This is a genomic window from Rhodopseudomonas pseudopalustris (assembly GCF_900110435.1).
Classification (GTDB): domain Bacteria; phylum Pseudomonadota; class Alphaproteobacteria; order Rhizobiales; family Xanthobacteraceae; genus Rhodopseudomonas; species Rhodopseudomonas pseudopalustris.
Genome location: NZ_FODT01000011.1, coordinates 1 through 55,256, shown reverse-complemented (window position 1 = coordinate 55,256; position 55,256 = coordinate 1). Strand labels below are relative to the sequence as shown.

Annotated in this window: 57 protein-coding genes and 1 pseudogene (1 of these 58 running past the window's edge); 25 read left to right on the top strand and 33 right to left on the bottom strand. The window is 65.7% G+C overall.

Annotated elements, in window-relative coordinates:
• On the top strand, positions 1-540 hold the 3' portion of the coding sequence (locus tag BMY71_RS19270) for a DUF4337 domain-containing protein (RefSeq protein WP_011500977.1). The gene continues 51 nt to the left of window position 1, outside the view; 540 of the gene's 591 nt are visible here — the last part of the coding sequence; its start codon lies beyond the left edge, outside the window; its stop codon occupies positions 538-540.
• 95 nt (positions 541-635) lie between these two features.
• Here the strand turns inward: BMY71_RS19270 and BMY71_RS19265 are convergent, their stop codons facing one another.
• The 11 genes from BMY71_RS19265 to BMY71_RS19215 form a co-directional block, all read right to left on the bottom strand.
• On the bottom strand, positions 636-1,178 hold the full coding sequence (locus BMY71_RS19265) for a hypothetical protein (RefSeq protein ID WP_092685867.1): 543 nt from the start codon (positions 1,176-1,178) through the stop codon (positions 636-638).
• 35 nt (positions 1,179-1,213) lie between these two features.
• On the bottom strand, positions 1,214-2,617 hold the full coding sequence (gene lpdA, locus BMY71_RS19260; RefSeq protein WP_092685805.1) for a dihydrolipoyl dehydrogenase: 1,404 nt from the start codon (positions 2,615-2,617) through the stop codon (positions 1,214-1,216).
• 14 nt (positions 2,618-2,631) lie between these two features.
• Positions 2,632-2,922 (bottom strand): DUF2442 domain-containing protein, encoded by a 291-nt coding sequence (locus tag BMY71_RS19255; protein ID WP_011500974.1) that lies wholly within the window; start codon positions 2,920-2,922, stop codon positions 2,632-2,634.
• A complete protein-coding gene (locus BMY71_RS19250) occupies positions 2,915-3,169 on the bottom strand; it encodes a DUF4160 domain-containing protein (protein WP_092685804.1) in 255 nt (84 codons plus the stop codon). The genes BMY71_RS19255 and BMY71_RS19250 overlap by 8 nt, the downstream gene beginning before the upstream one ends.
• Before the next feature lie 26 nt (positions 3,170-3,195).
• Positions 3,196-3,942, bottom strand: a complete 747-nt coding sequence (locus BMY71_RS19245; RefSeq protein WP_092685803.1) for an SDR family oxidoreductase — start codon at positions 3,940-3,942, stop codon at positions 3,196-3,198.
• Between the two features lie 7 nt (positions 3,943-3,949).
• Complete coding sequence (locus BMY71_RS19240; protein WP_011500971.1) at positions 3,950-4,351, bottom strand: MAPEG family protein; 402 nt, start codon at positions 4,349-4,351, stop codon at positions 3,950-3,952.
• Between the two features lie 59 nt (positions 4,352-4,410).
• Entirely contained in the window at positions 4,411-5,712 is a 1,302-nt protein-coding gene (gene odhB / locus BMY71_RS19235) for a 2-oxoglutarate dehydrogenase complex dihydrolipoyllysine-residue succinyltransferase (protein WP_092685802.1), read from the bottom strand.
• Between the two features lie 106 nt (positions 5,713-5,818).
• A complete protein-coding gene (locus BMY71_RS19230) occupies positions 5,819-8,776 on the bottom strand; it encodes a 2-oxoglutarate dehydrogenase E1 component (RefSeq protein ID WP_092685801.1) in 2,958 nt (985 codons plus the stop codon).
• Positions 8,777-8,946: 170 nt separating this feature from the next.
• Complete coding sequence (locus BMY71_RS19225; protein WP_041805102.1) at positions 8,947-9,183, bottom strand: hypothetical protein; 237 nt, start codon at positions 9,181-9,183, stop codon at positions 8,947-8,949.
• A gap of 35 nt (positions 9,184-9,218) precedes the next feature.
• Entirely contained in the window at positions 9,219-10,139 is a 921-nt protein-coding gene (locus tag BMY71_RS19220) for a DMT family transporter (RefSeq protein ID WP_210185068.1), read from the bottom strand.
• A complete protein-coding gene (locus BMY71_RS19215; protein WP_175557726.1) occupies positions 10,136-10,609 on the bottom strand; it encodes a MarR family winged helix-turn-helix transcriptional regulator in 474 nt (157 codons plus the stop codon). Before BMY71_RS19215 ends, BMY71_RS19220 begins: the two co-directional genes overlap by 4 nt.
• Positions 10,610-10,823: 214 nt before the next feature.
• Here BMY71_RS19215 and BMY71_RS19210 point away from each other — a divergent pair, with 214 nt between their 5' ends.
• Positions 10,824-11,927, top strand: coding sequence for a hypothetical protein (locus BMY71_RS19210; protein ID WP_011500966.1), 1,104 nt, complete (start codon positions 10,824-10,826; stop codon positions 11,925-11,927).
• Positions 11,928-11,981: 54 nt separating this feature from the next.
• Here the strand turns inward: BMY71_RS19210 and BMY71_RS19205 are convergent, their stop codons facing one another.
• The 9 genes from BMY71_RS19205 to BMY71_RS19165 form a co-directional block, all read right to left on the bottom strand.
• Positions 11,982-12,590, bottom strand: coding sequence for a GNAT family N-acetyltransferase (locus tag BMY71_RS19205; RefSeq protein ID WP_080506306.1), 609 nt, complete (start codon positions 12,588-12,590; stop codon positions 11,982-11,984).
• Between the two features lie 468 nt (positions 12,591-13,058).
• Positions 13,059-13,943, bottom strand: a complete 885-nt coding sequence (gene sucD, locus BMY71_RS19200) for a succinate--CoA ligase subunit alpha (RefSeq protein WP_011500964.1) — start codon at positions 13,941-13,943, stop codon at positions 13,059-13,061.
• A gap of 12 nt (positions 13,944-13,955) precedes the next feature.
• A complete protein-coding gene (locus BMY71_RS19195) occupies positions 13,956-14,375 on the bottom strand; it encodes a PIN domain-containing protein (protein WP_011500963.1) in 420 nt (139 codons plus the stop codon).
• Positions 14,365-14,598, bottom strand: a complete 234-nt coding sequence (locus tag BMY71_RS19190; RefSeq protein ID WP_139202686.1) for a DUF6364 family protein — start codon at positions 14,596-14,598, stop codon at positions 14,365-14,367. The genes BMY71_RS19195 and BMY71_RS19190 overlap by 11 nt, the downstream gene beginning before the upstream one ends.
• Before the next feature lie 50 nt (positions 14,599-14,648).
• Positions 14,649-15,848 (bottom strand): ADP-forming succinate--CoA ligase subunit beta, encoded by a 1,200-nt coding sequence (sucC, locus tag BMY71_RS19185; protein WP_092685799.1) that lies wholly within the window; start codon positions 15,846-15,848, stop codon positions 14,649-14,651.
• Positions 15,849-15,937: 89 nt separating this feature from the next.
• The gene (gene mdh / locus BMY71_RS19180) at positions 15,938-16,906 is read right to left on the bottom strand and encodes a malate dehydrogenase (protein WP_011500960.1); all 969 of its coding nucleotides are present in this window, start codon (positions 16,904-16,906) and stop codon (positions 15,938-15,940) included.
• A gap of 129 nt (positions 16,907-17,035) precedes the next feature.
• Positions 17,036-18,217: a cell division protein ZapE gene (gene zapE, locus BMY71_RS19175; protein ID WP_092685798.1), complete on the bottom strand. Its 1,182-nt coding sequence runs from the start codon at positions 18,215-18,217 to the stop codon at positions 17,036-17,038.
• Positions 18,218-18,299: 82 nt separating this feature from the next.
• The gene (gene thpR / locus BMY71_RS19170) at positions 18,300-18,836 is read right to left on the bottom strand and encodes an RNA 2',3'-cyclic phosphodiesterase (RefSeq protein ID WP_092685797.1); all 537 of its coding nucleotides are present in this window, start codon (positions 18,834-18,836) and stop codon (positions 18,300-18,302) included.
• Positions 18,837-19,026: 190 nt separating this feature from the next.
• A complete protein-coding gene (locus BMY71_RS19165) occupies positions 19,027-19,641 on the bottom strand; it encodes an arylesterase (RefSeq protein WP_430715345.1) in 615 nt (204 codons plus the stop codon).
• Between the two features lie 85 nt (positions 19,642-19,726).
• Between BMY71_RS19165 and BMY71_RS19160 the strand changes: the two genes are divergently transcribed.
• The 4 genes from BMY71_RS19160 (at position 19,727) to BMY71_RS19145 (ending at position 25,017) form a co-directional block, all read left to right on the top strand.
• Entirely contained in the window at positions 19,727-20,467 is a 741-nt protein-coding gene (locus BMY71_RS19160; protein ID WP_092685795.1) for an ABC transporter ATP-binding protein, read from the top strand.
• Positions 20,468-20,470: 3 nt separating this feature from the next.
• Entirely contained in the window at positions 20,471-23,065 is a 2,595-nt protein-coding gene (locus BMY71_RS19155; protein WP_092685794.1) for an ABC transporter permease, read from the top strand.
• Positions 23,066-23,399: 334 nt separating this feature from the next.
• Positions 23,400-24,191 (top strand): Bax inhibitor-1/YccA family protein, encoded by a 792-nt coding sequence (locus tag BMY71_RS19150; RefSeq protein ID WP_092685793.1) that lies wholly within the window; start codon positions 23,400-23,402, stop codon positions 24,189-24,191.
• A gap of 274 nt (positions 24,192-24,465) precedes the next feature.
• A complete protein-coding gene (locus BMY71_RS19145; RefSeq protein WP_092685792.1) occupies positions 24,466-25,017 on the top strand; it encodes a GNAT family N-acetyltransferase in 552 nt (183 codons plus the stop codon).
• Positions 25,018-25,161: 144 nt separating this feature from the next.
• On the opposite strand, the gene BMY71_RS19140 is transcribed toward BMY71_RS19145, so the two are convergent.
• The 3 genes and pseudogenes from BMY71_RS19140 to acnA form a co-directional block, all read right to left on the bottom strand.
• Positions 25,162-25,530, bottom strand: a complete 369-nt coding sequence (locus BMY71_RS19140; RefSeq protein WP_011500952.1) for a DUF2794 domain-containing protein — start codon at positions 25,528-25,530, stop codon at positions 25,162-25,164.
• 359 nt (positions 25,531-25,889) lie between these two features.
• Positions 25,890-26,637, bottom strand: a pseudogene (locus tag BMY71_RS19135) (DUF1223 domain-containing protein).
• A 252-nt stretch (positions 26,638-26,889) separates the two neighbouring features.
• Positions 26,890-29,607, bottom strand: coding sequence for an aconitate hydratase AcnA (gene acnA, locus BMY71_RS19130; protein ID WP_092685791.1), 2,718 nt, complete (start codon positions 29,605-29,607; stop codon positions 26,890-26,892).
• A gap of 216 nt (positions 29,608-29,823) precedes the next feature.
• On the opposite strand from acnA, the gene ccmA reads away from it, so the two are divergent.
• The 6 genes from ccmA (at position 29,824) to BMY71_RS19100 (ending at position 33,353) form a co-directional block, all read left to right on the top strand.
• Positions 29,824-30,426, top strand: coding sequence for a heme ABC exporter ATP-binding protein CcmA (ccmA, locus tag BMY71_RS19125; protein ID WP_092685790.1), 603 nt, complete (start codon positions 29,824-29,826; stop codon positions 30,424-30,426).
• Positions 30,427-30,475: 49 nt separating this feature from the next.
• On the top strand, positions 30,476-31,144 hold the full coding sequence (gene ccmB / locus BMY71_RS19120; protein WP_092685789.1) for a heme exporter protein CcmB: 669 nt from the start codon (positions 30,476-30,478) through the stop codon (positions 31,142-31,144).
• 191 nt (positions 31,145-31,335) lie between these two features.
• Positions 31,336-32,070 (top strand): heme ABC transporter permease, encoded by a 735-nt coding sequence (locus BMY71_RS19115; RefSeq protein WP_092685788.1) that lies wholly within the window; start codon positions 31,336-31,338, stop codon positions 32,068-32,070.
• Positions 32,070-32,246 (top strand): heme exporter protein CcmD, encoded by a 177-nt coding sequence (gene ccmD / locus BMY71_RS19110; RefSeq protein WP_041805101.1) that lies wholly within the window; start codon positions 32,070-32,072, stop codon positions 32,244-32,246. Before BMY71_RS19115 ends, ccmD begins: the two co-directional genes overlap by 1 nt.
• Entirely contained in the window at positions 32,243-32,842 is a 600-nt protein-coding gene (locus BMY71_RS19105; RefSeq protein ID WP_092685787.1) for a DsbE family thiol:disulfide interchange protein, read from the top strand. Before ccmD ends, BMY71_RS19105 begins: the two co-directional genes overlap by 4 nt.
• Positions 32,843-32,960: 118 nt before the next feature.
• Complete coding sequence (locus BMY71_RS19100) at positions 32,961-33,353, top strand: ComEA family DNA-binding protein (RefSeq protein ID WP_011500944.1); 393 nt, start codon at positions 32,961-32,963, stop codon at positions 33,351-33,353.
• A 113-nt stretch (positions 33,354-33,466) separates the two neighbouring features.
• Here BMY71_RS19100 and BMY71_RS19095 read toward each other — a convergent pair whose 3' ends face one another.
• Both BMY71_RS19095 and ftsY read right to left on the bottom strand, forming a co-directional pair.
• Positions 33,467-34,099: a septation protein A gene (locus BMY71_RS19095; protein WP_011500943.1), complete on the bottom strand. Its 633-nt coding sequence runs from the start codon at positions 34,097-34,099 to the stop codon at positions 33,467-33,469.
• Positions 34,096-35,043: a signal recognition particle-docking protein FtsY gene (ftsY, locus tag BMY71_RS19090; RefSeq protein WP_011500942.1), complete on the bottom strand. Its 948-nt coding sequence runs from the start codon at positions 35,041-35,043 to the stop codon at positions 34,096-34,098. Before ftsY ends, BMY71_RS19095 begins: the two co-directional genes overlap by 4 nt.
• Positions 35,044-35,071: 28 nt before the next feature.
• Here ftsY and BMY71_RS19085 point away from each other — a divergent pair, with 28 nt between their 5' ends.
• Entirely contained in the window at positions 35,072-35,968 is an 897-nt protein-coding gene (locus BMY71_RS19085) for an RluA family pseudouridine synthase (protein WP_092685786.1), read from the top strand.
• Here BMY71_RS19085 and mtaB read toward each other — a convergent pair.
• Together mtaB and dapF are read right to left on the bottom strand one after the other, a co-directional pair.
• Complete coding sequence (gene mtaB, locus BMY71_RS19080) at positions 35,904-37,235, bottom strand: tRNA (N(6)-L-threonylcarbamoyladenosine(37)-C(2))-methylthiotransferase MtaB (protein WP_092685785.1); 1,332 nt, start codon at positions 37,233-37,235, stop codon at positions 35,904-35,906. The two genes, BMY71_RS19085 and mtaB, sit on opposite strands and share 65 nt — an antisense overlap.
• Positions 37,235-38,116: a diaminopimelate epimerase gene (gene dapF, locus BMY71_RS19075; RefSeq protein ID WP_092685784.1), complete on the bottom strand. Its 882-nt coding sequence runs from the start codon at positions 38,114-38,116 to the stop codon at positions 37,235-37,237. Before dapF ends, mtaB begins: the two co-directional genes overlap by 1 nt.
• A gap of 233 nt (positions 38,117-38,349) precedes the next feature.
• Between dapF and BMY71_RS19070 the strand changes: the two genes are divergently transcribed.
• Both BMY71_RS19070 and BMY71_RS19065 read left to right on the top strand, forming a co-directional pair.
• Positions 38,350-39,156, top strand: coding sequence for a GyrI-like domain-containing protein (locus BMY71_RS19070; RefSeq protein ID WP_011500938.1), 807 nt, complete (start codon positions 38,350-38,352; stop codon positions 39,154-39,156).
• The gene (locus tag BMY71_RS19065) at positions 39,153-39,878 is read left to right on the top strand and encodes an SIMPL domain-containing protein (RefSeq protein WP_092685783.1); all 726 of its coding nucleotides are present in this window, start codon (positions 39,153-39,155) and stop codon (positions 39,876-39,878) included. Before BMY71_RS19070 ends, BMY71_RS19065 begins: the two co-directional genes overlap by 4 nt.
• A 23-nt stretch (positions 39,879-39,901) precedes the next feature.
• Here the strand turns inward: BMY71_RS19065 and BMY71_RS19060 are convergent, their stop codons facing one another.
• Entirely contained in the window at positions 39,902-40,876 is a 975-nt protein-coding gene (locus tag BMY71_RS19060; protein WP_175557724.1) for an MBL fold metallo-hydrolase, read from the bottom strand.
• Positions 40,877-41,233: 357 nt separating this feature from the next.
• On the opposite strand from BMY71_RS19060, the gene ffh reads away from it, so the two are divergent.
• From ffh to leuC, 6 genes are all read left to right on the top strand, one after another.
• The gene (ffh, locus tag BMY71_RS19055) at positions 41,234-42,787 is read left to right on the top strand and encodes a signal recognition particle protein (RefSeq protein ID WP_011500935.1); all 1,554 of its coding nucleotides are present in this window, start codon (positions 41,234-41,236) and stop codon (positions 42,785-42,787) included.
• 161 nt (positions 42,788-42,948) lie between these two features.
• On the top strand, positions 42,949-43,272 hold the full coding sequence (gene rpsP / locus BMY71_RS19050; RefSeq protein ID WP_011500934.1) for a 30S ribosomal protein S16: 324 nt from the start codon (positions 42,949-42,951) through the stop codon (positions 43,270-43,272).
• Positions 43,273-43,284: 12 nt separating this feature from the next.
• Positions 43,285-43,815, top strand: coding sequence for a ribosome maturation factor RimM (gene rimM / locus BMY71_RS19045; protein WP_092685782.1), 531 nt, complete (start codon positions 43,285-43,287; stop codon positions 43,813-43,815).
• A 291-nt stretch (positions 43,816-44,106) separates the two neighbouring features.
• Positions 44,107-44,850, top strand: a complete 744-nt coding sequence (trmD, locus tag BMY71_RS19040; RefSeq protein WP_092685865.1) for a tRNA (guanosine(37)-N1)-methyltransferase TrmD — start codon at positions 44,107-44,109, stop codon at positions 44,848-44,850.
• 113 nt (positions 44,851-44,963) lie between these two features.
• Positions 44,964-45,359: a 50S ribosomal protein L19 gene (gene rplS / locus BMY71_RS19035; RefSeq protein WP_011439250.1), complete on the top strand. Its 396-nt coding sequence runs from the start codon at positions 44,964-44,966 to the stop codon at positions 45,357-45,359.
• 494 nt (positions 45,360-45,853) lie between these two features.
• Entirely contained in the window at positions 45,854-47,266 is a 1,413-nt protein-coding gene (gene leuC / locus BMY71_RS19030; protein WP_092685781.1) for a 3-isopropylmalate dehydratase large subunit, read from the top strand.
• A gap of 98 nt (positions 47,267-47,364) precedes the next feature.
• Here the strand turns inward: leuC and BMY71_RS19025 are convergent, their stop codons facing one another.
• From BMY71_RS19025 to BMY71_RS19010, 4 genes are all read right to left on the bottom strand, one after another.
• On the bottom strand, positions 47,365-48,042 hold the full coding sequence (locus BMY71_RS19025) for a hypothetical protein (protein ID WP_092685864.1): 678 nt from the start codon (positions 48,040-48,042) through the stop codon (positions 47,365-47,367).
• Between the two features lie 141 nt (positions 48,043-48,183).
• Complete coding sequence (locus BMY71_RS19020) at positions 48,184-48,504, bottom strand: hypothetical protein (protein ID WP_092685863.1); 321 nt, start codon at positions 48,502-48,504, stop codon at positions 48,184-48,186.
• Between the two features lie 134 nt (positions 48,505-48,638).
• Positions 48,639-48,929 carry a hypothetical protein gene (locus BMY71_RS19015; protein WP_092685780.1) on the bottom strand — a complete coding sequence of 97 codons (291 nt, stop codon included), beginning with the start codon at positions 48,927-48,929 and terminating at the stop codon, positions 48,639-48,641.
• Between the two features lie 500 nt (positions 48,930-49,429).
• Positions 49,430-49,768, bottom strand: coding sequence for a hypothetical protein (locus BMY71_RS19010; protein WP_092685779.1), 339 nt, complete (start codon positions 49,766-49,768; stop codon positions 49,430-49,432).
• A 115-nt stretch (positions 49,769-49,883) separates the two neighbouring features.
• Between BMY71_RS19010 and BMY71_RS19005 the strand changes: the two genes are divergently transcribed.
• The 3 genes from BMY71_RS19005 (at position 49,884) to BMY71_RS18995 (ending at position 52,994) form a co-directional block, all read left to right on the top strand.
• The gene (locus BMY71_RS19005) at positions 49,884-50,285 is read left to right on the top strand and encodes a metallopeptidase family protein (protein ID WP_011500925.1); all 402 of its coding nucleotides are present in this window, start codon (positions 49,884-49,886) and stop codon (positions 50,283-50,285) included.
• A gap of 90 nt (positions 50,286-50,375) precedes the next feature.
• Positions 50,376-50,981 carry a 3-isopropylmalate dehydratase small subunit gene (gene leuD / locus BMY71_RS19000; protein WP_011500924.1) on the top strand — a complete coding sequence of 202 codons (606 nt, stop codon included), beginning with the start codon at positions 50,376-50,378 and terminating at the stop codon, positions 50,979-50,981.
• A 318-nt stretch (positions 50,982-51,299) separates the two neighbouring features.
• Positions 51,300-52,994: a methyl-accepting chemotaxis protein gene (locus BMY71_RS18995; protein ID WP_092685778.1), complete on the top strand. Its 1,695-nt coding sequence runs from the start codon at positions 51,300-51,302 to the stop codon at positions 52,992-52,994.
• 171 nt (positions 52,995-53,165) lie between these two features.
• Here the strand turns inward: BMY71_RS18995 and BMY71_RS18990 are convergent, their stop codons facing one another.
• Positions 53,166-54,044, bottom strand: coding sequence for an HpcH/HpaI aldolase/citrate lyase family protein (locus BMY71_RS18990; RefSeq protein ID WP_011500922.1), 879 nt, complete (start codon positions 54,042-54,044; stop codon positions 53,166-53,168).
• A gap of 200 nt (positions 54,045-54,244) precedes the next feature.
• Here BMY71_RS18990 and BMY71_RS18985 point away from each other — a divergent pair, with 200 nt between their 5' ends.
• Positions 54,245-54,889 carry a carbonic anhydrase gene (locus BMY71_RS18985; protein ID WP_011500921.1) on the top strand — a complete coding sequence of 215 codons (645 nt, stop codon included), beginning with the start codon at positions 54,245-54,247 and terminating at the stop codon, positions 54,887-54,889.
• Positions 54,890-55,256: the final 367 nt, after the last annotated feature.

The following is a 55,256-nucleotide window of genomic DNA, read 5'->3' as shown; positions in this document are numbered from 1 at the left end:
GGCTCGAACAAGAACATTGCGCTGCTGATCTCGGTGATCGCGCTGTTCCTCGCCTTCTCCGAAACGCTCGGCAAGGCGTCGCAGACCGAATCGATCGCCAAGAACGTCGAAGCCTCCAATCTGTGGGCGTTCTTCCAGGCCAAGAGCATCCGCCGCACTGTGGTGCAGACGGTATCCGAAGAGGCGCGTCTGAGCATGGGCACGATCGGCGACGCCGCCGCCAAGGCGGCGCTGCAGAAGCAGATCGAGGAATGGCAGAAGACCGCGCAGCGCTATCGCTCCGAGCCGGAGACCGGCGAAGGCTCCGAGCAGCTCGCCGAGCGCGCCAAGCACGCCGAGCACGCCCGCGACCTCGCCCAGGCGCGGTACCACCACTACGAGCTGGCGTCGGCCGCGTTCCAGATCGGCATCGTGCTGGCGTCGGCGACGATCATCACCGGGATGCTGGCGCTGGCCTGGATTTCGGGACTGCTGGCGCTGACCGGACTCGGCTTCACGGCGATCGGCCTGTTCGCGCCGCACGCCGTGCATCTGTTCTGAGCGCGAGGCCGGCGCCTGGAGCTTGCTATAGCGTTTTCAAGCGAAGTGGGTACCGGTTCGCGTAATGAAAACGCGATAGCCGGCCGCTCGGCGCGCTAACGTTCGGCGCGGATTCGTCGGCGCAGCGCTCCGATTCGACGCAGCGCCCGCGCGCTCCAGCCGGAACCGTCGCCTCTCAGCAGGTCGGCCAGGCTGGCTCTGATGCTTGCCATCACCGGCGCCACGATCTCGCGCGCCTTCGCCTTGACGGTCAGCACGAACTGATAGGCGCGCACGAACCACGCCATCTGCATCAGCTTCGGCTTGGTGACGTCGAAGATGAAGGCGATCAGGCCGAGGCCGACGAACTGCGCCAGCGCAAAGGCGATGAGGCCGGCGATGAAATGCTGCGTCGCCATCAGCCACAGCGCGAACAGCTTGAACGGGTAGAGCGGGATCAGCGGCACCACGAATACGATCAACGCCATCGGCGGCGACAGATGTTCGACCCGCTCCGCCGTCCACGCCTTCAGCTCGCGCAGCGGGATCGCCGCGACGATCCGCGCCACCCACGGCTCAAGATGCTCCCACAGCCATGCCTCGATCAGGAAGAGGACGGCGAGGATGAACCACAGCGGTTGCAGCAGGCGGCGCTTCATGATGTCGTCCGGTTCCCGGACGATGCCGGCGCTCTTCACATATGGATGGCGCGTTTTCCCACCGCAAGCGCGGCTTCCTTGACGGCTTCCGAGCGGGTCGGGTGAGCGTGGCAAGTGCGCGCGAGGTCTTCGGCCGAGCCGCCAAACTCCATCAGCACCGCGGCCTCGTGGATCAACTCGCCGGCTTCGCGGCCGACGATGTGCACGCCGAGCACGCGGTCGGTCTTGGCGTCGGCGAGGATTTTCACCAGACCGTCGGTGGTCTGGTTGACCTTGGAGCGGCCGTTCGCGGTGAACGGGAATTTGCCGACCGTGTAGGCGATTCCGGCCTGCTTGAGGTCTTCCTCGGTCTTGCCGACCGACGACACCTCCGGCGTGGTGTAGACTACGCCCGGGATCACGTCGTAATTCACATGCCCGGCCTTGCCGGCAATCAGCTCAGCGACCGCGACGCCCTCGTCCTCGGCCTTGTGCGCCAGCATTGGACCTCTGACGACGTCGCCGATCGCGTAGACGCCCTTGACGCTGGTGGCGAAGTGATTGTCGATCACGACGCGGCCGCGCTCGTCGAGCGCGACGCCGGCCTCTTTCAGCCCGAGGCCTTCGGTGTAGGGCACCCGGCCGATCGCGACCAGCACGACGTCGGCTTCGAGCGTCTCCGGATTGCCGCCGGCCGCCGCCTCGACCTTCACCGCAAGCTTTGCGCCCGAACTATCGACGCCGGTGACCTTGGCGCCGAGCTTGAAGGCAAAACCCTGCTTCTCGAGGATGCGCTGGAACTGCTTGACGATCTCGGAATCCATGCCGGGCAGGATACGGTCGAGGAATTCGACGACGGTGACCTGCGCGCCAAGCCGCCGCCACACCGAGCCGAGCTCGAGCCCGATCACGCCGGCGCCGACCACGATCAGTCTTTCCGGTACCTTGTCGAGCGACAGCGCGCCGGTCGACGACACCACGCGCTTCTCGTCGATCGCGATGCCCTTGAGCTTGGCCACGTCCGAGCCAGTGGCGATCACGATCGACTTGGTCTCGACCGTCTGGGCCTTGCCGTCATTGCCGGTGACCTCGACCTTGCCGGCGCCCAGCACCCTGCCGCGGCCGACCAGCACGTCGATCTTGTTCTTCTTCATCAGGTATTCGACGCCCTTGACGTTGCCGTCGATGCCCTGCTGCTTGAAGTTCATCATCGCCGGCAGATCGAGCGTCGGCGCCGGCACGCCGATTCCCATCTTGGCGAACGAGTGCCCGGCCTCCTCGAACAGCTCCGAGGCGTGCAGCAGCGCCTTCGACGGCATGCAGCCGACATTCAGGCAGGTGCCGCCGAGCGTGGCGTTCTTCTCCACCACTGCGACCTTGAGACCAAGCTGCGCCGCGCGGATCGCGCAGACATAGCCGCCGGGGCCGGTGCCGATGATGACGAGATCGTAGGTGGCCATGAAGTGCTTTCTGTTCAGCTAGCGAGATGGAGAAGGCCGGCCTGACGCTCGGCGCGTTGACGAAGCGAAGACGATCCGAAATCGATCTCGTCGCCCTGATCGTCGAGCCAGAAGATCTTGTGACCATAGGGCTCGCGTTGAACGGTGGCGAACCGCGCCGGCGCTGCGCGCAGGAATTCGAACATCTCGCCTTTGGCGATCAGCGGGCGCAGGTCGACGACGCCCTCGAAGCCGTCGCTCCAGACGATCTTCAGAACTCCGAAGATCACCGGCTCGGCGCTCTGGATTGCGACGATCTCAGTCATCGATCTTCTCCGGCTTGCATAGTTCCTCGACCGCGGTCCAGGCCTCCATCAGGCCCATATAGTGGCTCGACGCCCAGGACAAAACGCGCCCGAGTTTCGCGGGCGGCAGCGAGCCGCGCAAGACCTTGGCGGTCCGGATTTCGATCTGGGCGACGTGTTCGGCGTAGCGGGCGTGAAAATGCGGCGGCGGATGCTCGTCGGGATAGAATTCGATCTTGACCCCGTCGACCATCGCAACGACCGGCATGGCTGTCTCCGACCAAGGTCCCGATCCTACCGTCCGCCCGAAACATCGAGGATCGCGCTGGTGACGTAGGAGGCCTCGTCGGACATCAGCCAGACGATGGCATTGGCGATTTCCTCGGCGCGGCCGACGCGCTGCATCGGCACGTTGGCGCTGAGCCGGTGTGCGCGATCGGGATCGCCGCCCGAGGCATGGATGTCGGTGTCGATCAGGCCGGGCCGGATCGCGGCGACGCGGATGCCTTCGCCCGCGACCTCATGGCCGAGACCGACCGTGAAGGAATCGATCGCGCCCTTGGAGGCGGCGTAGTCGACATAAGTATTCGGCGAGCCGAGCTTGGCGGCGACCGAGGACAGGTTGACGATCACGCCGCCCGGCCCGCCATGGCGGGTCGACAGCCGCTTCACCGCCTCGCGCGCGCACAGGATGCTTCCGGTGACGTTGACCGCCATCATCCGCTGGATTCGCTCGGCCGACATCTCGTCGACCCGCGTCGTCGGCCCGACGATGCCGGCATTGTTGACCAACGCGCCGAGCGTTCCGAATTCATCAGCGGCTGCGAACAGCGCCAGGATATCGGGCTCGCTGCCGACGTCGCATTTCACCGCGATCGCCTTGCCGTTGCGGGCTTCGATCTCCGAAACGACGGTGCGCGCCGCCTCTTCGTTGCTGGCGTAGCCGACCACGACCTTGAAGCCGCGGGCGGCGGCGGCGAGCGCGGTGGCGCGGCCGATGCCGCGGCTGCCGCCGGTGATGACGACGACGCGATCGTTCATGCGGACCTCACGACATCAGCCGGATCAGCATCGCGATCAGCGCCAGCAGCGCGACGAACCACACCAGGCTGCGCGCGAACGGGATCTCGATGATGTAGAGCGGCGCGTAGAGCACGCGGGCGACCAGCCAGATCACCGCGGCGGTGGCGGCATAGCCGCCGGTCTTGCCGGTGACGGCCAGCGCCAGCGCCAGCGCGACGAAGGCCGGATAGGTCTCGAGCAGATTGCGGAAGGCGCGATTGGCGCGGCCGGCGAACCGGCCCTGCGCCACCTTCCCCTCGTCACGCGGCCCGGCCTGATAGGGGCCGCCGAGTTCGAGCATGGCGGGCACCGAGGCGAGGAACATCTGCACGATCAGCAGCACGACGCTCCACCCCAGCACGGTGATCTCGATCGGCATCGGCTGCATCATGTCCCCCCATTCGCTTTGACGAATCGCCGGCGCTCATGCCGGCGCATAAGGCGCTCTTACAGATCCAGCACCAGCCGCGCCGGGTCTTCCAGGCTTTCCTTGACGCGGACCAGGAAGGTGACCGCTTCCTTGCCGTCGATCACGCGGTGATCGTAGCTCAGCGCCAGATACATCATCGGCCGCACTTCGACCTTGCCGCCGATCGCCACCGGCCGCTCCTGGATCTTGTGCATTCCGAGAATGGCCGATTGCGGCGCGTTGAGGATCGGCGTCGACATCAGCGAGCCGTAGATGCCGCCATTGGTGATGGTGAAGGTGCCGCCCTGCATCTCCTCGATCTTGAGCTGGCCGTCGCGGGCGCGCTTGCCGAAATCGGCGATGCTCTTTTCGATGTCGGCGATCGACTTCTCATCGCAGTCGCGCACCACCGGCACCACCAGACCCTTGTCGGTGCCGACCGCGACGCCGACATGGTAGTAGTTCTTGTAGATCAGATCGGTGCCGTCGATCTCGGCATTGGCGGCCGGGATGTCCTTCAGCGCCTGCACGCAGGCCTTGGTGAAGAAGCCCATGAAGCCGAGCTTGGCGCCGTGCTTCTTCTCGAACACGTCCTTGTACTGCGCCCGCAGCGCCATGACGTTGGTCATGTCGACCTCGTTGAAGGTCGTCAGCATCGCGGCGGTGTTCTGAACTTCCTTGAGCCGTCGCGCGATGGTCTGGCGCAGCCGGGTCATCTTGACCCGCTCCTCGCGCGCGGCGTCGTCGGCCGGCGACGGGGCGCGGACCTGCATCGCCGCGGCGGGCTGGTTGACCGGGGTCGGCGCCGAGGCCGCCTTCTCGATCGCCGCCAGCATGTCGCCCTTGGTGACGCGGCCGTCCTTGCCGGAGCCCGGCACCGTCGAGGCGTCGACGCCGCTCTCGCTCGACAGCCGGCGCACCGACGGCGCCTGCGGCGCGTCGGACGGCGGGGTCTTCAGCTCGGGCTTCGGCCGGACCTCTTCGGGGCCGGCATTGATCGGCTTGGTGGTGTCGGTCTTGAGATCCGGACGGCCGGTGGTCGTTTCCGGCGCGACTGCCGCGGCCGCCTTCGGGGTGTCCTTGGCGGCCGGCTTGGCGGCGCCGCCGCCTTCCGAGATCTGGCCCAGCAGCGCGCCGACCGCGACGGTCTCGCCATCCTTGGCGATGATTTCGCCGAGCGTGCCGGCCGACGGCGCCGGCACTTCGATGGTGACCTTGTCGGTCTCGAGTTCGACCAGCGGCTCGTCGACCGCGACGGCATCGCCCTGCTTCTTGAACCAGCGACCGATCGTCGCCTCGGTCACCGATTCGCCGAGCGTCGGAACGCGAATGTCAGTCATCGTTTCTTTCCTCTTGCGGCGTGTCGCCGGCTGGCCGCCGGGCGATCCGCCCCTGATCCAAATGTCTCGAACAACGCGGGCCGCCGGCCTGCGGCGGCCCGCGGGGTCAGCGCAGCGCCTCGTCGAGGAACGCCTTGAGCTGGGCCAGATGCTTCGACATCAGGCCGGACGCGGTGGCCGCGGATGCGGGGCGGCCGACATAGCGCGGACGGCGATGGGTCGCCCCCGCCTGATTCTGCACCCACTCCAGATAAGGTTCGATGAAGTGCCACGCCCCCATGTTGCGCGGCTCTTCCTGGCACCACACCAGCTCGGCTTCCTTGAAACGCGACATCTCCTGCACCAGCGTCTTCAGCGGCACCGGATAGAGCTGCTCGACGCGCAGCAGATAGACGTCGTCGACGCCGCGCTTCTCGCGCTCCTCGTAGAGGTCGTAATAGACCTTGCCGGAGCAGATCACGACGCGGCGGATCTTGTTGTCCGGGGCGAGCTTGATCTTCTCGTCCGGCAGCAATTGCGCGTCGTCGGCCAGCACGCGGTGGAAGCTGGTATCGGGGCCGAGTTCGTCGAGCCGCGACACCGCCCGCTTGTGGCGCAGCAGCGATTTCGGCGTCATCAGGATCAGCGGCTTGCGGATCTCGCGGCGGAGCTGGCGGCGCAGCACGTGGAAGAAATTCGCCGGCGTGGTGGCGTACACCACCTGCATGTTGTCCTCGGCGCACATCTGCAGGAAGCGCTCGAGCCGGGCGGACGAGTGCTCCGGTCCCTGGCCCTCATAGCCGTGCGGCAACATGCAGACGAGACCGGACATCCGCAGCCATTTGCGCTCGCCCGACGAGATGAACTGGTCGAACAGCACCTGCGCGCCGTTGGCGAAATCGCCGAACTGCGCTTCCCAGATCGTCAGCGCGTTCGGCTCGGCCAGCGAGTAGCCGTATTCGAAGCCGAGCACGGCTTCTTCGGACAGCAGCGAGTTGATCACCTCGTAATGGCCCTGCTCGGGCGTGAGGTGGTTGAACGGGGTGTAGCGAGTCTCGTCTTCCTGATCGAACAGCACCGAATGGCGCTGCGAGAAGGTGCCGCGTTCGGAGTCCTGGCCGGACAAGCGGACGCGGTGGCCTTCCTGCAGCAGGGTGCAAAACGCCAGCGCCTCGCCGGTCGCCCAGTCGATTCCGATGCCGGAATCGATCGCCTTGGCGCGGTTCTCGAGATAGCGCGCCACGGTGCGGTGAACCCGGAAGCCTTCCGGCACCTTGGTGATCTTGCGGCCGATATCCTTGAGCTGTGCGAGGTCGACGCCGGTGATGCCGCGGCGCGGGTCCTCTTCCTGATCGGCGGATTTGAAGCCGGCCCATTTGCCGTCGAGCCAGTCGGCCTTGTTGGGGCGATAGCTGGAGCCGGCCTCGAGCTCGGCGTCGAGCCGGGCGCGCCAGTCGGCCTTGGCCTTCTCGACCTCGCCTTCGGTGATGACGCCGTCGGCGATCAGCCGCTTCGAATACAGTTCCAGCGCCGACGGATGGCCCGCGATCTTGCGATACATCATCGGCTGGGTGAAGGCCGGCTCGTCGCCCTCGTTATGACCGTGGCGACGGTAGCAGAACATGTCGATCACGACCGGCTTGTGGAACTTCTGCCGGTACTCGACCGCGATCTTGGCCGCGAACACCACGGCTTCCGGATCGTCGCCGTTGACGTGGAAGATCGGCGCGTCGATCATCTTGGCGACGTCCGACGGATACGGCGACGACCGCGAATAGCGCGGATAGGTGGTGAAGCCGATCTGGTTGTTGACGATGAAGTGGATCGAACCGCCGGTGCGGTAGCCCTTCAGGTCGGACAGGCCGAAGCATTCCGCGACCACGCCCTGCCCGGCGAACGCCGCGTCGCCATGCATCAGCAGCGGCAGCACCGAGAGGCGCTCTTCCGGCAGGTCGCCGTGCTGGTCCTGCTTGGCGCGGACCTTGCCCAGCACCACCGGATCGACGATTTCGAGATGCGACGGGTTGGCGGTCAGCGACAGGTGGACCTTGTTGTGGTCGAACTCGCGGTCCGACGAGGCGCCGAGGTGATATTTGACGTCGCCGGAGCCTTCGACCTCGTCCGGATTGGCCGAGCCGCCCTTGAATTCATGGAACAGCGCGCGGTGCGGCTTGCCCATCACCTGGGTCAGCACGTTGAGGCGGCCGCGATGCGGCATCCCGAGCACGATCTCGCGGACGCCGAGATTGCCGCCGCGCTTGATGATCTGCTCCAGCGCCGGGATCAGCGATTCGCCGCCGTCGAGGCCGAACCGCTTGGTGCCGGTGAATTTGAGGTCGCAGAACCGCTCGAAGCCCTCGGCCTCGACCAGCTTCATCAGGATCGCGCGACGCCCCTCGCGGGTGAAGCTGATTTCCTTGTCCGGACCTTCGATCCGCTCCTGCAGCCAGGCCTTCTGCGCCCCGTTGGAGATATGCAGAAACTCGATGCCCATGGTCTGGCAATAGGTGCGCTCGCAGATCGCGACGATCTCGCGCAGGCTGCCATATTCCAGGCCCAGCACGTGATCGAGGAAGATCTTGCGGTCGAGATCGGCCTCGGTGAAGCCGTAGCTGCGGATGTCGAGCTCTTCGTGATCCTTGGGCGGCGACAGGCCGAGCGGATCGAGCTTGGCGTGGAAGTGGCCACGCATGCGATAGGCGCGGATCAGCATCAGCGCGCGGACGGAATCGCGGGTGGCCTGGTTGACGTCGGCCGGCGACAGTTCGACGCCGCGGGTCTGCGCCTTGGTCTGGATCTTCTGGCCGACGGTCTTCTCGACCTGGGCCCAGTTGCCGTCCAGCGCCGAGGTCAAATCGTCGCGCGGGGTCAGCGGCCAGTTGGCCTGCCCCCAGGACGGGCCTTCGGCGTTCTTCTGGATGTCGCCAGGATTGTCCTTCAGACTTTTGAAGAATGCCTGCCAATCGGCATCGACGGACGACGGGTCGTTTTCGTAGCGGGAGTAGAGATCGTCGATATAGGTGGCATTCGCGCCCTGGAGAAACGAAGAAAGGGCGAAAGCGGCATTCGCGTCCTGGCGAGACATGATTGCTTCCTGATTATGATTATCGCGAGACACACGCGATAAGCCGATCCAGTTACCGGATCAGCAACATAGTGCACCTTTTATCGGATTCCAGGGAAATGTAAGCTCGGAAAGAGACAAGGTTTGAATTATGAATTCAATTTTTCGGCAAGTCCAGGCGCGGCCGCAACTCACCGCAGGTCGGCTTTATCGATCGCGCCGGTCATGATCGCCGTTTCGGTCCTGCCGCCCCCGTCAAGGGCGCCATCGGCCTGCCTGACGGTTCCCGGCCGCTGCGCCTCGGCCGAAGTCTCAGACACCGCGTTCCGGTTCAGGGCGCCGGAGCGCGAGCCGCCGCCGATGAGACCGGCGTGAAGCCGTTGGCCGGCATGACGCCGCCCGTGCGCTCGGCGGCGATGGTGCGGCATCGGCGGCGCCGCTCGGTCGATTTTCGCAACCCGTGCTATTTTTCGGCTTTGCCGATGAGGACGGCCCCGATGATCAGCGCCGCTCCGGCCAGCATCACCGGCGTCGGAATCTCGTCAAGCCAGACAAACGCTCCGAAGATGCCGAACACCGGGACCAGCGTGAGCCAGAGGCCGGCGGCGCCCGGGGTCAGATAACGCAAGCCGATCAGGTAGAGCCAGAACGCGATTGCATACTGAATGATTCCGGACACCGCCGCATAGGCGACGATCGACAGCGAAAGCTCGGCAAGGATCGGACGCTCCAGGCCAAAGGCTTGAACGACGACAAATACGGCAAACACGAAAGCGAGGCCGGCCAGTTGCTGCGCCATCGCAAGCGTCGCGGCGGGAAAATGAGCCGCCACTTTCGCCGACAGCACCACATAACTCGCGGCCGAGACGGTCGCCAAAACGATCAGGCCATCTCCGAGCGCATTCCCTTGTCCGGGCCTGAAGAGGGTCTCGCCGGACACCATCAGCAAGCCGATCACCGCAATAACGATGCAGACCGCAAGCCTCGGCGACGGCCGCTGGCTGAGAAACAGCCACGCTATCAAGACGATCATGATCGGTTCGGTCGCCCCGATGATCGAAGCGCTGCCGGCCGTCGTCAGGGACAGCCCGATCAGGCCGATCGAATAGGTCAGGCCGGGCTCCAGGATGCCGATCGCCGACGCGCGCAACATCCCCCGTGATCGGTAGCGCCACGGCATGTTCGGCAGGGCGAGGCCTGCCAGCGCGGCGACGCTCGCGGTCAGCTGAATGACCAGGAGCTGTGACGGCGGCACTGTATTCAGAAGATCCCGCGACATCACCGTCGAGAATCCCCAGCAGGCTGCCGACCCCACCATGGCGGCGACGGCCAGCCATCCCCGACTGGAAACCATGCTCGATACGCCGCGCGAATGATCGGTCATTCGGACAATTCCTTCCATTTGGCGTCGACCGGGCAGTCGTGCGGAACGCAGCATTCCTCCTCGCACATGCGGCAGAAGCGGTAGCCGAGCCGGCGTTCGGTCAGGAGGCCGCGAAGCATCCGGTCCAGATAGGCTCCGAGGACACGCACTTCCTCTGCCGACAGGACGGCGAGCGCCCGTTCCAGAACCCTTGCTCTCTCCTTCAGAACCGAGCGCCGCAGCTTCGTCCCGGCTGGCGTCAGATGAAGCAGGACGGTCCGCGCGTCGCGGCCTTCCTTCCGCCGGACCACCCCCTCCTTCTCCAACCGGTCCACCAGGCGGACTGCGCCGCTGTGGGAGAGAGCGAGCGCTCGACCGAGCTCCTTGATCGGAATCCCCGGATGCGCGCCGAGCATGATCAGGGCGGCCGCGGTCTCGCCCGAGGTTTCGAGCGTATCGTTCACCGCGGCCCAGATTTCGTCGGCGAGCACGATCGAAACCGCCCCCAGCATGTTGCCGACTTTTCTCATCCCGCCCTCATTTATATGCGCGACGCATATTCCGATAAATCAAACTAACCCATCGCTGGGAGCGTCACGTCGCGATCTGCCGCAGCGACATTATGCTGCATTCCTTACTCGCGCATCGAAAGGGAAACATTTCCATACTACAACCTATGAGTGCCACATACATATGAGGATTGCCATGCTTCTCTCTGCCAAAGGGGTTTTGGAAGTCGCTTCCCTCAACGATCTGCTCGCCCGTGCGGAATTGAACTCGCCCGATACGAGCTACGGTCAAGACATCGACGCCGCCAACACGGTGCTGCTCGATCCTCTGAAAACGCATGAAGAAAGGCACGCCGCCTTTCTGGCCTGGGCGGCCCGCTACCAGCCCTGCCTGTTCGGCCGCTTCGGCTCGCGAGAGATGCAGGGCATCGGTATCGACACATGCTGGATCGACGAGAACGAGATCGCGCTCGGCGACGGCTTCGTCAGTCGCAAGATTCAGAAGGCGCGTCAGGAGTGGAAGGAACGTGCGGCGGCGGGAATCGCTCATGGATTCCTCATCATGTTCAACGGACCGCGGCTTGCCCGCCTGAAGCCGGGCATCGATCTGCTGGAGATCTGCGAGAGAATCGCCGATCTGTATCTGATCGAGCACGCGCCGATCAAACGCGACGTGATTTACACTGAGTCGGTGCCGTTGCGAGGCGCCAGCCTCAGCGTCTTCAAAGCCGGCATCAACATCTTCTATCCCTCGGCTCATCGCACCCGGAATCATGACCGGCGCATACCGGGCGGCCTCATGATCTCGGTCAACAGCCCCGGACATTGGGCAAACTCGTTGGTGATGCGCGGGTTGGCGCCCTCGCTGGACGAGGCTGTCGGCAGAGTGCTGGACATCGCACTCCGCTCGATCGGAAACGGCGGAATAGGTCACGACGGCACGCCCAGCGCCAGCTGGCACAATCGCGAGAACAACCCGGACTGCCTGATGCGACGCCGCCAGCTGTCCAAGCTACCGCACTATGTTCCCGAGGATTACTCCCAGAGATTTTACAGCGCGCTCTATCATACCGATGTCCTCGTCCCGACGGACGTCACGATCGATGGCACGATCGATCCTGATATCGACGCGAGCGAGCACTGGAACCATCTCATCATCGACTATATTTCGGAGCAGGAGCGCACGCCTGATCACATCAACTACGCGCTGTTCCACGGCCATCCGATCCCCGACGAGGCGCTCTATCACAATCCCTGGTCGCCGCGACGAGCGGTCAATTCACCGCTGAGCAGTAGCTGACGCGCTGCGAATAGTCGCTCCAGGCCACGGGCTTCGCGCAGCACCCCGCCTGTATCAGGCTCCGCGCGCCGCTTCGACGAGGCCGCTCGTGCGCGTCCAGCGCATCAGCGGCCGTTTCGGGGAGCGGCGCGCGATTTCAACGAAGCCGAGATCCGCGAACGTCGCCGACGAACCTACGAATCCCTCCGCCGAGGTTGTGGCGGATGTCGTGGGACAGGCCTCGATACACAACGCGCCCCGGGCCAGAGCGTGGTCGACGGCGGCTCGTATCAGCGGACCGGAAAGACCGTGACGGCGAAAGCCGACCCGGACGTACAAGCAGGAGATGAACCATATCTTCTCCGGCGAGAGGTCTTCGATCGGCGCAGCGACACGGGAGCGCGTCAGAACCGGATATGCGCTCCGGCGCGCCACCGCGCACCAGCCGATGGCCTGCCCATCGCGGACCGCCAGAATACCGGGTGACTCATCGGAGGCGGACAGCTCCTGCAGCGCAGCCTTACGAGCGTCCTTTCCCATCGCATTGAATCTGCTGCGGCTCACCCGCCACCACATACACCAGCAGCCGCTGTCTGCGCCGCGTTCGGGTCCGAACAGATCCTCCAGAAGAGGCCAGGTCGCGGTTGAAAGAGGCAGGAAGCTCAGTTCGGGAAAATCCGGCATGTGGCCCCCTGAATGCGGACTGGCTGAGGTGGGTGACGCCACGACAGTGGCGACGGACACGCCATCGAAATCTCGCATGAGAGCTTGGCTTAGAGCGTTTTCGAGCGAAGTGGAGACCGGTTCGCGTGAAGAAAACGCGTCAGAAGAAAAAGTCAGAGCTCCGGTTCTGACTCTATCAGAACCGGAAAAGCTTTAGGTCAGCACCCACTGCCGGATTGATCGCCAGTCGATGGTTTGGCGCGCTATTTTGCCGCGTCGGCCACAAGCCCCCCGCAAGTGCGCGGGTGACCGCGCTTGCTCGGGCTTGTGCGTATCGGACTCGACGCCAACGATCGGCGGCGATCCGGGTCGATTGTTCGATTTCATCGCCAGCGGTGCAGCCGCGTCAGGCGGCGTCCACGATTGCCTGACCAAAGGATCGGCAGGGCTCAGCCTTACCGATCCGCATTCAGTCGGCGAAGACTCGACTCAGCCCTTCAAGACCTCGACCAGCGTCTTGCCGAGTCGCGCCGGGGACGGCGACACGGTGATGCCGGCGGCTTCCATCGCGGAGGTTTTCGACGCCGCATCGCCCTTGCCGCCGGAAATGATCGCGCCCGCATGACCCATGCGGCGGCCGGGAGGGGCGGTGACGCCGGCGATGAAGCCGACCATCGGCTTCTTGCGGCCGCGCTTGGCCTCGTCGATCAGGAACTGCGCGGCTTCTTCTTCGGCCGAACCGCCGATCTCGCCGATCATGATGATCGAGGTGGTCTTGTCGTCGGCCAGGAACATTTCCAGCACGTCGATGAATTCGGTTCCCTTGACCGGATCGCCGCCGATTCCGACCGCGGTGGTCTGGCCGAGGCCCTCGCTGGTGGTCTGGAACACGGCTTCATAAGTCAGCGTGCCGGAGCGCGACACGATGCCGACCGAGCCCTGCTTGAAGATGTTGGCCGGCATGATGCCGATCTTGCATTCGCCGGCGGTCATTACGCCCGGGCAGTTCGGCCCGATCAGCCGCGACTTCGAGCCGACCAGCGAGCGCTTCACCCGCACCATGTCGAGCACCGGAATGCCCTCGGTGATGCAGACGATCAGCGGGATCTCGGCGTCGATCGCCTCGCAGATCGCATCCGCCGCGCCCGGCGGCGGCACATAGATCACCGAGGCGTCGGCGCCGGTCTTGTCACGCGCCTCGCGCACGGTGTCGAACACCGGCAGGCCCAGATGGGTGGTGCCGCCTTTACCCGGCGAGGTGCCGCCGACCATCTTGGTGCCGTACGCCACCGCGGCCTCGGAATGGAAGGTGCCGTTCTTGCCGGTGAAGCCCTGGCAAATGACTTTGGTGTTGGCGTCGATCAGGATGGACATGAAAAGCTCGACTTAATTGGCGCGGAAGGGATTCACGACGCGGACCGAACCGTAGGTCTGATCGTGGCTGAGGTCTTCGGAGTAGAGGACGGTGGCGTTGAGACGATGGGCTGCGGCGAGCACGGCGCCATCCCAGTAGGAGATCTGATAGCGTTGGGCGATTTCGGCGCCGGATCTGACAAGGGCGGCATCCACCGGGATGCACGGCAATTCATTGAACACGTCGAGCCAATCGAGGGCATCGTCGACCGATAACGGCGTCGGGCTCTTTCGGGTAACGGTGACGTAAAATTCCTGCATCACCTGCCCCGAAATGCCGACGTTACCCGTCTTGAGAAGCTGCGTCGCGGTACGCGCCTTGGCGGCCTCGGCGGCGGCCGTAGAGGCTGCGTAGACCAGCACGTTGGCGTCGAGCATTGCTTCAGCGCTCATAGAGATCGTTGCGTGTCCACGTCACCGGACCGACTTCCAGCGTCGATTTGGCGCGCAACTCGTCGATCCGTTTTGCCAAGCGCGCACGTTTATCGTCTGCGCCCGACAGGTTTTCGAGATAATTCCGCACCAGTCCGTTCACGGTCGTCTTTCGTTCGGCTGCAATGACCCGAACGCGGTCCAAAACAGCTTCATCGATCGCCAGTGTGATGTTTTTAGGCATGCGTCGCCTCCACAGTTACACAGGATATGTGGAGGCGAGAGACACGTCAATCAAGCTACCTGCTTGACTGCGTTGACAATTTTCTGCGCTGCGTCGTCGAGATTGTCGGCGGGCAGCACGTTGAGGCCGGAGTGCTTGATGATCTTCTTGCCGGCTTCGACGTTGGTGCCTTCGAGGCGGACCACCAGCGGCACGTCGAGGCCGACTTCCTTCACCGCGGCGACGACGCCCTCGGCGATGATGTCGCACTTCATGATGCCGCCGAAGATGTTGATCAGGATGCCCTTCACGTTCGGATCGGCGGTGATGATCTTGAACGCCGCGGTCACCTTCTCCTTGCTGGCGCCGCCGCCGACGTCGAGGAAGTTGGCGGGCGTCATGCCGTAGAGCTTGATGATGTCCATCGTCGCCATCGCGAGGCCGGCGCCGTTGACCATGCAGCCGATGGTGCCGTCGAGGGTGACGTAATTGAGGTCGTATTTCGACGCCTCGATTTCCTTGGCGTCCTCCTCGGTCTCGTCGCGCAGCGCCTGGATGTCGGCGTGGCGGTAAAGCGCATTGCCATCGAAAGACATTTTGGCGTCGAGGCACTTGAGGTCGCCCTGCTTGGTCAGCACCAGCGGGTTGATCTCGAGCATCTCCATGTCCTTGGCCAAAAAGGCCGTGTACAGCTTGGTCACCAGGCTTTCGGCCTGCTTGGCCTGCTCGCCCTTCAGCTCCAGCGTGTTGGCGACGGCGCGGCCGTGATGCGCCATGATGCCGGTGGCCGGATCGACCGTGAACGACACGATCTTCTCAGGGGTGTCGTGGGCGACGTCCTCGATCGACATGCCGCCTTCGGTCGAGACCACGAAGGAAATCCGGGAGGTGGCGCGGTCGACCAGCAGCGACAGATAGAACTCCTTGTCGATCTCGGAGCCTTCTTCGACATACAGCCGATTGACCTGCTTGCCGGCCGGGCCGGTCTGCACCGTCACCAGCGTGGCATGCAGCATCTGCTGGGCGTAGTCCTTGACCTCGTCGACCGACTTGGCGAGCCGCACGCCGCCCTTGTCGCCGGCGGAGGCTTCCTTGAACTTGCCCTTGCCGCGGCCGCCGGCATGGATCTGGCTTTTCACCACCCAGACCGGACCGCCGAGCTGCTTGGCGGCAGCCTCCGCTTCGGATGCCTTGAAGATCGGATAGCCGTGCGACACCGGTACGCCGAACTCGCGCAACACCGCTTTGGCTTGGTATTCGTGGATATTCATCTCATGCCCCTCGCCAGATCGCGTCCAGCCGGTTGGGCCGTGGCGCGCCGCTCATTGACGAGCGGCGGCGCACACGGCTCGTCTTCAATTCAGCGTCCGAGCAGATCGGGCGCGATCTTCTTGCAGGCGTCGATCAGACCCTGCACCGCGCCGACCGACTTGTCGAAGGCTTCGCGGTCCTTGCCGGCCAGCTCGATCTCGACGATGCGCTCGACGCCCTTCGCGCCGATCACCACCGGCACGCCCACATAGGTGTCCTTAATGCCATATTCGCCGTTGAGATAGGCCGCGACCGGCAGCACCCGCTTCTTGTCGCGCAGATAGCTCTCGGCCATCGCGACCGCCGACGCCGCCGGCGCATAGAACGCCGAGCCGGTCTTCAGCAGGTTGACGATCTCGGCGCCGCCATTGCGGGTGCGGTCGACGATTTCGTCGAGCCGGGCCTGCGAGGTCCAGCCGATCTTGACCAGATCGGGCAGCGGAATGCCGGCCACCGTCGAATATTTCACCAGCGGCACCATGGTGTCGCCATGGCCGCCGAGCACGAAGGCGGTGACGTCTTCGACCGAAACGTTGAACTCGTCGGCGAGGAAGTAACGGAAACGGGCCGAATCCAGCACGCCGGCCATGCCGACCACCTTCTTCGCCGGCATCCCGGAGGCCTTCTGCAGCGCCCAGACCATCGCGTCGAGCGGGTTGGTGATGCAGATGACGAACGCGTCGGGAGCGTATTTCTTGATGCCGGCGCCGACCTGCTCCATCACCTTCAGATTGATGCTGAGGAGGTCGTCGCGGCTCATGCCGGGCTTGCGCGGCACGCCCGCGGTGACGATCACGACGCTGGCGCCCTCGATCGCCTCATAGGAATTGGCGCCGGTGAACTTGGCGTCGAAGCCGTCGACCGGCGAGGATTCCGCGATGTCGAGCGCCTTCCCCTGCGGCACGCCCTCGGCAATATCGAACAGCACCACGTCGCCGAGCTCCTTCAGCCCGATCATGTGTGCCAGCGTTCCGCCGATCTGGCCGGAGCCAATCAAAGCAATCTTGTCGCGCGCCATGGGAAGATAGTCCTTTGAGCCCGAAGGTGGGGAGGGGTGGAAAATCCGCTTCGGTGGTTATCCTTTTCGCCGGAAGCGTTCAAGTCGGGCAGCGCCCAATTGTTGGCCAGAGGGGCCTCTGACCACTCCTCAGGTCTCCACCAGCCCGGTGGTGGAGCCGGAGGCGCTCGAGTCGCTGCGGCCGTGGGGCAGCGCCAGATATGATTCCGAGCCCATCTCGATCAGCCGCGACACCGTCCGGTTGAACTCCATCGCCTCGTAGCCGTCGCTGGCGCGGTACAGACCGGCCGGTTCGGCCTCGGCCGAGGCCATCAGCTTCACCGCGTTGTCGTACAACGTATCGATCAGCGCGATGAAGCGCTTGGCGGCGTTGCGGTCGGCGTAGTCCATCACCGGCACATGGTCGATCATCAGGGTGTGGTATTCGTGCGCGAGCCGCAGATAATCGGAAGCGCCGAGCGGCTTCTCGCAAAGATCGGCGAAATCGAACCGCGCGACGTGGTGGTCGGCCCTCGGGATGTGCAGATGCCGGCCCTTGATCGCGATGTCGCGCGGCGAGCCCACGGCGCCGCCGGTGATCCGGCCCCAGGCGCGGTCGAGCGCGGCGGTCGCTTCGGCATCGTCCGGCGCCAGCCAGACCTTCATCCCGGCGAATTTCTCCAGCCGATAATCGGTGCGGGCGTCAAGCCGCAGCACCGCCATATGCTGCTTGACCTGGCCGATGAACGGCACGAACAGCGACCGGTTGAGGCCGCCTTTGTAGAGATCGTCGGGGGCGACGTTGGAGGTCGCCACCACCACGGTGCCGAGCTCGAACAGCTTGCCGAACAGCCGCGACAGGATCATCGCGTCGGCGATATCGGTGACGTGGAATTCGTCGAAGCACAGCAGCCACGCTTCCTCGAAAATCGACGCCGCCGTCAGCCCGATCACGTCGCCGTCGGGAATTTCGCCGCGCTTGATGTTCTGCCGGAACGCGTTGATGCGCTCGTGCGCCTCCGCCATGAATTCATGGAAATGCGAGCGGCGCTTGTGCGCCACCGGGCTCGCATCGAAGAACAGGTCCATCAGCATGGTCTTGCCGCGGCCGACCTCGCCATGGACATAGAGCCCGCGCGGCGGTGGCTCGGCGTCGCCGCCACCGAACAGCCGCCCGAGAAAGCTCTGCTTTTTCGGTGGCTTGTAATTTGCGAGCGTGTCGTCGAGCGCGGCGAAGGCTTCGACCGCGCGGGCCTGCGCGGGGTCGGCTTCGATCGCGCCGGAGGCGACCAGGGACTGATATTGCTGACGGAACGAGAGCGGCGAGGACATGGACGCCCTTACCGCCCCAGCCTGCGACAAAATGCAAGCCGGGATTAGTCCTGAGGGCTATGCAGTTCGGACGGGGCGGCGCTCAGGGGGTGAGCTCGTAGGGTGCCTCGACCACATACGGCCCGCCGCCGGTGGAGGCGCGCGACGAGAACAGCACGAAGCGCTCGGCCTTGAACACCTTGGTGGGGAAATAACCGCGGATCGACAGATAATCCGCGACGTCCTGGCAGGATACGTCGCGCAGCCGGGCCAGCGTCACATGCGGGGTGAATTTGCGGCCCTCTGGATCGAGCCCGACCCGCTGCAGCAGGCGCTCCAGTTCGGCCTGCAATTCGATCAGCGGCTTCGACGGCACCACGGACGCCACCACCGCGCGCGGCTTGCGGCCGCCGAAGCTCGACAGCCCCTGCAGCGCGACCTCGAACGGTTTGCGGTTGATCCGGAACAGCGTCGAGGCGATCTCGTTGGCGGTGACGCCGTCGATATCGCCGATGAAGCGCAGCGTGAGGTGGTAGTTTTCCGGCTCGACCCAGCGAGCGCCCGGCAGCCCACCGCGCAGATTGGACAGGGTGCTGGTGACCTCGGCGGGGATTTCCAGTCCAGTGAACAAACGCGGCATCGGAACTCCCCCAACTGAGGCCCGATTGCGGCAGCCATCCCTGACGTCCGGGACTTTGCTTTCCGCAAACCGTCCGGCGAATCAACGCACCAATTCTGTAGCGCGTTTATGTAACAGCGCTACAGCGACAACTCCGAGGCCGCTAAAAAGTTGAGGGCAATCCGCCCCTTAGGGGAAATTGCCGGGTTTTTCAGCCCTTCTGCGCAGCGACCGATCGCAGAAATGCCTCGACCGTGGGCAGAATGTTCGCGACCACGACGTCGATGCCGGCGGCGGTCGGATGAATGCCGTCGGGCTGATTGAGGTTCGCGACTGCGGCGACGCCATCGAGGAAAAACCGATACAGCGGCACGCCGTGTTTGCCGGCGAGATCGGGATAAATCGCGTTGAACTGCTTGGCGTAGTCCGGCCCGTAATTCGGCGGCGCCAGCATCCCGCACAACAGCACCGCGATGTTGCGCGCCTTCAGGCGCTTGACGATCTCGTCCAGCGCCTGTTGGGGGACCTTGGGGTCGGTGCCGCGCAGCGCATCATTGGCGCCGAGTTCGACGATCACCGCATCGGCGTCCGGCGGCACCGACCAGTCGAGCCGCTGCAGCCCACCGCTCGCGGTGTCGCCCGACACCCCTGCATTGATCATGTCGGTCGCGATCCCCTTGGCCTGCAGGGCTTTCTGCAGCTTCGCCGGAAACGCGGCCTCGGCGGGTAATCCATAACCAGCCGACAGCGAATCTCCCAGCACCACGACCTTCAGCGGCTTCGCAGCCGCCTGCGCCGCGGCGCGCTGGATCGGCATCGCCGTCATCGCCAACGCCGCAATAACCATCGCCCACGCAATCGTGCGCCCCGCCCTCTCGACCGCACCGAAACAATTGCCATATGCACCAACCATGGACAGTTTCATCGAACCCTCATCACGGCCCGGCGATGAGCCGGACACCATCTCCATTTCGAACGTCAATCTGTCGCTGGGCAGTGGCGCCGCGCGGGTGCACATCCTCAAGGATATCAGCCTCCGCGTCGCACCCGGCGAGGCGATCGGCCTGATCGGCCCATCGGGATCGGGCAAATCCACCCTGCTGATGGTGATGGCCGGGCTGGAGCGGCCCGACAGCGGTGAGGTGGTGGTCAGCGGCACCGCTTTCAATGGCCTCAGCGAGGACGCATTGGCGCGCTTCCGCGGCCGCGAAGTCGGCATCGTGTTCCAGTCGTTCCACCTGATCCCGACCATGACCGCGCTGGAGAACGTCGCGGTTCCGCTCGAACTCGCGGGCGCCCCCGACGCCGACGCCCGCGCCGCGCGCGAACTCGCGTCGGTCGGCCTCGGCGAACGGCTGCATCATTATCCTTCGCAGCTCTCCGGCGGCGAACAGCAGCGCGTCGCATTGGCGCGGGCGCTGGCGCCCGATCCGGCGATCCTGGTCGCGGACGAGCCGACCGGCAATCTCGACGAGGCGACCGGCCGGCAGATCGTCGACCTGCTGTTCACCAAACACGCCGAACGCGGCATGACGCTGGTGCTGGTGACCCACGACACCGCGCTGGCGCAGCGCTGCGACCGCGTCGTCCGGCTGCGCTCCGGGCGGATCGACACCACCCAGCCGGGCAACGCCCAAGCGCGATCGGCCTGAGCCATGACGCTGGCCGCCGATCCCCTCGCCAAGTCCCCATCCACGTCCGCGCCGAGATCGCGCGGCCTGTCGCTGCCGTTGCGCTATGCGCTGCGCGAGATGCGCGGCGGCCTCAACGGCTTCTATGTCTTCATCGCCTGCATCGCGCTCGGCGTGATGGCGATCGCCGGCGTCGGCTCGGTCGCCGCCAGTCTGGGCGACGGCCTCGCCCGCGAAGGCCGCACGCTGCTCGGCGGCGACGTCGCGTTCTCGCTGATTCAGCGCGAGGCCACCGCCGAAGAGCTCGGCTATCTGCGCGAGCGCGGCCCGGTCTCGGTCGCGGCGACGTTGCGCGGCATGGCGCGCACCGCTGCGGGCCAATCGGCGCTGGTCGAGATCAAGGCGGTCGACAACCTCTATCCGATGCTCGGCGAACTGAAGCTCGCGCCGCAACTGCCGACCGCCGAGGTGCTGGCGGAGCGTGACGGCGCATTCGGCGCCGCCGCCGACGCCGCCTTGCTGGCCCGGCTCGATCTCAAGATCGGCGACCGCGTCACGGTCGGCAGCGCCGCGTTTCAAATCCGCAGCGTCGTCGCCTCCGAGCCGGACAAGCTCGCCGGCAATGTCGGCTTCGGCCCGCGTTTCCTGATCAGCGACGCGGCGCTGCGCGCCACCCAATTGCTGCAGCCCGGCAGCCTGGTGCGCTGGATCTATCGCGTCCGGCTGCCGGACAACCGCGCCGACGACAAGGCCGCGCAGGCTTTCGCCGATGCGACCCGCGCGGCGCTGCCGCAGGCCGGCTGGGAAATCCGCAGCCGCGGCAACGCCTCGCCGCAGCTCGAGCGCACCATCACCCGCTTCACCCAATTCCTGACGCTGGTCGGCCTCGCCGCGCTGCTGGTCGGCGGCGTCGGCGTCGCCAATGCGGTGAAGAGCCACATCGACCGCCGCCGCGACGTGATCGCGGCGTTCAAGGCGCTCGGCGCCACCGGCCGCGACGTGTTCGCGATCTATCTCACCCAGGTGCTGGTGCTGGCGACGATCGGCTCGCTGATCGGGCTCGCGCTCGGCGCCGCGCTGCCCTTCGTCATCACCGGATTGTTCGGCAAGCTGCTGCCGCTGCCGGTGGTGGCGGCGCTGCATCCCGAGGAACTGGCGCTGTCGCTGGTCTACGGCCTTTTGACCGCGCTCGCCTTCGGGCTGTGGCCGCTGGCGCAGGTGCGCGACGTGCCGGTGGCGACGCTGTTCCGCGAGGCCGCCACGGCGGACGCGCACCGGCCGAAATTCCGGCACATCGTCTGGATCGGCGTGGTGATCGCGCTGCTGCTCGCGGTGGTGATCGGCCTTGCTTACGACAAGCGCGTCGCGATCGCCTTCGTGGTTGCCGCGGTCGTCGTCTTCGCGCTGTTGCGCGGCGTCGCCGCGGGGCTGATGGCGATCGCCCGCTGGTTGCCGCGTTCGCGCATCACCATGCTGCGGCTGGCGATCGCCAACATCCATCGCCCCGGCGCGCTGACGCCGTCGGTGGTGCTGTCGCTGGGCCTGGGCCTCGCCGTGCTGGTGACGATCTCGCAGATCGACGGCAATCTGCGGCGGCAATTTCTCGCCGCGCTGCCCGAGAGGGCGCCGACCTTCTTCTTCATCGACATCCCGTCGAGCGAGACCGAACAGTTCAGCGGCTTCCTGACCCAGATCGCGCCGAAAGCGACGCTGGAGGACGTGCCGATGCTGCGCGGCCGGATCGTCGCCGCGCGCGGCGTTCGCGCCGAGGATCTCAAGCCGGGGCAAGACGCCGAATGGGTGCTGCAGAGCGACCGCGGCCTGACCTATGCGGCCGAGATGCCGGCCGGCTCCAAGGTCGTCGAAGGCCATTGGTGGCCCAAGGATTATGACGGCAAGCCGCTGGTGTCGTTCGAGAAGAAGCTGGCGGACGGGCTCGGACTGAAGATCGGCGACAGCGTCACCGTCAACGTGCTCGGCCGCGAGATCACGGCGACGATCAGCAATCTGCGCAGCGTCGACTGGCAGAGCCTCGGGATCAATTTCGTACTGGTGTTCTCGCCGAATACGTTCCGTGGCGCGCCGCATACGCATATCGCCACCCTGACCGAGACCGGCAGCACGCCGGAGAGCGACGCCGCTCTGATCAAGCAGGTGGCGGACAAATTCCCGATGGTCACCAGCGTCCGGGTCCGCGAGGCGCTGGAGACCGTCGGCGGGGTCGTCAGCAATCTGGCGCTGGCGGTGCGCGGCGCGAGTTCGGTGACGCTGATCTCGGCGATCCTGGTGCTCGGCGGCGCGCTCGCCGCGGGTCACCGCCATCGCGTCTACGACGCGGTGATCCTGAAGACGCTCGGCGCCACGCGGGGCCGGCTGATCGGCGCCTTCGCGCTCGAATACATGATGATCGGGCTCGCCACGGCGGTATTCGGCGTCATCGCCGGCTCGGCCGCGGCGTGGCTGATCGTCACACGGCTGATGTCCCTGAGCTTCGCCTGGCAGGCGGGCTCAGCCGCCGGCGTGGTCGTCGCGGCCCTGGTGGTCACCGTCGGCCTCGGCCTGGTGGGAACCCTGTTGGCGCTAAACCAGAAACCGGCTTCCGTTCTGCGGAATCTGTAGGTAAGCAGGCGGTGCTGGCGGGACGCGAGGCTGCACGGCGGACCTCCCTACCGCGCCCGAGCGCAACGGGGAACCTGGGGTTTCGACCAAAGTCGGGGTGGACTGATTTAACCCTGATGCTGCGGAGCGACATTCGGCCGCGCATAAACCCTTGCCCCGATTGTGTTAGTTTACCACATACCAGCATGGGTCGGACGGCGCGCGGATTGACCGGACTTTAATGACCGGACTTAATCACGGGACATTAATCTCTACCGCGCATCACCGTTCGGGATAAATTCGCACTGGCCTTCGCAACCCTTCGCGTCGGCCGGACCAACTCAGGATCTCGACCATGTCGGACTTGGACCGCAACTACGCATCTCCTTTCGGCCGGGCCGCCGGCCGCGTCGACAGCGCGGCCGTCGATGCCGGTCTGCGCGCCTACATGCTGCGCATCTACAACTACATGACGATCGGCCTGGCCATAACCGGCCTGGCCGCTCTTGGCGTCTATATGGGCGCCGTGACCCCGAACGACGTCGGCGCCGCCGGTAAGATCGGCAACACCTACCTGACCACCTTCGGCGTCGCGATGTTCGCGAGCCCGCTGAAGTGGGTGTTCATCCTCGCGCCGCTGGCGATGGTGTTCGCCATCTCGTTCGGCATCAACCGGCTGAAGCCGGCGACCGCGCAGCTGCTGTTCTGGGCCTTCGCGGCCCTGATGGGCATCTCGCTGTCGTCGATCTTCCTGGTCTACACCCACACCTCGATCGTCCGGGTGTTCTTCATCACCGCGGCCGCGTTCGGTGCGCTGAGCCTGTACGGCTACACCACCAAGCGTGACATGACGGGCATGGGCTCGTTCCTGATCATGGGCCTGTTCGGCGTCGTGATCGCGAGCGTGGTCAACCTGATCGTCGCCTCGTCGATGCTCCAGTTCATCGTCTCGGTGGTCGGCGTGCTGGTGTTCGCGGGCCTCACCGCCTGGGATACCCAGCGCCTGAAGAACGACTACATCTACGGTTACGCCTCGGAAGGCGGCGAGGTCGCGGAACGCGCGGCCATCACCGGCGCTCTGTCGCTCTACCTGAACTTCATCAACCTGTTCACGCTGCTGCTGCAGCTGCTGGGACAGAAGGAATAACCGCTTCGCACCCGTGAAGCTCTTGAAAGCCCCGGCCTTCGCGCCGGGGCTTTTTTGTTGCGCCGGCGCCGTTCGCCTCCACCCACGACCGTCATCGCCCGGCTTGACCGGGCGACCCAGTATTCCGGAGCGCGGTTGCAGATCATCGGCTCTCTGCGATACTGGACCCTCCGCTTTCGCGGAGGGTGACGGCGGGGGTGGAATCGCGAACCTCGCTTGCGTATGACGCACACACCAAGACTCCCGCTGCCTGCATTATCTCCGGCCAAATTGCATGTCCGACCTCCTGATCCGCCCCGCCACGACCGACGACCTCCCCGCGATCACCGCGATCTACGACGAGGCCGTCCGCACCGGCACCGCAACCTTCGAGCTGACGCCGCCGGACCTTGCCGAGATGACGCGGCGGTTCGAGACGCTGACCGGCGGCGGCTTTCCCTATCTGGTCGGGCTGCTCGATGGCCGCGTCGCCGGCTATGCCTATGCGGGGCCGTACCGGCCGCGGCCGGCCTATCGCTTCACCGTCGAGAATTCGGTCTATCTCGATCCGGCGACCCACCGTCGCGGCCTCGGCACCGCGCTGATGCGCGAGCTGATCGCGCAATGCGAGGCGCGCGGATTCCGTCAGATGATCGCGGTGATCGGCGATTCCGCCAATTCCGGATCGGTCGGCGTGCATCGCAAGACCGGCTTCGACATGATCGGCACCCACCGCAATGTCGGCTTCAAATTCGGGCGCTGGCTCGACACCGTGATGATGCAGCGCGCGCTGGGCGATGGCGGCGAGACGGTGCCGGAGCTCGAAGCGGGGCCGAGCAATGCGTGATGCCGTCACCCTCCGCGAAAGCGGAGGGCCCAGTATTCCAGTGCGCCGGTGATTGATCGCAGACGCTCTGGAATACTGGGTCGCCCGGTCGAGCCGGGCGATGACCTCCGTTTACGGCGCGACGCTTCACGCCGGCTGCCCCGCTCACACCAGCGCCAGCTTGCGGTCGATCACCAGCAGCACGCGGTCGAGTTCGTGGCCGCGGCGCAGGATCTGGCCGGAGGCCGCGACCACGCTGTAGGCGCCCTGCTTGCGCGCCAGCCGCGGGTCCTTGACGATGCGGTAGATCGGGACTTCGGAGGCGCGGCGGAACACCGAGAACACGGCGTGGTCCTTGAGGAAGTCGATCGCGTAATCGCGCCACTCGCCGTCGGCGACCATCCGGCCGTAGAGATTCAGGATGCGATTGAGTTCGAGGCGATTGAACGTCACACGCTGCTGCGGCGGAGCGGCGCCCTGGCGCTCCGCCAAGCGGCTATCGCTGGGATCGGCCTCCTCGGAAATCACGCTCATCGACGCCTCCTGTCATGGCGCCGACATGATCGCGCCGACAGCGCTGCACCGCAAGGGCACCGAAAGCCGCAAACGCCCGTAACACCAACCGGCGAACCAAACCACCGATCGGCTCACGCCTTCGTTAAACCAATCTTATTACCGCCCGAATTTCGCCAATCGAAAGCCCCTTCGACTTGCGAGAACATCATCACTGCGTTGGCCCGGTCCTTTCGGTCTCGGATTCCTCAGCCCCCAGCCCCCCGAGGCGGTCGGGATCGGGCCTGTCGCAGCAGCCAAATCCCCATACTGGACCAACGCGAGTTGGTCCTTTTTGTTTGTCGGAGGACCAGCGCAAGCTGGTCCTTTTGCTTTGGGGATCAGTGCAGCGAGGTGAAGGCCGCGCCGAGCATCGGTCCCGGCCTGTCGCGACTGCCGTCCTGCACATAGACGGCGGCGGCATCGATGCCGTCCCGCGCGATGTTTTCCAGCGGCACCGACCAACTGCCGGCCGCACCGGTCCAGTCGCCGACCTTGAGCAGCGTGCGGACGACGTTGTGATAAGTGACCTCGCGTCCGCGATTCTCGCCGCGGGTGATCGCGATCGGCACCGCCTTCGACACCGAGCAGATCCAGACCTCGCCGCGCCTCTCGCCGTCGCCCGGCGGCGACCGACACCTTGATCTCCTTGTCGTTGACCGCCATCGTCACCGGCACCGTCATCACCCCGGTGGCCTTGTCGGTGCTCTTGATCGCGTCGTCGATGCCGGCCCGATTGCTGCCGACCACATGCGCCGAGCCGTTGACGACGACCTGCGGCGTGTACACGTCGCGATCACCCCGCATCTGCGAATAGGCTCGCTGGCGCGCGCTGAAGCGCGAATCCGCAAGCGTGTCCTTCCAGCCGAGATAGTCCCAGTAATCGATCGGCAGGCTGAGCGCGATCACCGACGGATCCTTCGACAGGTCGCCGATGATCTGATCGGCCGGCGGACACGACGAACAGCCCTGCGAGGTGAACAGCTCGACCACCGCGCGCGGTTCGGCTGCGGCGGGCCGCACCATCGCGATCAATGCGCACAGACCGAGTGCGCCTGACCATCGCGAAATGCCAACTACACCGATCATCGTCACCTTTGCCGGGAGCGGAACAAAGCGGGCGTCAGCCGCCGTCCAGACGCCTTGAAACGAAAAGGCGGCCCTTTGCATAGGCCGCCTTCCGTTCACCTGCCACTCACTTCGCAGTGAGGCATCCTGCTACTTTGGTGAGAGCGTTTTCGAGCGAACCGGACACCGTTTCGCGTGAAGAAAACGCGTCAGACCATCAAGTTAGAGTTCCGGTTCTGATGTCCATCAGAACCGGAAAAGCTCCAGGCCGCGCTAGGCTGCGAGTTTCCTGAGAACGTAGTGCAGGATGCCGCCGTTGCGGTAGTATTCGAGTTCGTCGAGCGTATCGATGCGGCACAGCAGCGGCACCCGCTTGACCTTGCCGTTGCCGGCTTTGATCTCCGCCGTCAGCGTCTGTCGCGGCTTGAGATCGCCCTGCAGCCCGCGGATCGTCACCTTCTCGTCGCCCTTGATGCCGAGCGAGGCCCACGACGTTCCGTCTTCGAAGGTCAGCGGCAGCACGCCCATGCCGACCAGGTTCGAGCGATGGATGCGCTCGAAGCTCTGGCAGATCACCGCGCGGACGCCGAGCAGCCGGGTGCCCTTCGCCGCCCAGTCGCGCGACGAGCCGTTGCCGTATTCGGCGCCGGCGAACACCACCAGCGGCACCTGCTCGGCCTGATACTTCATCGCGGCGTCGTAAATCGACATCTGGTCGCCGTCGGGCCAATGCTTGGTCAGTCCGCCTTCCGGAATATTGCCGTCGGCGCCCTTCAGCATGTGGTTCTTGATGCGGATGTTGGCAAAGGTGCCGCGCATCATGACTTCATGATTGCCGCGGCGGGTGCCGTACTGATTGAAGTCGGCCGGACGCACCTGATGCTCCGACAGATACTTGCCGGCCGGCGACGTCAGCTTGATCGAACCCGCCGGCGAGATGTGGTCGGTGGTGATTTTGTCGCCGAACACCGCCAGGATGCGGGCGTCGACGACGTCGACGATCGGCTCCGGCTGCATCTTCATGCCTTCGAAGTAAGGCGGATTCTGCACATAGGTGGAGCTCATGTTCCACTTGTAGGTCTCGGAGTCGACGGTCTTGATCTTGCGCCAGTTGGTGTCGCCCTTGAATACGTCGGCGTACTTCTTCTTGAAGATCGCAGCGGTGACGTACTTCTTGACGAAGGCGTTGATCTCCTTGGTGGTCGGCCAGATGTCCTTGAGGTACACCGGCTTGCCGTCCTTGCCGGTGCCGATCGGCTCGACCGCGAGATTCTTGGTCACGGTGCCGGCGAGCGCATAGGCGACCACCAGCGGCGGCGAGGCGAGGTAGTTCGCCTGCACGTCCGGCGAGACGCGGCCCTCGAAGTTACGGTTGCCCGACAGCACCGCGGCGGCGACGATGCCGTTGTCGTTGATCGACTTCGAGATGTCCTCCGGCAGCGGGCCGGAATTGCCGATGCAGGTGGTGCAGCCGAAGCCGACCAGATTGAAGCCGACCTTGTCGAGGTCCTTCTGCAGGCCGGAATTGGCGAGATACTCCGCCACCACCTGCGAGCCCGGCGCCAGCGAGGTCTTCACCCACGGCGCGGCCTTCAGGCCTTTCGCCGCGGCGTTGCGGGCGAGCAGGCCGGCGCCGATCAGCACGCTCGGATTCGAGGTGTTGGTGCAGGAGGTGATCGCGGCGATCACCACGTCGCCATGGCCGAGATCGAATTTCCGGCCGTCGACCGCGTAGCGCGCGCCGTCCAGCGCCTTCTTGTATTCGGCGTCCATCGCCGCGGTGAAGCCTTCCGAAACCGTCGGCAGCGCGACGCGGCCTTCGGGGCGCTTCGGCCCGGCCAGCGACGGCACCACGCTGGCGAGATCGAGCGTCAGCGTCACGGTGAACACCGGGTCGGCCGATTTGGCGGTGCGGAACAGGCCCTGCGCCTTGGCGTATTTCTCGACGAGGGCGACCCGCGCCGAGGCGCGGCCCGAGGTCTTCAGATAGTCGAGCGTCTCGGTGTCGACCGGGAAGAAGCCGCAGGTCGCGCCGTATTCCGGCGCCATGTTGGCGATGGTCGATTTGTCGGCGACCGAGAGGTGATCGAGGCCGGGGCCGAAGAACTCGACGAACTTGCCGACCACGCCCTGTTTGCGCAGCATCTGCGTCACGGTCAGCACCAGATCGGTGGCGGTGACGCCTTCCTTGAGCGCGCCCTTGAGCTTGAAGCCGACCACTTCGGGCAGCAGCATCGACAGCGGCTGGCCGAGCATCGCGGCTTCCGCCTCGATGCCGCCGACGCCCCAGCCGAGCACGGCGAGGCCGTTGACCATGGTGGTGTGCGAATCTGTGCCGACCAGCGAATCCGGATAGGCCACCTCGAAGGTGCCCTTCTTCTTGCCGATGGTCATTTTCTCCTTACGGGTCCAGACCGTCTGCGCCAGATATTCGAGATTGACCTGATGGCAGATGCCGGTGCCGGGCGGCACCACCGCGAAGTTCGAGAACGCTTTCTGGCCCCACTTCAGGAACTCGTAGCGTTCCTGGTTCTGCTTGTACTCCTCGGCGACGTTCTTGCCGAACGCCTTGTTGTCACCGAAGAAGTTGACGATCACCGAGTGGTCGATGACGAGATCGACCGGCACCAGCGGGTTGATCTTTTCGGCGTCGCCGCCGAGCGCCTGCATCGCGTTGCGCATCGCGGCCAGATCGACCACCGCGGGCACGCCGGTGAAGTCCTGCATCAGCACGCGCGCCGGGCGGAACGCGATCTCGTGTTCCAGCGCCTTCTTGCGCATCCATTTGGCCACCGCCTGGATGTCCGCTTTCTTGACGGTGCGGTCGTCCTCGTTGCGCAGCAGATTCTCCAGCAGCACCTTCATCGAATAGGGCAGCCGGGAGATGCCCTTCAGGCCGTTCTTCTCGGCGGTCGGCAGGCTGTAATAGACGTAAGACTTGCTGCCGACCTTGAGGATCTTCCGGCATTTGAAGCTGTCGAGCGAGGTCATGTAAGGCGGGTCCCAGATTTATCGGTTCAATGGGGCGGGCGTCATGCGGGCACCCAAAGGGGCGAGCCGACTGGCTTGCAGGCGCCGATGGTGTACTGCATCAAGTTCCGGCTTATAGAACCTTTCCAGATGCGCCGCCAGTTCGACAACGACTAGCGTCAGCGTCGATTGTGAGCAAGGCGATCCCGAATTCCGGGCGCGGAACAGGCACGACGAATGCGGCTTTCGGGACGCGGGCTAAGATGTGTACGAGGCGGCCGCGAGGTGTTCGACGGGCTCGATGTCGAGGCCGCGGGCGGCGAGGCCTTGGCGCTGGTCGGCCATAACGGCGCCGGCAAGACGTCACTGCTGCGGCTGATCGCCGGCCTGTTGGCGCCCGCCGCTGGTACCATCACCTTCGACGGCGGCGAGCCGGACACGCCGGTCGCCGAACAGGCGCATTATCTCGGCCATCGCGACGCGCTGAAGCCATCGCTCAGCGTCACTGAAAATCTGGCGTTCTGGCGCGAGTTCCTCGGCGGCGAACCGACCGATCTGCCGGCCGCCGTCGAAGCCGTCGGTCTCGCCCACGCCGCGGAGCTACCGGCCGCCTATCTGTCCGCGGGCCAGCGCCGGCGGCTGTCGATCGCGCGGCTTCTGGTGGTGCGGCGGCCGATCTGGCTGCTCGACGAGCCGACCTCGGCGCTCGACGTCAGGGGCCAGGAGATGTTCGGTCGGCTGATGAGCGATCACCTCGCCGGCGGCGGACTGATCATCGCCGCCACCCACAGCCCGCTCGGCATCGCCGCGCGCGAGATGCGGATCGGAGCGGCGGCATGAGCGGGCTTGGATTGATCGCGTTGGTGATGCGAGCCACAGGAGCCCGCCCATGACCGCGCTTGGAGCGATCATCCGCCGCGACATCCGGATCGCGCTGCGGGTCGGCGGCGGCGCGCTGGTCGGGGTGCTGTTCTTCCTCACCGTCGTGGTGCTGATGCCGTTCGCGGTCGGTCCCGACCTGAAGCTGCTGCAGCGGCTCGGCCCCGCGATCCTGTGGCTCGGCGCGCTGCTGGCGAGCCTGCTGACGCTGGACCGGCTGTTCACCGCCGACGCCGAGGACGGCTCGCTCGATCTGATCGTGATGAGCCGCACACCGCTGGAACTGACCTGCGCCGCCAAGGCCTTCGCGCATTGGCTCGCCGCCGGCCTGCCGCTGATCGTCGCGACCCCGGTGCTGGGGCTGCTGCTCAACCTCGACGGCATGGCCTCGCTGGCGGTGATGGCGACGCTGCTCGCCGGAACCCCGGCCCTGACCTTCACCGGCATGATCGGCGCCGCGCTGGCGGTGACGCTGCGCCGCGGCGGGCTGCTGCTGGCGGTGCTGGTGCTGCCGCTGTCGATCCCGGTGCTGATCTTCGGCGTCGCGGCGTCGCAGGCCGCCATCGTCGGACCGGTGCCGTTCGGCACGCCGTTCTCGATTCTCTGCGCGCTGTCGCTGGCGAGCCTGGTGATCGGCCCGTTCGCCGCCGCCGCCAGCCTGCGGCACGGGCTGGACTAGATCCCGGAAAGTGGATGCCGTTTTTCGGAAAAGATCATGCTCAATCAAGAAGCTAAAGCAGGATGACCATTCGAAGATGCGTCATCTTGCTTGAGCATGACGCCTTCCCGCCCGATCAACTCCCACGGAGGCCCCGCAGGTTCTGCCGGCCGTCATTGCCTGCGCGCGCTCCTCCCATTATCAGAGACAGCATGACGCTGACCGAACTCGCCAATCCGACCCGGTTCCTGTCGCTCGCGGGCCGCCTGCTGCCGTGGCTGGCGGGTGCGACCGCGCTGCTGCTCACCGTCGGGCTGGTGCTGGCGATGCTGGCGCCGGACGATTACCAGCAGGGCGCGACCGTGAAGATCATGTTCGTGCACGTCCCGAACGCCTGGCTGGCGATGTTCGTGTGGGGCGTGATGAGCCTGGCCTCGCTCGGCACGCTGGTGTGGCGGCATCCGCTTGCCGACGTCGCCGCCAAGACCGCCGCCCCGATCGGCGCCGCCTTCGCCTTCCTGGCGCTGCTGACCGGCTCGCTGTGGGGCCGGCCGATGTGGGGCACCTATTGGGAATGGGACGCCCGGCTGACCTCGATGCTGATCCTGTTCCTGATGTATCTCGGCCTGATCGCGCTGTGGCGCGCGGTCGAGGACCCGTCCCGCGCGGCGCGCGCCGCGGCGGTGCTGACGCTGGTCGGCGCGATCAATCTGCCGATCATCAAATTCTCGGTCGACTGGTGGAATACGCTGCATCAGCCCGCCTCGGTGATGCGGATGAGCGGCCCGGCGCTGGACAAGGCGTTCCTGTCTCCGCTGCTGGTGATGGCGGTCGGCTTCTCGCTGCTGTTTCTCACATTGCACGTCGCCGCGATGCGCAACGAGATCCTGCGCCGGCGGGTGCGCACCCTGCAGATGATGCAGGCCAGCCGAGCCGAGGCGGCGTGATGTTCGGTCGCTACGCCGAGTTCATCGTCTCCTCTTATGCGGCGACCGCGATCGTGGTCGTGCTGCTGATCCTCTGGGTGGTGATCGATTATCGCCGCCAGAAGGCGCGGCTGCGCGACCTGGAAGCGCGCGGCGCGGTTCGCCGCTCCGGCCGCAGCGCAACGGATCTGTCATGAGCACGCCCGCACCCGACGCCCCCTCCCCGAAGCGCCGCTCGCTTGTGGTCGCGCTGCCGCTGCTGGTGTTCGCGGGACTGGCGGCGCTGTTCTGGTTCAGGCTCGGCGATCGCGATATTTCGAGGATTCCGTCGGCGCTGATCGGCCGCGAGGCCCCGCAGACGACGTTGCCGTCGCTGGAAGGCCTTACACGGGACGGCGTCCAGGTCGCCGGCCTCGACCCGGGACTGTTCAAGGGCAAGGTCAGCGTCGTCAATGTCTGGGCGTCGTGGTGCGTACCGTGTCACGACGAGGCGCCGCTTTTGACCGCGCTCGCCGACGACAAGCGCATCCAGATCGTCGGCATCAACTACAAGGACAAGCCCGACAACGCCCGACGCTTCCTCGGCCGCTATGGTAACCCATTCGTCGCCGTCGGCGTCGACCCCAATGGCCGCGCCGCGATCGAATGGGGCGTCTATGGCGTGCCGGAGACCTTCGTGGTCGGGCGCGACGGCAGGATCGCCTACAAGCTGGTCGGCCCGATCACGCCGGACAATCTCGACAAGCTCCTCAAGGCCGAGATCGGCAAGGCGCTCGCCGCGCCGCAGAGTTAGCAGCCGCACGAAATTATTTGCAGCGTTTATCGGCGGTTCATTTGCCGGCCATGGCGCCGCCATGAAGAGACGGCTAGCTTCACGTCGTTACTAACAACGTCCGTGGAGGGACATCGCCATGCGTACTTTCAAGCTGCGTACTTTGAAGCTGCGTCATCTCACGCTTGCGCCGCTCGCCGCCGCGCTCGCCTTCGGCCTGCTCGTCAACGCCCCGGCTATGGCCCAGGCCCCCCAGACCACGCCCCAAACCGACAAGATGGCGCCGCCGCCGGCCGCGACCAAGACGTCGCCGACCGCCGGCGCCAAGTCCGAGAAAGTGGACCTGCTCGACATCAACTCGGCCACCGTGGAGCAGCTCGAAGTGCTGCCGGGGATCGGAAAGGCCTATTCGGCCGCGATCATCAAGGGCCGCCCCTACAAGGGCAAGGACGAGCTGGTGCAGAAGAAGGTCGTGCCCGAGAAGACCTATGAGGGCATCAAGGACAAGATCATCGCCAAGCAGAAAGGCTGAGCGGCGCGCCTCCGTCGCCACGAAGGAACACGTCATGCCCGGGCTTGACCCGGGCATGCATCACTTGAAGAAGGATGGATTGCCGGGTCAAGCCCGGCGATGACGGCTCAAAACTACCGCCCGGAGACGTCGCCTTCATCGGTCGCGCTTTGCTCCAGCGTCGCCGGCGCAACCTGATAGCGCTTGGTCAGCGGCATCTGCAGGATCGCGAACAGCATGGTCAGCGGCACCATGCCGAACACCTTGAACGACACCCAGAACTCGGTCGTCTGCGTCCGCCACACCGCCTCGTTCAACACCGCCATCGCGAAGAAGAACAGCGCCCAGCGCAGCGTCAGCTTGCGCCAGCCTTCCGCCGTCAGGTTGAACACCTGATCGAACATGATCGCGATGAACGAACGCCCGAACAACAGCCCGCCGCCGAGCACCGCGCCGAACAGCGTGTAGACGATGGTCGGCTTCATCTTGATGAAGGTCTCGTCGTGCAGCACCAGCGTCAACGTGCCGAACACCAGCACGACGACAGCCGTCACCAGAGCCATCATCGGCACGTGCTTGGTGACAACGTAGGACGCGATGATCGCCGCGATCACCGCGACCATGAAAGCGCCGGTGGCGGCGAACAGATTCCACTTCGCATTGACGAAGAAGAACACCAGCAGCGGGCCGAGCTCGGTCGCGAGCTTGAACAGCGGATGCGGCTGGTTCTTCGGCACGAGATCGTTGGTGGCGGAGTCCTTGGTCATTGCGTCTCCGTGCCGGCGATCGCTTGCGCGAAATCGCGCGCGGTGAACGGCGAAAGATCCTCGACGCCTTCGCCGACGCCGATGAAATGCACCGGAAGCTTGTGCTTCTCCGCGATCGCCACGAGGATGCCGCCGCGCGCGGTGCCGTCGAGCTTGGTCATCACCAGGCCGGTGACGCCGGCGGTTCTGGTGAACGCCTCGACCTGCGACAGCGCATTCTGTCCCACCGTGGCGTCGAGCACCAGCAGCACCGCATGCGGCGCCGTGTCGTCGACTTTCTTGATGACGCGAACGACCTTTTCGAGCTCGCTCATCAGTTCCTTGCGGTTCTGCAGCCGGCCCGCGGTGTCGATCAGCAGCACGTCGCGGCCCTGCTCCTTGGCCGCGGTCAGCGCGTTGAAGGCGAGGCTCGCGGAGTCCGAGCCCTGCGCGCCGGCGATTACCGGCGTGCCGGTGCGCTCGCCCCACACCTTCAACTGCTCGATCGCCGCGGCGCGGAACGTGTCGCCGGCGGCCATCATCACCTTGCGGCCTTCCGCCGCGAAGCGGGCCGACAGCTTGCCGATCGTGGTGGTCTTGCCCGAACCGTTGACGCCGACGACGAGAACCACGAACGGTTTCTTGGCGTCGTCGATCACCAGCGGCTTCGCCACCGGCGCCAGCACCTTCTCGACTTCGGAGGCGACGATCTCCTTCACATCGCTCGCCGAAATCATCTTGTCGTAGCGGCCCTCGCCGACCGCATCCGAAATCCGCGACGCCACCTCGGTGCCGAGGTCGGCGCGCAGCAGCACGTCCTCGATCTCATCGAGCATCGCCCGGTCGAGTTTGCGCTTGGAAATGAATTCGGAGAGCGCCGTGCCGATTGAACTCGACGTGCGCTTCAGCCCGCTGGACAGCCGCCGCCACCAGCTCGGTTTCTGTGTTTCCGGAGTGTCACTCATCTGGGCGCTGTGTTAGCCGTTTCGGGCCATGAACGAAAGCCACCCAGATCAATTCGACGTGCCGGAACTGTCGCCCGAGGACATTCAGGCGCGGGTGCTGCATCGCGACGGGCTGATGCTGGTGATCGACAAGCCGGCCGGCCTGCCGGTGCATCGCGGCCCGAAGGGCGGGCCGAATCTCGAAACCTCGTTCGAATTCCTGCGGTTCGGCCTGCCGCGCCCGCCGGTGCTGGCGCATCGGCTCGACCGCGACACCTCCGGCTGCCTGGTGCTCGGCCGCCACCGCAAGGCCACCGCAACGCTCGGGCTGCTGTTCAAACACAGCAAGATTTCAAAAACCTACTGGGCGATCGTCGAGGGCGGTCCGGAGCAGGACCATGGCACCATCGACCTGCCGATCGGCCGCCTCAACGCCGAGCGCGGCTGGTGGCAGAAGGTCGATCCCGAGGGCCTGCCGTCGCTGACCAAGTGGACGGTGCTGGGGCGGTCCCATCCTGTTGCGCCCGCGCCTGCTGCGATCAGCAGTGAGCCTGTGGCAAGCGACTCCCCTCCCCCTTGCGGGGAGGGGTCGGGGATGGGGATCGACAACGGGAGCTTCGCTTCGGGGGCCCCCCACCCCAACCCTCCCCCGCAAGCGGGAGAGGGAGCAGGCGGTGCGCGTGGAAAGCGCCTCACCTGGCTCGCCCTCGAACCCATCACCGGCCGCACCCATCAATTGCGGGTGCATTGTGCGGCGATGGGCTGGCCGATCGTCGGCGACAACATCTATGGCAACGGCCCGCGCTTCGGCGAACCGAAGCTGCATCTGCACGCGCGCGAGATCGTCATCCCGTTGTCGCGCAACAAGCCGCCGGTGATCGTCACCGCGCCGCCGCCGCCGCATCTGCACCCGCGGCTTGCGGCGTGTGGCTGGAGCGGCGCGTAGTCGTCAGCCGCGCGCCGTCGTGCCCGGCGATCGTCAGGCTCTGCACCGTCCCCGGGGTCGCGCCTGACATCGCCACCGGAATGAAATGCTCCGTGCGCCCTTGGGTCGCGCTTTCGATCAGCACGGCGCGGGTTTGCCCGATTTCCGCCTGCAGGCGCCGTTGCAAAGCCGCTTCGCCTGCGGCGCGCAGCCGCGCGGCGCGTTCGCGGATGATGCGGCCATCGAGCTGCGGCATCCGCGCCGCCGGCGTGCCGGGGCGTTTCGAATACGGAAACACGTGCAGGAAGCTCAGGCCGCAGTCGTCGACCAGATCGAGCGAGCGCTGAAACATCTCTTCGGACTCGGTCGGGAAACCTGCGATCAGATCGGCGCCGAGCGCAATGTCCGGGCGCAGCCGCCGCACCTCGTCGCAGAACGCGATCGCATCGGCGCGTAAATGCCGCCGCTTCATCCGCTTCAGGATCAGATCGTCGCCGGCCTGCAGCGACAGATGCAGATGCGGCATCAGCCGTTGTTCGCCGGCGAGCGCGTCGAGCAGATCGCGATCGGCCTCGATCGAATCGATCGAGGAAATCCGCAGCCGCTGCAGCTCCGGGACGTGGCGCAACACTTTCTTGACTAACGCGCCGAGCTTCGGCGTTCCGGGCAGGTCGGCGCCGTAGCTGGTGAGATCGACGCCGGTCAGCACGATCTCGGCATGGCCGCGCTCGGTCAATGCGCGGACCTGATCGACCACCGCGCCGATCGGCACCGAACGCGAATTGCCGCGGCCGAACGGGATGATGCAGAACGTGCAACGGTGGTCGCAGCCGTTCTGGACCTGCACGAACACCCGCGGCAATCCGCTCTGATAACCGTCGACGAGATGCGGCGCCATCTCGCGCACCGCCATGATGTCGGCGACCGCGATCTTCTGTTCGGCGCCGAGGCCGAAAGCAGTGTCGGCGTCGAATGCGATGCGCGCGGCGCGCCAGGCCTCGGAGCGCATCTTGTCGTCATTGCCGATGACGCGATCGACTTCGTCCATGCCTGCGAAGGTGGCCGGCTCGGTCTGCGCCGCACAGCCGGTCACGACGATGCGGGCGCCCGGCCGCTCGCGCTTCAGCTTGCGGATTTGCTGCCGCGCCTGCGCCACCGCCTCGTTGGTGACCGCGCAGCTGTTGATGACGATGGCGTCGTGAAGACCCGCACCTTCGGCCTCGCGGCGGATCACTTCGGATTCGAACGCGTTGAGGCGACAACCGAAGGTGACGATCTCGACCGCCATCAGGCCGAGGTCTTGTCGCGTGAACGGGCGAACAGCGCCGGATCGAACCGGCCCTCGAACTCGAAGGTCGCGCCGCCGGTCATCAGCACGTGATTGTCGCTCTCGCGCCACGCGATGCTGAGTTGGCCGCCCGGCAGCGTCATTTCGACGACGCGATCGGCCCGCTTGAGCCGCGCCGCCGCCACCGCAGTGGCGCAGGCGGCCGAGCCGCAGGCCCGGGTCAGTCCCGCGCCGCGCTCCCAGGTCCGCATCGTGATGTGATCGCGATCGACGATATGGGCGAGCGTGATGTTGGCGCGCTCCGGAAAGATCGGATGGTTTTCCAGCAGCGGCCCGAACCGGCCGAGATCGTGGGCCTCGATGTCGTCGACCCAGAAGATCGCGTGCGGATTGCCCATGCTGACGACCGAGGGGGTGTGCAGCAGCGGCGCGTCGATCGGCCCGATTTGCAGCTCGATCGATCGCGTGTCGCGAAATTCCTCGGCGAGCGGAATGTCCTTCCAGCCGAACTTCGGCTCGCCCATGTCGACGGTGTAGAGCCCGTCGGCCGGTCCCCGCCAGCAATTCAGCAGACCGGCGCGGGTCTCGAAAGTCAGTCCCTGCTTGTCGGTCCGTGCGAACATCTGCCGGGCGACGCAGCGCATGCCGTTGCCGCAGGCGCCGGCCTCGGAACCGTCATTGTTGTAGATCCGAACGAACGCCTCGGTGCCCGGCAGCCGCGCCGGCTGCAACAGCATCAGCTGATCATAGGGCAGATGCGCCGCCACCGCGCGCGCATCGTCCGGCGTGACCGGCGCCGGCTGATCGCGCAGATCGACCACGACGATCTCGTTGCCGATGCCGTTCATCTTGGCGAAGAGGCGATTGTCCAGCGCGCTCATGATCCACGTCCTTGTGCGGCCTATATGGCGAAGGCCGCTGGCTTTGGCCAGCCCGGCAAAACCTCTCCGATTCGACTGCGACCAGCCGCCGCCACAGTCAAGCCACATGCCGATCGCAAGGGACGGCAGCGGCCGCCGGGTGTTAAGGTCGGGCCGGGACCGCCGATCCGCCGGCGCACAGGATCGCGGTGACCCGATGCGGCCATCCGCCTGTGGCCAGGGAGACATTTGGAATGAACCGCCACCGCTTTTTTCATCCCGCTCTGCTCGGGCTGCTGTCTGCCGCCGCGCTGACGCTGGGCGCAGCCGGCGCGCCGGCGCAAACCGAAACCAAGCCGGCCGAAACCAAGTCCACCGAAACAAAGCCGGCCGAGACGACCACGCCGCCACCCGCCGCGACGACGCCGTCTCCGTCCACGCCTGCTCCATCGGCGGCTGCTCCGTCCACGCCTGCTCCATCGACCGCTGCTCCGGCGACACCAGCGCCCTCGACCCCGCCCGCTGCGGCCGAGACGCCTGCGACGCCTCCGCCCGCGGCCCAGACGCCGGCCGTGCCGCCGGCCGCCAAGGTGCAGACCGCCGATCCGTTCGGCGAGGAGATCACGCTCGCACCGAAGACGGCGGTGGTCCTGAAGGGCAAGGCCAGTTGGGACAACGCGTTCGAAAGCCTGATCGAGGCCATTAAATCAGTGACCGGCCTGCTCGAGAAGCAGGGCATCAAGCCGAACGGCAATCCGATGATCGTCTACACCTCGACCGACGATAACGGCTTCACCTTCCAGGCCGAGATTCCGGTGCCCGAGGCGCCGAAGAATCTGCCCAAGACCATGAGCATGGGGCCGACGCCGGACGGCAAGGTGCTGAAATTCGTCCATCGCGGCTCCTACGACAATATGGACAACACCTACGAGGCGATCACAAATCACCTCGACGACAAGAAGATCGAGGCTAAGGACACCTTCGTCGAGGAATACATCACCGACCCGCTGACCACCGCGGAAGACAAGCTTGTAATCAACGTCTATGTGCCGATGAAATGACCATGCAGCTCCACACCCTCACCGCCGCCGCCCTGATCCTCGCCACGCTCGGCGCTGCGCCGGGTCGCGCTCAACCCGTGCCGTCGCCCCAGCAATGGCAGCAGCAGTCGGCGATCACTGTCATCGGCGAAGCGCAGAAGTCGGTACCGCCGGACATCGCGCAGGTCGAAGCCGGCGTTTCCAACATGGCGAAGACGGCGCGCGCCGCCGCCGAGGCCAACAACAATGCGATGGGCAAGGTGCTGCTCGAGCTGAGAAACGCCGGGATCGACGCCAAGGACATCCAGACTTCGCGCCTGTCGATTCAGCCGCAATACGCATCGAACCGGTCGGGGCCGAGCGAGATCACGGGCTATCTCGCCAGCAACCTCGTGACCGTCCAGGCGCGCGACATGGCCCGCGTCGCCGGCCTGGTCGACACGCTGGTGGTCGCCGGCGCCAATGAGATCCGCGGCATCAGCTTCCGCGTCGCCAATTCGTCCAAGGTGCTCGACGACGTCCGCACCGAGGCGATCGCCGACGCCCGGCGCAAGGCCGAGATCTACGCGCGCGCCGCCGGAGTCACGCTCGGCGCGCCGCTGGTGATTTCCGAGGACGCCAGCCCAGGCGTCGCTCCGATGCGCAAGATGGCGACGAGTTTCGATGCCGGGGCGCCGGTCGCCGCGGGTCAGGAAACGCTGAGCGTCACCGTGATGGTGAGCTGGGCGATCAAGGCCCCGTAGGTTCGCGCGCGGCGCGGTCGGGCTCAGACCTCGAACACCTGTCCCGGCTTCAGCACGGCGAACCGCTCGCGCGGCACGCCGGCGGCGTCGAGCGCGGCGTAAAGATCCGTCTCCGGCGCGTCGATCGCTTCGTCGGTGAGCTGGAATGTGCCGTGATGGTTCGCCAGCGCCTGCGCGGCGCCGCAATCGGCCAGCGCCTGCACAGCCTCGGCCGGATTCATGTGCTGATCCTTCATGAACCAGCGCGGCTCGTAAGCGCCGATCGGCAGGATCGCCAGCCGCAACGGCGCATGAGTGTGGCGTACATCGCGGAAATGCTTGCCGTCGCCATAGCCGGAATCGCAGACGACGTAGATCTTGCCGGCGGGGGTCTCGAGCACGAAGCTCGCCCACAGCGCGCGATTGCGATCGAACGCGCCGCGCCCCGTCCAGTGCCGGGTCGGCGTCAGCGTCACCGCGACGCCGGAGCCGAGCTCGACCCGGTCGCGCCAGTCATAGGCCTCAGCGCGGATCGCGCCGTCATGCGCGGTCATCGTCAGATCGTTGCCGAGCGGCGTGATCACCCGCGGCGCATGTTTTGCGGCGAGGCGCGACAGCGTCGCCAGATCGAGATGATCGTAATGCCCGTGCGACACCAGCACGACGTCGATCTGCGGCAGCGCGTCGAAGGCGATGCCTGGATCGTTGTGCCGCTTCGGTCCGGCGAAACTCACCGGCGAGACGCGCTGCGACCACACCGGATCGATCAGGATGTTGAGCCCGCCGGTCTGGATCAGCCAGCTCGCATGGCCGACATAGGATAGCCGGGCCTTGTCGCCGGTGACGCGCGGCGGCGGCGTATCGGCATAGGGACTCGGCGCCCAGTCCGGCCATGGCGCCGGCTTGTGGCCGAAGCGCCAGCGCAGCAGGTCCGCCCAGCTCTTCGGCGGCATCCCGTCGCGATCGAAGAAGCGCTCGCCGTCGAAATGATCGGTGATCGGGCCTTTGTAGAAGGTCATGCGGAAAACCCAGAATGAGGACAGTCCGGTCAATTTGACCAGTTGTTTAGAGCTTCCGAGGACGCCGACTGCAATTCGCCTTCGGCCTCCGACCCGCCAGATCGGTCGCACCTTGCATTCGGAGGTCCGAACGCGTATTGATCCCCGCGAAATCTCGAAAAGTTCTCTTTTCGATCCGCCGACCGGCCCTGGAGGCCGGAGGTCAACGCCCGACAGCGCGATGCGCCCTCGGGCGCGAACGTGTTTTGTGCCATAGGCCTTTCCCTGAAGGGCCGTTGCTGGGTCACAGGCCTTTCCCCGAAAGGCCGTTTTGGATCAAAGGCCTTTCCCTGAGAGGCCGTGGTTGGGTTGGGATCGATGTTCGACAATCTGTCGGAAAAGCTTGGTGGCATTCTCGATCGTCTGACCGGGCGCGGCTCGCTCAGCGAGGCCGACGTCGATGCGGCGATGCGCGAGATCCGCCGCGCGCTGCTCGAGGCCGACGTCGCGCTGGAAGTGGTTCGCTCGTTCACCGAGAAGGTTCGCGAACAGGCCGTCGGCGCCACCGTCGTCAAGTCGGTCAAGCCCGGCCAGATGGTGGTCAAGATCGTCAATGACGAGCTGATCGCCATGCTCGGCTCCGACAGCCAGGCGATCGACCTCAATGCCGTCGCCCCGGTGCCGATCATGATGGTCGGTCTGCAGGGCTCGGGCAAGACCACCACCACCGCCAAGCTGGCGCGCCGGATGACCCAGCGCGACAAGCGCAAGGTGCTGATGGCCTCGCTCGACGTCTATCGCCCGGCGGCGATGGAGCAGCTCGCGGTGCTCGGCCGCGATCTCGAGATCGACACGCTGCCGATCGTCGTCGGCCAGAAGCCGCAGGACATTGCGCGGCGCGCGATGGAAGCCGGCAGGCTCGGCGGCTACGACGTCGTGCTGCTCGACACCGCCGGCCGCACCACGCTCGACGAAGACATGATGTCCGAGGCGGCCGAGATCAAAGCCGCCGCCAATCCGCACGAAGTGCTGCTGGTCGCCGACAGCCTCACCGGCCAGGACGCGGTCAACCTCGCGCGCGCCTTCGACGAGCGCGTCGGTCTCACCGGCATCGTGCTGACGCGGATCGACGGCGACGGCCGCGGCGGCGCGGCGCTGTCGATGCGCGCGGTCACCGGCAAGCCGATCAAGCTGATGGGCACCGGCGAAAAGACCGATGCGCTGGAAGATTTCCACCCGAGCCGGATCGCCGGCCGCATCCTCGGCATGGGCGACGTCGTCTCGCTGGTCGAGAAGGCCGCCTCGACGCTCGACGCCGAGAAGGCCGCCGCCGCCGTCGAGAAGATGCGCAAGGGCAAGTTCGATCTCGCCGACATGCGCGAACAGCTCGAGCAGATGACCAAGATGGGCGGCATCGGCGGCCTGATGGGGATGATGCCCGGCATCTCCAAGATGAAGAACCAGATCGCCGCCGCCGGCGTCGACGACAAGGTCCTCAAGCGCCAGGTCGCAATCATCGATTCGATGACCCGCGAGGAGCGCAAGAACCCCGACATCCTCAAGGCCAGCCGCAAGAAGCGGATCGCCGCCGGCGCTGGCATCAAGGTCGAGGACGTCAACAAGCTTTTGAAAATGCACCGGAATATGGCCGACATGATGAAGGCCGTGGGCCGCGGCAAGGGCGGCCCGATGGCCGGCCTGGCGCAGGCGATGGGCTTCGGCGGCGGCTTGCCGACGGCCGAGCAGATCAAGGCGATGCAGGAAAAGGCGCAGCAGGGCGGCGAGCTGCCCGGCGGCCTGCCCGAGCTGCCGAAGGATCTGCCCGCCAGCCTGCGCACCGGCCTGCCGAAGCTGCCCGGCCTGACCGGCCTCAGCGGCAAGCCGACGCTGCCCGGCCTCGGCTCGTTCCCCGGCTTCGGCAAGAAGAAATGAGCGCCTTGCTCGCCCTCTCGGTCATTCCGGGGCGCCGCGCAGCGGCGAGCCCGGAATCTCTCGCACAGAACACCTCGGGATTCCGGGTTCGCGCGTTTCACGCGCGCCCCGGAATGACGAGCTGATCAGCAACACACAACGAACCCACCCAGGAGACCTAAATGTCCGTCGTCATCCGCCTCGCGCGCGCAGGCACCAAGAAGCGCCCGTTCTACCATGTCGTCGTCGCCGACTCGCGCTTCCCGCGCGACGGCCGCTTCATCGAGCGGCTCGGCTACTTCAACCCGCTGATGGCGAAGGACAACGAGGCCCGCCTCAAGCTCGACCTCGACAAGGTCAAGGACTGGCTCGCCAAGGGTGCCCAGCCGTCGGACCGCGTCGCCCGCTTCCTCGACACCGCCGGTATCAAGAAGCGCGAAGCGCGCAACAACCCGGAAAAGGCGGTGCCGCGCAAGGAGCGCAAGGCCGCCGAAGCCGGCAAGTAAGCAGGGCGGCGGATGCCGGCCGGGCTGATCTGCATTGCCCGGATCGGCGCGCCGCATGGCGTGCGCGGTGCAATGCGGCTGTGGAGCTTCACCGCCGAGCCGCTCGCGGTGATGGATTACGGCCCGCTCGCCACCAAGGACGGCGCACGGTCGTTCGAGATCGCCACCGCGCGCCCGGCCAAGGACCATCTGGTCGTGACGCTGAAGGGCGTCGCGACGCGCGACGAGGCCGAACGCCTCAACGGCCTCGAGCTCTACGTCCCGCGCGATCGGCTGCCGCCGACCGAGGATGACGAGTACTACCATGCCGATTTGATCGGCCTCCCCGCGATCACGCCGGCCGGCGAACCGCTCGGCCGCGTGCTCGCGATCCATAATTTCGGCGCTGGCGACATCATCGAGATCGCGCCGCCGCAGGGTGCGACCCTGCTGCTGCCGTTCACCAACGCGGTGGTGCCGACGATCAACCTCACGGCCGGCCACGTCGTGATCGAACTGCCGACCGAGATCGAGGGCGATACGCCCAACCATCCGGAGGCGTGAGCCTCACGCAATCCCGTGTCCCGGACGCGATGCAGCACGCCGTGCTGCGTCGCAGATCCGGGACCCCGGTTACTATCTCGGGTGTCAGAAACCGGGGCCCCGGATCTGCAGCGCACCACGCCTTCGGCGTGCTGCACTTTGTCCGGGGCACGGTGCTACCCATTTAGCTCCCGCGTCATCGCCGGGCTTGACCCGGCGATCCATCGCCTTGCGAAGATGATGGATGCGCGGGTCAAGCCCGCGCATGACGCTTCGTTTGCAGCGAGCCTGCGCAACTCACGGACTGCTTCGATGTGGCGCGCTACTGTTCTCACCCTGTTTCCGGAGATGTTTCCCGGACCGCTCGGCGTCAGCCTGGCGGGGCGGGCGCTGGCGGGCGGGCTGTGGGGGCTCGAGGCGCGGGATATCCGCGACTCGGCCACTGACCGGCACCGCAGCGTCGACGATACCCCGGCCGGCGGCGGCCCCGGCATGGTGCTGCGCGCCGACGTGCTGGCGGCCGCGATCGACGCCGCCACTCCCACGCCGGACCAGCCCCGGCTGGTGATGAGCCCGCGCGGTCGGCCATTGACCCAGGCGCGCGTCGCGGACCTGGCCCGCGGCCCCGGCCCGCTGATCGTCTGCGGCCGGTTCGAGGGCATCGACCAGCGGGTGATCGACGCGCGCGCCCTCGAAGAGGTGTCGATCGGCGATTACGTGCTGTCGGGCGGTGAAATCGCCGCGATGGCGCTGATCGATGCCTGCGTCCGGCTGCTGCCCGGCGTGATGGGCAAGCTCGATTCCTCGACCGAAGAGAGCTTTTCGGCCGGGCTCCTGGAATATCCGCAATACACCAGACCGCAACTCTTCGAGGGCCGGGCGATCCCCGAGATCCTGACCAGCGGCGATCACGGCAAGGTTGCGGCCTGGCGCCAGGCCGAGGCCGAGGCCCTGACACAGGCGCTCCGACCCGATCTTTGGGCCGCGACAACCGCAAAAAAGGCCCCGGCGAAGGGTGAATCACGAAAAACGCCAAAAAACACGACGGACGGGTGACAAGCCCTGTGGATTGCCGTATAGCACCGGCAAATCCGTGCAATGGCAGGACAGTGGATCTTCGCGCAGCCCGCGCCGGGATGGTCGGGCGCGCCGCCGATGGAGAATTTTCGATGAACCTGATTCAGACGCTCGAAAAAGAGCAGTTCGACAAGCTGTCCGCCGGCAAGACGATTCCGGAATTCGGCCCCGGAGACACCGTGATCGTCAACGTCAAGGTGGTCGAAGGCGAGCGCTCGCGCGTGCAGGCCTATGAAGGCGTCTGCATCGGCCGCTCCGGCGGCGGCATCAACGAGAGCTTCACCGTTCGCAAGATCTCGTATGGCGAAGGCGTCGAGCGCGTATTCCCGCTGCTGTCCCCGATGATCGACTCGATCAAGGTGGTGCGCCGCGGCAAGGTGCGTCGCGCCAAGCTGTATTACCTGCGCAATCTGCGCGGCAAGTCGGCCCGTATCGTCGAGAAGAAGCAGGACCGCCCGGCCAAGGTCGCCGCCGGCGCCGCCGAGTAATCTTCTCCACGACGTCATTGCTTTGCGAAAGCGCGGGTTTTGCCCGCGCTTTTTCGTTGGTGTCGGTTCCTGCTTGTGTCCCGGGCGCGGTGCAGCGTTCTTAACGCTGCTCCGCAGACCCGGGACCCCTGTTGCTTTCGCCACGTCCAAACCGGGGCCCCGGATCTGCAGCGCACCACGTCGCTGCGCGCCGCGTTGCGATGCGTCCGGGGCACGACTGTCGTAGATGCTGCAGCACGGAACCGCGCCCTGGCCACGGCAGCCGATACATTGTCGGCCGCGCATGACGTGCTATATGGGTGGCATGTTTCCAGATAGCCCGCCCACCTTGCCGATCGTGCTCGACGACCGCAGCCGCCTGCCGTGGCGGTTCTTCGGGCGGCTCACGACGTCGGCGCTCGCGGCCTGAGCGCAAACGCTTCGCGCGGTTGTCGCGCTGATGCGACGCACGCTTCCAAAACTCCGCTTCAAATTCCGGTTCAAGGACTGACACCATGTCCGCTGCAAAGCCCACCACGCTGTACGACAAGATCTGGAACGACCATCTGGTGCATGAGGCCGACGACGGCACCTGCCTGCTCTATATCGACCGCCATCTGGTGCACGAAGTGACCTCGCCGCAGGCGTTCGAGGGGCTGCGCACCGCCGGCCGCAAGGTGCATTCGCCGGAGAAGACGCTGGCGGTGGTCGATCACAACGTGCCGACCACCGATCGCTCCAAGCCCAATCCCGATCCGGAGAGCGCCGAGCAGATCGCCGCGCTCGCCGAGAACGCCCGCGATTTCGGCGTCACCTATTACAACGAATACGACAAGCGCCAGGGCGTGGTGCACGTCATCGGCCCGGAGCAGGGCTTCACGCTGCCCGGCACAACCATCGTCTGCGGCGACAGCCACACCTCGACGCATGGCGCGTTCGGCGCGCTGGCGCATGGCATCGGCACGTCTGAAGTGGAGCACGTGCTCGCGACCCAGACGCTGATCCAGAAGAAGGCCAAGAACATGCGCGTGACCGTCGACGGGCAGTTGCCCGACGGCGTCACCGCCAAGGACATCATCCTGGCGATCATCGGCGAGATCGGCACCGCCGGCGGCACCGGCTATGTGCTGGAATATGCCGGCGAGGCGATCCGCGCGCTGTCGATGGAAGGCCGCATGACGGTCTGCAACATGTCGATCGAAGGCGGCGCACGCGCCGGCCTGATCGCGCCCGACCAGAAGGCCTATGACTTCCTGAAGGGCCGCCCGCTGGCGCCGAAGGGCGACGCCTGGGACGCCGCGCTGCGCTATTGGGAAACGCTGCGCTCCGACGACGGCGCGCATTTCGACCACGAGCTGCGCCTCGACGCCGCGGCGCTGCCGCCGATCGTCACCTGGGGCACCTCGCCGGAAGACGTGATCTCGATCACCGGCCGCGTGCCGAACCCGGCCGACATCGCCGACGAAGCCAAGCGGCTCTCGAAGGAACGCGCGCTGGCCTATATGGGCCTGACCCCGGGGACCAGGATCACCGACATCAAGATCGATCGAATGTTCATCGGCTCCTGCACCAACGGGCGGATCGAGGATCTGCGCGCTGCCGCCAAGGTCGCCGAGGGCAAGACCGTCAACGGCAATGTCAGCGCGATGATCGTGCCGGGCTCGGGTCTGGTGAAGGAGCAGGCCGAGGCCGAAGGCCTCGACAAGATCTTCATCAAGGCCGGCTTCGAATGGCGCGAGCCGGGCTGCTCGATGTGCCTCGCGATGAATCCCGACAAGCTCGCGCCGGAAGAGCGCTGCGCCTCGACGTCGAATCGCAATTTCGAAGGCCGTCAGGGCTTCAAGGGCCGCACCCATCTGGTGTCGCCCGCGATGGCCGCCGCAGCCGCGATCGCCGGCCATTTCGTCGACATCCGCGAGTGGCGCTGAGCGCCTTCGCGGCATTGCCGAACGGCGAGATAACGAATTAGCCAAAACACGACAGGCGCCCGATGGGCGCCTGTTTGCTTTTCAACGATCACGATGAGTTACCAGTACACCCGCCAGGCGCGGTGATGGCGATGATGGTGCCGCCAATGATGGCGGTGCAGATGATGCCGCCACGGCCGGAACTGGCAGACGCGGCGCGGCCCGTAATAGGTGTAGATCACGCGGCAGACCCGACGTGGCCCGTAATAGACCGGCGCATAGTAGCGCGGCCTGTAATAGCCGTAGTAGCGCGCGCCGCCGTAGTACGGCCGGAAGCCGGGGTATCGATGGCCGAAGTGTCGATGGCCGAAGTGACGGTGGCCGAAGTGACGGTGGCCGACGAAGCGCGGGCCGCCGTAGAATTGACGATGTTGGAACATCGGCCCGCGACCGATATGGCCGACGCCATGATATCCGCCACCGTGAAACGCAGGGCGGAAACCGCCGCCGCGAAATCCTCCGCCATGATGAAACCCGCCGCCGCGGAAACCGCCACCGCCGCCGCCGATGTGGCCAGCGCGCACCTGGATCAGGCGCTCGGTCGCCGTGTCGTTGGCAGCCGCCTTGTTGGCAGTCGCTGCGCCCGCGCTCGCCGGCGACAGCGCCTGCGCACGCGGCGCAGTCGCGATCGACATCGCCAGTGCCGCGACCGCCGCGACGGCGAACAAGCCGACCCGGCTTGCCAGAGCGGGAGGATGAGATCGACGTGGTGTGATTGCCATCGCGTATGCGGCCATCGGCGGCTCCCCGGCGCCGTCACGCGGCGCGTTGACGAGTTGGACTCCCTGTCGCTCCCACATCAAAGCTAGGGGCCGCGAGGTGAACGCGCCATGAATGAGCGAGCGCACCGCAGCCGCGCATCGCAGCCGGGCGAGCGCTTACCAGGAGGGCTGGAAGCCGTAACCGCCGAAGCCGAACGGGAAGAATGGCGCCATGCCGTACGGACGATAATCATGTGGCCGCGCATAATAGCGCGGCGCGTAGTAGCCGGGACGCGGACCCCTTGCATGATGACGGTGCGCGGATCGCCGCAACTCACGATGCGCATGGCGGGCGCGATGGCGCGAGCTGAACTCGGTCGGCATCGACTCGCCGGCGCGGGTCGCGCTTGCTGCCGCCGGCATGGGGACCTGCGCTGCGACCGGCGACATCACGCCGAGCGCGGCTGCAATGATCGCTGCTCCGATCCATGTTCGCATCGCATCGTCCTTCCCGGCGCGCATCTGACGCAGACGATGTTAGCGCTGCGCGCGGTGACGCAACAGCCCCAACAACAACAGCCGGAATAAAAACAGGCCCGGAAACCGGGCCTGTTTGCTGAACATCGCTGCGATCAGCGCCAGTGGCGATGGTGGTGGTGGTGACGGGGCGCTCCGTAGTGCCGGTGGGAGCGGTGCCCGTAATGATGCCCGCGGTAATGATGAGGCCGGACGTGGCGATGATGCCGGTAGCCGTGATGATGGTGGCGATACTGCACTTCGCTGACGTCCGAGATCACGTCCCGCTGGACACTCGTGGCGAGCCCGGCGGCCGCCATCGGCGCGGCCTGCGCGCGATCGCCCGGCGCGGCGATCAGCAGCAATCCCGCGACAGCGGCGAGACCGGTGAGTTTCAGAATGTTCATGGACGAGTTTCCTTAGGTTGGAGATTCGCTGCGACCAGAATGATGCGCTCCGGCGTGTTGCCGGACCGCAGAGCGACTGGCGCTGCTTGTGATCATGCTGGAGCGCGCGACGTGAATGCGAAGTGAATGCGTCCCCGCGTGCGACCCAATGCGCATCGCGCCGCAGTGGTTCCCGCATCGGTGATATTTGCCGAATGCAAAGAGAAATAAATCGACCAACTGCGCGTCTTGCGACGGCATTCATTCGATAACTCAGCAAGTGACGACAGCAAGCGAGGAGACGACGAGGGTGGCTCGCTCACGCTGGCGACGACTGGCCGGGGTCGCGATCTGCGGCATCATGGCGCTGCCGGCGAGCGCCGCATCGGCGTCGCCGTGGCCGGGCACGTGCCGGGCGAGGCCAGCACGACGGTTCAGACGGCGATGGCTTGTGGTCTATGGGTCGATGGCGGCGGGCGATCGGCGCCGGCCTGGTCGGCGCGCGGCAGCGCTGAGTGCGCTCAGCCGCGGCGCCAGAAGCAACTCATCCGCGGCGTGATCACGGTTCCGCTCGGGCGATACTCCTGGACATAGGTCGCGGTGCATTCGCGGACCGCGTTCGGCCCCGGGTTGAAGCGCGGATAGACGCCGTCCGGCGCGTTGCGCGGATAGATCCGCAATCGCCGTGGCGGGCGGCGCTGCTGCGACGAGAGATCGGTCGATGAGAGATCGGCGGGCGCCGACGAGACGGACGGCCGCGCCGGTTTGGGGGTCTGCGCCCGTGCCGGTTCCGCAGCCTGCAGCAGCAGCGAAGCGGCGAGCCCCAGCCCTGTCGCCGCCAGTGTCATCCGTCGGATCATCGCAACCGTCCCGTCCCCAAATCCTCGGCGGCACCGTCCCCGATCAGAACGCCGCCGTCAACCGCAGCAACATGCCGCCTTTGCCGAACCCCTCGTCATCCCCTACAACGCTCCGATGTGGACAACCGCCAAGGCGCCCTCGCTCGCCGAATTCGAGGAGATGGCGCACGAGATGTTCGGCAAGCTGCCGGACGATTTTCGCGCCCTGTGCGAGGGCGTGATCATCCGCGTCGACGATTTTCCCACCGACGAAGTGCTCGACGAGCTGCAGGCCGAGACCGAGTTCGACCTGCTCGGCCTGTTCCAGGGCATCGGCCTGCCGCAGCGGTCGAACCAGGACATCGCTCCGCTGCCGAACATGATCTGGCTGTATCGCCGGCCGATCCTCGACTATTGGGCCGATCACGACGAGACGCTCGGCCACATCGTCAGCCACGTCCTGATTCATGAGATCGGCCACCATTTCGGCCTGTCCGACGACGATATGGAAGAGATCGAGTCGCAAGTTGCCGATTGAGCCGGCCGGCGCATCACCGTCCGCGGTTTCGGCGCTTGACCCCCTGTTCGGGGGCGTTATGACCTTGGCCAGACCCCGGGAGACCTGACGATGGACAAGTTCACCACGCTGGAAGGCGTTGCCGCGCCGCTGAAGATCATCAATGTCGACACCGACATGATCATCCCGAAACAGTACCTGAAGACAATCAAGCGCACCGGACTGGGCAAGGGCCTGTTCTCGGAGCAGCGCTACAACGACGACGGCAGCGAGAATCCGGACTTCATCCTCAACAAGCCGGCCTATCGCAACGCCAAGATTCTGGTCGCCGGCGACAATTTCGGCTGCGGTTCGAGCCGCGAGCACGCACCCTGGGCATTGCTCGATTTCGGCATCCGCTGCGTGATCTCGACCTCGTTCGGCGACATCTTCTACAACAACTGCTTCAAGAACGGCGTGCTGCCGATCCGCGTCTCGCAGGCCGACCTCGACAAACTGTTCGACGACGCCGAGCGCGGCTCCAACGCCACCGTCACCATCGACCTGCCGGCGCAGGAAATCCGCGGTCCGGACGGCGGCACCGTGAAGTTCGAGATCGATCCGTTCCGCAAGCACTGCCTGATCAACGGCCTCGACGACATCGGCCTGACGCTCGAGAAGAAGGCCTCGATCGACAGCTACGAGGACAAGGCGAAGACCGAGCGCGCCTGGGCCTGATGATTTCGATCGGGCCGCTGCGCGGCTCGATCGTCGCTTTCAAAAGGCGGAAACCGGTCGGGGCGATCGCCGCGCGAGATTTGGGCGCGCCGCAGCTGCAAGTCGACCGGAGCGCACGCCACATAGCATGACGCGCATCATAACGAGACCCAGTTACTCCGCACAACGATTAGTTGTGAAATTGCGCCTAATAACTATGACGATCGACCTCTTACCACGTATTGCTACGTGGTTACCCGCGGCAACCGGGTAACTCCTGATAAATTTGATCCGGCTACTATGTGCGCGTCTTCTCACAGCGCACTGGAACCGTCCTCGATGAAAATCCGGATCACAATTTCGGCGATGATCGTGCTTTTCGGCGTAATCACCGCGATCGGCCTTGCCGCGATGCTGGCCACCAGCACGTTCGCACTCAAGCAATTGCGCGTCGGCGGCCCGCTGTATTCGCAGATCCAGCTCGCCAACGATCTCGTCGCCGATATTCTGCCGCCTCCGGCTTACGTCATCGAAGCCTATCTGGAAGCGACGCTGGCGCTGCGCAAACCGTCGGAACTGGCCGCCCACCAGGCGAGACTGGCGCAGCTTCACAAGAGCTATTCGGAACGCAAGGACTATTGGTCGTCGAAATCCGAACTCGATCCGTCGGTCAAGAAGAGACTGACGGTCGATTCCGACGCCGAGGTCCAGAAGTTCTGGAAGGTCGCCGAGCAGGACATGATCCCCGCTTTGAGCAAGGGCGACAAGGCCCGCGCCGAAGCGGCGTATGCAGAGCTCGAAACGATCTATCAGGCTCATCGCAGCATCATCGACGACATCGTCAAGAAGGCCAACAACGAGAATTCCGAGCTCGAAAAAGTCGCCGCAACGCAGGTCGACTCCTATTCGATGGTGACCTGGGTGGTTTCCGGCCTGGTGGTGACGCTGATCGTTCTGGGTGTTCTGGGAATCGCAATCGGCCTGGTGCGTCCGGTCGTTCGCCTGACATCCGCGCTCGAGGAGATGGCCGGCGGCAATCTCGACGTCGCGATCCCGGGAGCCGGCCGCGGCGACGAGATCGGCGGCATGGCGCGGGCGGTTTCGGCGATCAAAGCGAATGCCGAGCAGAAAGCGCGCGACGAGGCCGAGGCCAAGAACAGGCTCGACCGGCTCGCCGCCGAGCAGCGCAAGGCGGACATGGCCCGTCTCGCCGACAGTTTCGAAGGGGCGGTCGGTGAGATCATCGAGGTCGTGTCGTCGGCCGCGACCGAACTCGAGGCGTCCGCGCGCTCGCTGTCGTCGACCGCGGAGCGTTCGATCGATCTGGCGACCGGCGTCGCGGCGGCGTCCGCGGAAGCCTCCTCAGGCGTGCAATCGGTCGCCTCCGCCAGCGAGGAACTGACCGCTTCGGTCGCCGAGATCAGCCGTCAGGTGCAAAGCTCCGCCCGCGTCGCCAACGAGGCGGTGGATCAGGCTCAGAAGACCAACAGCCGGGTCGGCGAGCTGTCGAGTGCGGCAGCGCGTATCGGCGACGTCGTCGAACTGATCAACACCATCGCCGGCCAGACCAATCTGCTGGCGCTGAATGCGACGATCGAGGCGGCACGCGCCGGCGAGGCCGGCCGCGGGTTTGCGGTCGTGGCTTCGGAAGTGAAGGCGCTGGCCGAACAGACCGCGAAGGCCACGGGCGAGATCGGCCAGCAGGTCGCCGGCATCCAGGCGGCGACCGAGGAATCGGTGGTGGCGATCAAGCAGATCGGCAACATCATCGGCCAGATGTCCGAGATTTCCTCCACGATCGCCTCGGCGGTGGAAGAGCAAGGCGCGGCAACGAAGGAAATCTCCGCCAACATCCAGCAGGCGGCCCACGGCACGTCACTGGTCAGCTCGGATATCGCCAACGTCAAAGGCGGCGCGCAGGAAACCGGCGCGGCCTCCGCGCAGGTGCTGTCGTCGGCGCAATCGCTGTCCAAAGAGAGCAACCGCCTCCGGGTCGAGGTCGGTAACTTCCTCTCCTCGGTGCGGGCCGCCTGACCGCAGCCAGGTTCGTCAGCGCGTCGTCGAGCGAAGCGGCGTCCCGGTTAGAGCTTCGGTTCTGATTGAATCAGAACCGAAGCTCTAACTTTTTGTTATAACGCGTTGTCTTGACGCGAACCGGTATCCGCTTCGCTCGAAAACGCTGGAAAAGCTGCCGGGACGACGCGATCAACGCCCCATCGTTTCGACCGCATCGGCGATCGCGATGGTCTTCTTCGCGATCTCGGCGTGCAGCCGCTCGACCATCCGGCCGTCGAGCTGGATCGCGCCGCGACCGGCGTTTTCCGGGCGCTCGAACGCGGCGATGATCTTGCGCGCCTGAGCCACGTCCTCGGGCGGCGGGGTGAAGGCTGCGTTGCAGGCTTCGATCTGCCCGGGATGAATCAGCGTCTTGCCGTCGAAGCCGAGATCACGCGCCTGGGCGCATTCCAGGGCGAAGCCGTCGACACTGGCGATGTCGCTGTAGGGGCCGTCGAGCACGGTCAGGCCGTGCACGCGCGCGGCGAGGATGCAGTGCGTGATCATCGGGATCATCGCGGTGCGGCCGGGCAGCATTCGGATGCCTGTTTCGCGCGAAATGTCGTTCGGACCGAACACGAAGCCGGCCAACCGCGTCTCGGAATCGTGGACCTGCGCCGCCAGCTCCTCGGCGTGAAGCACGCCGCGCGATGTCTCGATCATGATCCAGACCCGGATCGACATGTCGGCGTTGAGATCGCTGAGCCGATCGGCGATCGCCGAGAGGTCCTGCACGCTCGACACCTTGGGCACCAGAATGCCGTCCGGCTTGACCTTGGCGGCCATCGCGATGTCGTCGAGCCACCACGGCGAATCCAGCGCGTTGATCCGCACCAGCACCTCGCGGCGGCCGTAACCCTTGGCCGCGACGGCCTGCCCGATCTGATCGCGCGCCTGCGCCTTGGCCTCCGGCGCCACCGAGTCCTCGAGGTCGAGAATCAGCCCGTCGACGGGCAGCAGCCGGGCCTTCTCCAGCGCCCGCGCGTTCGACCCCGGCATGAACAACAGGCTGCGGCGCGGTCGGATCATCGGCTTGTCCCCTTCGGTACCCGGAAAACGATGGCGATATCATTTCGGCCGGCAGGCCGGAAGACTTGTTCGCGGCGGCGTCCTGTGATTATGCGGGCGGGATCAGGCGCGCGCGTCTCCTGATCGCAGACCGTTCCGCTCGCGAAGACGCGTCGGCACAAGCTCACTTTGCACCCGCCCACTTTGGAGGCTCAGCGCCGATGACATCGTTTCCGAAAACATTGATCGAGGGCTACCAGGCGTTCCGGACGCAGCGGCTGCCGACCGAACAGTCCCGTTACCGCGATCTCTCGGAGCGCGGTCAATCGCCGGAGGTGATGCTGATCGGCTGCTGCGACAGCCGGGTTTCGCCGGAAGTGATCTTCGACGCCGGCCCCGGCGAGTTGTTCGTGGTTCGCAACGTCGCCAATCTGGTGCCAGTCTACGAGCCGGACGGCGGTGCCCACGGCGTCTCGGCGGCGCTGGAATTCGCCGTACAGGTGCTGAAGGTCAAGCACATCGTGGTGCTCGGCCACGCCCAGTGCGGCGGCATCAAGGCCTTCACCGACAAGACCCCGCCGCTGACCGACAGCGACTTCATCGGCCGCTGGATGTCGATGTTCATCAAGCCCGGCGAGGTGGTCGAGCAGCGCGACCACGAAAGCGTCCAGGACTTCCGCACCCGGATCGAAAAGGCCGCGGTATTCCGCAGCATCGAAAACCTGATGACCTTCCCCTGCATCAAGATCCTGGTGGAACGCGGCAGGCTGCAGCTGCACGGCGCTTATTTCGGCGTCGCCGCGGGCGAGCTGTTCGTCCTCGATCCGCAGACCAAGGAGTTCCGCCCCGCCGCGCCGCGGGGGTGAGCGAATAGCGCCCATGATGGGCGTCATCCTGTGGTGCGCGCCCTTGCACGCCTCGAAGGGTGGCGACGTGCCGGCTGCCTCGATACACCCGGCGAATCGACGCCCGCTCGAGCGTTCTCAAGCGAAGTGGATACCGGTACCGTCAAGAAAACGCGTCAGAACATCAAGTTATAGCGTTTTCGAGCGAAGTGGGCACCGGTTCGCGTGAAGAAAACGCGTCAGAACAAAAAGTTAGAGCTCGGGTTCTGATTCTATCAGAACCCGAAAAGCTCTAGGTGGTGTGGACTCTAAGGATTCCCTTTTAGGAGCAAATCAGATTCAAGGCTGCTTTTGAGGAGGCAGCCTTGGGTGTGAAGGAGCGTTTGGT

Bases quoted from the DNA above. Each gene is read 5' to 3' on its own strand.
- BMY71_RS19265 (WP_092685867.1), bottom strand. From the start codon at position 1,178: ATGAAGCGCCGCCTGCTGCAACCGCTGTGGTTCATCCTCGCCGTCCTC.
- lpdA (WP_092685805.1), bottom strand. From the start codon at position 2,617: ATGGCCACCTACGATCTCGTCATCATCGGCACCGGCCCCGGCGGCTAT.
- BMY71_RS19255 (WP_011500974.1), bottom strand. From the start codon at position 2,922: ATGACTGAGATCGTCGCAATCCAGAGCGCCGAGCCGGTGATCTTCGGA.
- BMY71_RS19250 (WP_092685804.1), bottom strand. From the start codon at position 3,169: ATGCCGGTCGTTGCGATGGTCGACGGGGTCAAGATCGAATTCTATCCC.
- BMY71_RS19245 (WP_092685803.1), bottom strand. From the start codon at position 3,942: ATGAACGATCGCGTCGTCGTCATCACCGGCGGCAGCCGCGGCATCGGC.
- BMY71_RS19240 (WP_011500971.1), bottom strand. From the start codon at position 4,351: ATGCAGCCGATGCCGATCGAGATCACCGTGCTGGGGTGGAGCGTCGTG.
- odhB (WP_092685802.1), bottom strand. From the start codon at position 5,712: ATGACTGACATTCGCGTTCCGACGCTCGGCGAATCGGTGACCGAGGCG.
- BMY71_RS19230 (WP_092685801.1), bottom strand. From the start codon at position 8,776: ATGTCTCGCCAGGACGCGAATGCCGCTTTCGCCCTTTCTTCGTTTCTC.
- BMY71_RS19225 (WP_041805102.1), bottom strand. From the start codon at position 9,183: ATGCCGCACCATCGCCGCCGAGCGCACGGGCGGCGTCATGCCGGCCAA.
- BMY71_RS19220 (WP_210185068.1), bottom strand. From the start codon at position 10,139: ATGACCGATCATTCGCGCGGCGTATCGAGCATGGTTTCCAGTCGGGGA.
- BMY71_RS19210 (WP_011500966.1), top strand. From the start codon at position 10,824: ATGCTTCTCTCTGCCAAAGGGGTTTTGGAAGTCGCTTCCCTCAACGAT.
- BMY71_RS19205 (WP_080506306.1), bottom strand. From the start codon at position 12,590: ATGCCGGATTTTCCCGAACTGAGCTTCCTGCCTCTTTCAACCGCGACC.
- sucD (WP_011500964.1), bottom strand. From the start codon at position 13,943: ATGTCCATCCTGATCGACGCCAACACCAAAGTCATTTGCCAGGGCTTC.
- BMY71_RS19195 (WP_011500963.1), bottom strand. From the start codon at position 14,375: ATGAGCGCTGAAGCAATGCTCGACGCCAACGTGCTGGTCTACGCAGCC.
- BMY71_RS19190 (WP_139202686.1), bottom strand. From the start codon at position 14,598: ATGCCTAAAAACATCACACTGGCGATCGATGAAGCTGTTTTGGACCGC.
- sucC (WP_092685799.1), bottom strand. From the start codon at position 15,848: ATGAATATCCACGAATACCAAGCCAAAGCGGTGTTGCGCGAGTTCGGC.
- mdh (WP_011500960.1), bottom strand. From the start codon at position 16,906: ATGGCGCGCGACAAGATTGCTTTGATTGGCTCCGGCCAGATCGGCGGA.
- zapE (WP_092685798.1), bottom strand. From the start codon at position 18,217: ATGTCCTCGCCGCTCTCGTTCCGTCAGCAATATCAGTCCCTGGTCGCC.
- thpR (WP_092685797.1), bottom strand. From the start codon at position 18,836: ATGCCGCGTTTGTTCACTGGACTGGAAATCCCCGCCGAGGTCACCAGC.
- BMY71_RS19165 (WP_430715345.1), bottom strand. From the start codon at position 19,641: ATGACGGCGATGCCGATCCAGCGCGCCGCGGCGCAGGCGGCTGCGAAG.
- BMY71_RS19160 (WP_092685795.1), top strand. From the start codon at position 19,727: ATGGACAGTTTCATCGAACCCTCATCACGGCCCGGCGATGAGCCGGAC.
- BMY71_RS19155 (WP_092685794.1), top strand. From the start codon at position 20,471: ATGACGCTGGCCGCCGATCCCCTCGCCAAGTCCCCATCCACGTCCGCG.
- BMY71_RS19150 (WP_092685793.1), top strand. From the start codon at position 23,400: ATGTCGGACTTGGACCGCAACTACGCATCTCCTTTCGGCCGGGCCGCC.
- BMY71_RS19145 (WP_092685792.1), top strand. From the start codon at position 24,466: ATGTCCGACCTCCTGATCCGCCCCGCCACGACCGACGACCTCCCCGCG.
- BMY71_RS19140 (WP_011500952.1), bottom strand. From the start codon at position 25,530: ATGAGCGTGATTTCCGAGGAGGCCGATCCCAGCGATAGCCGCTTGGCG.
- acnA (WP_092685791.1), bottom strand. From the start codon at position 29,607: ATGACCTCGCTCGACAGCTTCAAATGCCGGAAGATCCTCAAGGTCGGC.
- ccmA (WP_092685790.1), top strand. From the start codon at position 29,824: ATGCGGCTTTCGGGACGCGGGCTAAGATGTGTACGAGGCGGCCGCGAG.
- ccmB (WP_092685789.1), top strand. From the start codon at position 30,476: ATGACCGCGCTTGGAGCGATCATCCGCCGCGACATCCGGATCGCGCTG.
- BMY71_RS19115 (WP_092685788.1), top strand. From the start codon at position 31,336: ATGACGCTGACCGAACTCGCCAATCCGACCCGGTTCCTGTCGCTCGCG.
- ccmD (WP_041805101.1), top strand. From the start codon at position 32,070: ATGTTCGGTCGCTACGCCGAGTTCATCGTCTCCTCTTATGCGGCGACC.
- BMY71_RS19105 (WP_092685787.1), top strand. From the start codon at position 32,243: ATGAGCACGCCCGCACCCGACGCCCCCTCCCCGAAGCGCCGCTCGCTT.
- BMY71_RS19100 (WP_011500944.1), top strand. From the start codon at position 32,961: ATGCGTACTTTCAAGCTGCGTACTTTGAAGCTGCGTCATCTCACGCTT.
- BMY71_RS19095 (WP_011500943.1), bottom strand. From the start codon at position 34,099: ATGACCAAGGACTCCGCCACCAACGATCTCGTGCCGAAGAACCAGCCG.
- ftsY (WP_011500942.1), bottom strand. From the start codon at position 35,043: ATGAGTGACACTCCGGAAACACAGAAACCGAGCTGGTGGCGGCGGCTG.
- BMY71_RS19085 (WP_092685786.1), top strand. From the start codon at position 35,072: ATGAACGAAAGCCACCCAGATCAATTCGACGTGCCGGAACTGTCGCCC.
- mtaB (WP_092685785.1), bottom strand. From the start codon at position 37,235: ATGGCGGTCGAGATCGTCACCTTCGGTTGTCGCCTCAACGCGTTCGAA.
- dapF (WP_092685784.1), bottom strand. From the start codon at position 38,116: ATGAGCGCGCTGGACAATCGCCTCTTCGCCAAGATGAACGGCATCGGC.
- BMY71_RS19070 (WP_011500938.1), top strand. From the start codon at position 38,350: ATGAACCGCCACCGCTTTTTTCATCCCGCTCTGCTCGGGCTGCTGTCT.
- BMY71_RS19065 (WP_092685783.1), top strand. From the start codon at position 39,153: ATGACCATGCAGCTCCACACCCTCACCGCCGCCGCCCTGATCCTCGCC.
- BMY71_RS19060 (WP_175557724.1), bottom strand. From the start codon at position 40,876: ATGACCTTCTACAAAGGCCCGATCACCGATCATTTCGACGGCGAGCGC.
- ffh (WP_011500935.1), top strand. From the start codon at position 41,234: ATGTTCGACAATCTGTCGGAAAAGCTTGGTGGCATTCTCGATCGTCTG.
- rpsP (WP_011500934.1), top strand. From the start codon at position 42,949: ATGTCCGTCGTCATCCGCCTCGCGCGCGCAGGCACCAAGAAGCGCCCG.
- rimM (WP_092685782.1), top strand. From the start codon at position 43,285: ATGCCGGCCGGGCTGATCTGCATTGCCCGGATCGGCGCGCCGCATGGC.
- trmD (WP_092685865.1), top strand. From the start codon at position 44,107: ATGTGGCGCGCTACTGTTCTCACCCTGTTTCCGGAGATGTTTCCCGGA.
- rplS (WP_011439250.1), top strand. From the start codon at position 44,964: ATGAACCTGATTCAGACGCTCGAAAAAGAGCAGTTCGACAAGCTGTCC.
- leuC (WP_092685781.1), top strand. From the start codon at position 45,854: ATGTCCGCTGCAAAGCCCACCACGCTGTACGACAAGATCTGGAACGAC.
- BMY71_RS19025 (WP_092685864.1), bottom strand. From the start codon at position 48,042: ATGGCCGCATACGCGATGGCAATCACACCACGTCGATCTCATCCTCCC.
- BMY71_RS19020 (WP_092685863.1), bottom strand. From the start codon at position 48,504: ATGCGAACATGGATCGGAGCAGCGATCATTGCAGCCGCGCTCGGCGTG.
- BMY71_RS19015 (WP_092685780.1), bottom strand. From the start codon at position 48,929: ATGAACATTCTGAAACTCACCGGTCTCGCCGCTGTCGCGGGATTGCTG.
- BMY71_RS19010 (WP_092685779.1), bottom strand. From the start codon at position 49,768: ATGATCCGACGGATGACACTGGCGGCGACAGGGCTGGGGCTCGCCGCT.
- BMY71_RS19005 (WP_011500925.1), top strand. From the start codon at position 49,884: ATGTGGACAACCGCCAAGGCGCCCTCGCTCGCCGAATTCGAGGAGATG.
- leuD (WP_011500924.1), top strand. From the start codon at position 50,376: ATGGACAAGTTCACCACGCTGGAAGGCGTTGCCGCGCCGCTGAAGATC.
- BMY71_RS18995 (WP_092685778.1), top strand. From the start codon at position 51,300: ATGAAAATCCGGATCACAATTTCGGCGATGATCGTGCTTTTCGGCGTA.
- BMY71_RS18990 (WP_011500922.1), bottom strand. From the start codon at position 54,044: ATGATCCGACCGCGCCGCAGCCTGTTGTTCATGCCGGGGTCGAACGCG.
- BMY71_RS18985 (WP_011500921.1), top strand. From the start codon at position 54,245: ATGACATCGTTTCCGAAAACATTGATCGAGGGCTACCAGGCGTTCCGG.